Source organism: Planococcus rifietoensis (assembly GCF_001465795.2).
Classification (GTDB): Bacteria; Bacillota; Bacilli; order Bacillales_A; family Planococcaceae; genus Planococcus; species Planococcus rifietoensis.
Map to the genome: position 1 here is coordinate 630,975 of NZ_CP013659.2, position 57,671 is coordinate 688,645.

43 protein-coding genes, 3 rRNA genes and 3 riboswitches (1 of these 49 only partly in view) are annotated in these 57,671 nt (G+C 49.8%); of the genes, 45 read left to right on the forward strand and 1 reads right to left on the reverse strand.

Annotated features, from left to right (window positions below; all coding sequences use genetic code 11):
- Both AUC31_RS02990 and AUC31_RS02995 read left to right on the forward strand, forming a co-directional pair.
- Positions 1-1,020, forward strand: a complete 1,020-nt coding sequence (locus tag AUC31_RS02990; protein WP_058381435.1) for a LacI family DNA-binding transcriptional regulator — start codon at positions 1-3, stop codon at positions 1,018-1,020.
- A gap of 12 nt (positions 1,021-1,032) precedes the next feature.
- The gene (locus AUC31_RS02995; RefSeq protein WP_058381434.1) at positions 1,033-2,649 is read left to right on the forward strand and encodes a glycoside hydrolase family 13 protein; all 1,617 of its coding nucleotides are present in this window, start codon (positions 1,033-1,035) and stop codon (positions 2,647-2,649) included.
- A gap of 84 nt (positions 2,650-2,733) precedes the next feature.
- Here AUC31_RS02995 and AUC31_RS03000 read toward each other — a convergent pair whose 3' ends face one another.
- The gene (locus tag AUC31_RS03000) at positions 2,734-4,017 is read right to left on the reverse strand and encodes a glucose-6-phosphate isomerase (protein ID WP_058381433.1); all 1,284 of its coding nucleotides are present in this window, start codon (positions 4,015-4,017) and stop codon (positions 2,734-2,736) included.
- A 274-nt stretch (positions 4,018-4,291) separates the two neighbouring features.
- On the opposite strand from AUC31_RS03000, the gene AUC31_RS03005 reads away from it, so the two are divergent.
- The 43 genes from AUC31_RS03005 to pcrA all read left to right on the forward strand — a co-directional run.
- Complete coding sequence (locus AUC31_RS03005) at positions 4,292-6,310, forward strand: penicillin-binding transpeptidase domain-containing protein (protein WP_058381432.1); 2,019 nt, start codon at positions 4,292-4,294, stop codon at positions 6,308-6,310.
- Between the two features lie 141 nt (positions 6,311-6,451).
- A complete protein-coding gene (locus tag AUC31_RS03010) occupies positions 6,452-8,074 on the forward strand; it encodes an alpha-glucosidase (protein ID WP_083509115.1) in 1,623 nt (540 codons plus the stop codon).
- A gap of 225 nt (positions 8,075-8,299) precedes the next feature.
- Positions 8,300-9,562 (forward strand): S8 family peptidase, encoded by a 1,263-nt coding sequence (locus AUC31_RS03015; protein ID WP_058381431.1) that lies wholly within the window; start codon positions 8,300-8,302, stop codon positions 9,560-9,562.
- 89 nt (positions 9,563-9,651) lie between these two features.
- Complete coding sequence (locus tag AUC31_RS03020; RefSeq protein WP_237150699.1) at positions 9,652-10,884, forward strand: helix-turn-helix domain-containing protein; 1,233 nt, start codon at positions 9,652-9,654, stop codon at positions 10,882-10,884.
- 1 nt (position 10,885) lies between these two features.
- Positions 10,886-11,029, forward strand: coding sequence for a hypothetical protein (locus AUC31_RS17660; protein ID WP_157073454.1), 144 nt, complete (start codon positions 10,886-10,888; stop codon positions 11,027-11,029).
- Between the two features lie 148 nt (positions 11,030-11,177).
- Positions 11,178-11,843 (forward strand): GNAT family N-acetyltransferase, encoded by a 666-nt coding sequence (locus AUC31_RS03025; protein ID WP_058381430.1) that lies wholly within the window; start codon positions 11,178-11,180, stop codon positions 11,841-11,843.
- Between the two features lie 87 nt (positions 11,844-11,930).
- A complete protein-coding gene (locus AUC31_RS03030; protein ID WP_058381429.1) occupies positions 11,931-13,634 on the forward strand; it encodes a PucR family transcriptional regulator in 1,704 nt (567 codons plus the stop codon).
- A gap of 178 nt (positions 13,635-13,812) precedes the next feature.
- Entirely contained in the window at positions 13,813-15,009 is a 1,197-nt protein-coding gene (locus AUC31_RS03035; protein ID WP_058381428.1) for a M24 family metallopeptidase, read from the forward strand.
- Between the two features lie 50 nt (positions 15,010-15,059).
- Positions 15,060-16,259 (forward strand): cystathionine gamma-synthase family protein, encoded by a 1,200-nt coding sequence (locus tag AUC31_RS03040; protein ID WP_058383678.1) that lies wholly within the window; start codon positions 15,060-15,062, stop codon positions 16,257-16,259.
- A gap of 20 nt (positions 16,260-16,279) precedes the next feature.
- A complete protein-coding gene (locus AUC31_RS03045; protein WP_058381427.1) occupies positions 16,280-17,515 on the forward strand; it encodes a M20 metallopeptidase family protein in 1,236 nt (411 codons plus the stop codon).
- The gene (locus tag AUC31_RS03050) at positions 17,505-18,557 is read left to right on the forward strand and encodes a homoserine dehydrogenase (RefSeq protein ID WP_058381426.1); all 1,053 of its coding nucleotides are present in this window, start codon (positions 17,505-17,507) and stop codon (positions 18,555-18,557) included. The genes AUC31_RS03045 and AUC31_RS03050 overlap by 11 nt, the downstream gene beginning before the upstream one ends.
- Before the next feature lie 15 nt (positions 18,558-18,572).
- Positions 18,573-20,009, forward strand: a complete 1,437-nt coding sequence (locus AUC31_RS03055) for an aldehyde dehydrogenase family protein (protein ID WP_058381425.1) — start codon at positions 18,573-18,575, stop codon at positions 20,007-20,009.
- Between the two features lie 334 nt (positions 20,010-20,343).
- On the forward strand, positions 20,344-22,029 hold the full coding sequence (gene ilvD, locus AUC31_RS03060) for a dihydroxy-acid dehydratase (protein WP_058381424.1): 1,686 nt from the start codon (positions 20,344-20,346) through the stop codon (positions 22,027-22,029).
- Positions 22,030-22,506: 477 nt separating this feature from the next.
- Positions 22,507-23,976: a nicotinate phosphoribosyltransferase gene (locus tag AUC31_RS03065; RefSeq protein WP_058381423.1), complete on the forward strand. Its 1,470-nt coding sequence runs from the start codon at positions 22,507-22,509 to the stop codon at positions 23,974-23,976.
- Between the two features lie 11 nt (positions 23,977-23,987).
- A complete protein-coding gene (gene nadE / locus AUC31_RS03070; protein WP_058381422.1) occupies positions 23,988-24,821 on the forward strand; it encodes an ammonia-dependent NAD(+) synthetase in 834 nt (277 codons plus the stop codon).
- 178 nt (positions 24,822-24,999) lie between these two features.
- The gene (locus AUC31_RS03075; RefSeq protein ID WP_058381421.1) at positions 25,000-25,950 is read left to right on the forward strand and encodes an AAA family ATPase; all 951 of its coding nucleotides are present in this window, start codon (positions 25,000-25,002) and stop codon (positions 25,948-25,950) included.
- 35 nt (positions 25,951-25,985) lie between these two features.
- Positions 25,986-27,161 (forward strand): DUF58 domain-containing protein, encoded by a 1,176-nt coding sequence (locus AUC31_RS03080; protein WP_237150743.1) that lies wholly within the window; start codon positions 25,986-25,988, stop codon positions 27,159-27,161.
- Positions 27,158-29,344, forward strand: coding sequence for a transglutaminase TgpA family protein (locus AUC31_RS03085; protein WP_058381419.1), 2,187 nt, complete (start codon positions 27,158-27,160; stop codon positions 29,342-29,344). Before AUC31_RS03080 ends, AUC31_RS03085 begins: the two co-directional genes overlap by 4 nt.
- Before the next feature lie 31 nt (positions 29,345-29,375).
- Positions 29,376-29,477, forward strand: a riboswitch (purine riboswitch).
- 126 nt (positions 29,478-29,603) lie between these two features.
- Positions 29,604-31,142: a glutamine-hydrolyzing GMP synthase gene (gene guaA / locus AUC31_RS03090; RefSeq protein ID WP_058381418.1), complete on the forward strand. Its 1,539-nt coding sequence runs from the start codon at positions 29,604-29,606 to the stop codon at positions 31,140-31,142.
- 114 nt (positions 31,143-31,256) lie between these two features.
- Positions 31,257-31,358, forward strand: a riboswitch (purine riboswitch).
- A gap of 110 nt (positions 31,359-31,468) precedes the next feature.
- On the forward strand, positions 31,469-32,806 hold the full coding sequence (locus AUC31_RS03095; protein WP_058381417.1) for an NCS2 family permease: 1,338 nt from the start codon (positions 31,469-31,471) through the stop codon (positions 32,804-32,806).
- 477 nt (positions 32,807-33,283) lie between these two features.
- Positions 33,284-34,834, forward strand: a 16S ribosomal RNA gene (locus tag AUC31_RS03100).
- 187 nt (positions 34,835-35,021) lie between these two features.
- Positions 35,022-37,954 (forward strand): 23S ribosomal RNA (locus tag AUC31_RS03105).
- A gap of 64 nt (positions 37,955-38,018) precedes the next feature.
- Positions 38,019-38,134 (forward strand): 5S ribosomal RNA (gene rrf / locus AUC31_RS03110).
- The 16S, 23S and 5S rRNA genes sit together here, the layout of an rRNA operon.
- Positions 38,135-38,307: 173 nt before the next feature.
- Positions 38,308-38,829: a DUF2179 domain-containing protein gene (locus AUC31_RS03115; RefSeq protein WP_058383677.1), complete on the forward strand. Its 522-nt coding sequence runs from the start codon at positions 38,308-38,310 to the stop codon at positions 38,827-38,829.
- Entirely contained in the window at positions 38,826-39,014 is a 189-nt protein-coding gene (locus tag AUC31_RS03120) for an NETI motif-containing protein (RefSeq protein WP_058381416.1), read from the forward strand. Before AUC31_RS03115 ends, AUC31_RS03120 begins: the two co-directional genes overlap by 4 nt.
- 85 nt (positions 39,015-39,099) lie before the next feature.
- A riboswitch (purine riboswitch) is annotated at positions 39,100-39,200 on the forward strand.
- 136 nt (positions 39,201-39,336) lie between these two features.
- Positions 39,337-39,825, forward strand: coding sequence for a 5-(carboxyamino)imidazole ribonucleotide mutase (purE, locus tag AUC31_RS03125; protein ID WP_058381415.1), 489 nt, complete (start codon positions 39,337-39,339; stop codon positions 39,823-39,825).
- On the forward strand, positions 39,822-40,946 hold the full coding sequence (gene purK, locus AUC31_RS03130; RefSeq protein WP_058381414.1) for a 5-(carboxyamino)imidazole ribonucleotide synthase: 1,125 nt from the start codon (positions 39,822-39,824) through the stop codon (positions 40,944-40,946). Before purE ends, purK begins: the two co-directional genes overlap by 4 nt.
- 16 nt (positions 40,947-40,962) lie before the next feature.
- Positions 40,963-42,258 carry an adenylosuccinate lyase gene (gene purB, locus AUC31_RS03135; RefSeq protein ID WP_058381413.1) on the forward strand — a complete coding sequence of 432 codons (1,296 nt, stop codon included), beginning with the start codon at positions 40,963-40,965 and terminating at the stop codon, positions 42,256-42,258.
- Positions 42,259-42,273: 15 nt separating this feature from the next.
- Positions 42,274-42,987 (forward strand): phosphoribosylaminoimidazolesuccinocarboxamide synthase, encoded by a 714-nt coding sequence (gene purC / locus AUC31_RS03140; RefSeq protein ID WP_058381412.1) that lies wholly within the window; start codon positions 42,274-42,276, stop codon positions 42,985-42,987.
- On the forward strand, positions 42,987-43,241 hold the full coding sequence (gene purS, locus AUC31_RS03145) for a phosphoribosylformylglycinamidine synthase subunit PurS (RefSeq protein ID WP_058381411.1): 255 nt from the start codon (positions 42,987-42,989) through the stop codon (positions 43,239-43,241). Before purC ends, purS begins: the two co-directional genes overlap by 1 nt.
- Positions 43,238-43,921: a phosphoribosylformylglycinamidine synthase subunit PurQ gene (purQ, locus tag AUC31_RS03150; RefSeq protein WP_058381410.1), complete on the forward strand. Its 684-nt coding sequence runs from the start codon at positions 43,238-43,240 to the stop codon at positions 43,919-43,921. Before purS ends, purQ begins: the two co-directional genes overlap by 4 nt.
- Positions 43,905-46,130, forward strand: a complete 2,226-nt coding sequence (gene purL / locus AUC31_RS03155; RefSeq protein WP_058381409.1) for a phosphoribosylformylglycinamidine synthase subunit PurL — start codon at positions 43,905-43,907, stop codon at positions 46,128-46,130. The genes purQ and purL overlap by 17 nt, the downstream gene beginning before the upstream one ends.
- Complete coding sequence (gene purF / locus AUC31_RS03160; RefSeq protein ID WP_058381408.1) at positions 46,106-47,527, forward strand: amidophosphoribosyltransferase; 1,422 nt, start codon at positions 46,106-46,108, stop codon at positions 47,525-47,527. Before purL ends, purF begins: the two co-directional genes overlap by 25 nt.
- Before the next feature lie 11 nt (positions 47,528-47,538).
- Positions 47,539-48,600 carry a phosphoribosylformylglycinamidine cyclo-ligase gene (purM, locus tag AUC31_RS03165; protein WP_058381407.1) on the forward strand — a complete coding sequence of 354 codons (1,062 nt, stop codon included), beginning with the start codon at positions 47,539-47,541 and terminating at the stop codon, positions 48,598-48,600.
- Positions 48,590-49,174: a phosphoribosylglycinamide formyltransferase gene (gene purN / locus AUC31_RS03170; RefSeq protein WP_058381406.1), complete on the forward strand. Its 585-nt coding sequence runs from the start codon at positions 48,590-48,592 to the stop codon at positions 49,172-49,174. Before purM ends, purN begins: the two co-directional genes overlap by 11 nt.
- 11 nt (positions 49,175-49,185) lie before the next feature.
- Positions 49,186-50,721, forward strand: coding sequence for a bifunctional phosphoribosylaminoimidazolecarboxamide formyltransferase/IMP cyclohydrolase (gene purH / locus AUC31_RS03175; protein ID WP_058381405.1), 1,536 nt, complete (start codon positions 49,186-49,188; stop codon positions 50,719-50,721).
- A gap of 16 nt (positions 50,722-50,737) precedes the next feature.
- Complete coding sequence (gene purD / locus AUC31_RS03180) at positions 50,738-51,988, forward strand: phosphoribosylamine--glycine ligase (RefSeq protein WP_058381404.1); 1,251 nt, start codon at positions 50,738-50,740, stop codon at positions 51,986-51,988.
- A gap of 191 nt (positions 51,989-52,179) precedes the next feature.
- Entirely contained in the window at positions 52,180-52,770 is a 591-nt protein-coding gene (locus tag AUC31_RS03185) for a GNAT family N-acetyltransferase (RefSeq protein WP_058381403.1), read from the forward strand.
- Between the two features lie 146 nt (positions 52,771-52,916).
- Positions 52,917-54,656: an adenine deaminase C-terminal domain-containing protein gene (locus AUC31_RS03190; protein ID WP_058381402.1), complete on the forward strand. Its 1,740-nt coding sequence runs from the start codon at positions 52,917-52,919 to the stop codon at positions 54,654-54,656.
- Entirely contained in the window at positions 54,653-55,702 is a 1,050-nt protein-coding gene (locus AUC31_RS03195) for a DUF3048 domain-containing protein (protein ID WP_058381401.1), read from the forward strand. The genes AUC31_RS03190 and AUC31_RS03195 overlap by 4 nt, the downstream gene beginning before the upstream one ends.
- Positions 55,703-55,745: 43 nt before the next feature.
- Complete coding sequence (locus tag AUC31_RS03200) at positions 55,746-56,066, forward strand: YerC/YecD family TrpR-related protein (RefSeq protein ID WP_058381400.1); 321 nt, start codon at positions 55,746-55,748, stop codon at positions 56,064-56,066.
- A gap of 128 nt (positions 56,067-56,194) precedes the next feature.
- The gene (gene pcrB, locus AUC31_RS03205) at positions 56,195-56,896 is read left to right on the forward strand and encodes a heptaprenylglyceryl phosphate synthase (RefSeq protein ID WP_058381399.1); all 702 of its coding nucleotides are present in this window, start codon (positions 56,195-56,197) and stop codon (positions 56,894-56,896) included.
- 31 nt (positions 56,897-56,927) lie between these two features.
- Positions 56,928-57,671, forward strand: partial view of a DNA helicase PcrA gene (gene pcrA / locus AUC31_RS03210; protein WP_058381398.1) — the start only. The gene runs 1,473 nt beyond the window's last position; 744 of the gene's 2,217 nt are visible here — the first part of the coding sequence; its start codon is at positions 56,928-56,930; its stop codon lies off the right edge, out of view.

Here is a 57,671-nt window from a genome sequence, read left to right on the forward strand (position 1 = left end):
ATGGCAATCACAATTAAAGATGTCGCGAAACTGGCGGAAGTTTCGCCGGCGACGGTTTCTAGGGTTATTGCGGATCATCCGAAGATCACCCCGAAAACAAAGCGCAAAGTGCGAAAAGCCATGGAAGAGCTTGGCTATTATCCGAACTTCCAGGCGCGCAACTTAGTGGCGCAAAAAAGCAAAGCGATCGGTGTTGTCATGGAAAACTCCACGACGCTTGCTTTCCAGAATCCCTTCTTCCCTGAAGTGTTGCGCGGAATTTCCGTCAGTGCCCACCACAGCCAGTACGGCCTGTATCTATCGACCAGTGCGACCGAGCAGGAAATCTATGAAGAAGTGGTGGCGATGACACAAGGGAAGCGCGTTGACGGCATTATCTTGCTGTATTCGAAAATCGATGATAAAGTCATGGATTACCTGCTTGCAAATGGCGTTCCGTTTTCAGTAGTGGGCCGCCCCTACACGCGTCCGGATGCCATTTCCTATGTTGACAATGATAATGTCGCCATTGCGAAAGAAGTGGTGGGCCACTTGGTTTCACTAGGCCACCGGGACATTTCATTCGTCGGCGGCGCATCCGATTTTATCGTTTCGTCGGACCGCTTGAGCGGTTACCGGCAAGCGCTGGATGAAGCGGGGATTGCGTTCACTCCAGATTATGTGGTGACACAGGAAAAGATGGAAGGGCACGAGCAGCAGGCGATCCGCAATTTAATGGAACAGAAAAATCCGCCGACCGCCATCGTCACGCACGATGACTTGGTCGCCTATGAAGTGATCAGTTATTTGGAAGATTTGAATATTGCTGTACCGACCGATGTGTCGATTGTCGGGTTCAACAACCATACTTTGTCGAGCCATTTAAAGCCCCCGCTCAGCACGGTGGATATTTCGATTTTTGACCTTGGAATGGAAGCGGCGAATTTGGTATTGGAAAAAATAAACGATGACAATGCACCTCCCCGGAACATCATCGTTCCGGCAACATTGATCGAAAGAGGATCTTGTCAAAGTCTTTGAAAGGAAACGATTATGAACAAAACATGGTGGAAAGAAGCAGTAGCATATCAGGTCTACCCACGCAGCTTCAATGACTCGAATGGAGACGGCATCGGGGATATAAACGGTGTCACGGAAAAACTGGATTATTTGAAGGAACTGGGGATTGACGTCATCTGGATCTGCCCGATGTACAAATCACCGAATGACGACAATGGCTACGACATCAGCGATTATCAGGAAATCATGGATGAACTCGGTACGATGGCTGATTTCGACCGCCTGCTCAAAGAAGTGCACGCACGCGGCATGAAATTGATCATCGACCTAGTGATCAACCACACGAGCGATGAGCATCCGTGGTTTTTGGAATCTCGCTCGTCGCTCGATAACCCAAAGCGCGACTGGTATGTTTGGCGTGACCGCCCGACCAATTGGGAAAGCATTTTCGGCGGTTCGGCATGGGAGCTCGATGAGAAGACCGGACAATATTATTTGCACATTTTCTCGAAAAAGCAACCGGATTTGAACTGGGAAAATCCGGAAGTTAGAAAAGAGCTATACAAAATGGTCAATTGGTGGCTGGATAAAGGCATCGACGGGTTCCGCGTCGACGCCATCAGCCATATCAAGAAAGACTTCAGCGATTTACCGATTGAAGAAGGCAAGCCGTGGGTGCCAGCCTGGGAAAAAATGATGAATGTCGACGGCATCCAGCCGTTGCTTGCGGAGTTGCGTGATGAGACCTTTGCGAAATACGACATTATGACAGTCGGGGAAGCGAATGGTGTCTACGCGGAAGATATCGACGAATGGATCAGCGAAGAAGACGGCAAATTCGATATGGTGTTCCAATTCGAGGATTTGACACTGTGGGACAGCGATGTCAAACAAGGCATCAACGTCAATGACTTGAAAACCGTCTTGACGCGCTGGCAAAAAGCAGTCGACGGTGTCGGCTGGAATGCATTGTTCATCGAAAACCACGACAAGCCGCGCGTCGTCTCGACTTGGGGCAATGACGGCGAATACTGGCGCGAAAGTGCAACAGCGCTCGCTTGCATGTATTTCTTCATGCAAGGGACGCCATTCATCTATCAGGGCCAGGAAATCGGTATGACCAATGCGCCATTTGAGGAAATCCATCATTATGACGATGTCCATACGCATAATTTGTATTTTTATAATTTGGCGGAAGGCATGGAACATGATGCAATCATGACCTTGTTGAAATCGACAAGCCGCGACCATTCCCGTACGCCGATGCAATGGAATGGGGAGAAGAATGCCGGATTCACGACAGGCGCTCCGTGGCTGCAGATGAACCCGAATTTCGAATGGCTCAATGTCGAAAGCCAGATGCAAGATCCGGCATCGGTGTTGTCATTTTATAAACAAATGATTTTCTTGCGCAAAAACATGGACGTATTGGTATATGGCAGCTACGATTTGGCCGAGACCGATTGCGAGGATGTTTATGCTTATACACGTACGCAAGGGGAAGAACAAGTGCTCATCCTTTCGAACCTAGGAAGCACGACATGCACTTGGCTGGAACCTGAAGGCGCAGAACTGTTGCTCGCCAATTACGAGGACCGTGACTTGCATCAATTAAAACCGTATGAAGCACGGGTATATAAGCTCGCTTAACTGTGCAACACGAAGATCAAGTTAACTATTGAAAAACGCTTTTCCCGATTGGCCAGAAGGCTGGGCGGGAAAAGCGTTTTTTTTTTAGAATCCTGGTTTTTTCAACAGCTTGAAGATATTGTTCTTATATTCTTCGACGCCCGGCTGGTCGAACGGGTTGATGCCAAGAAGATAAGCGCTATACGCGCAGCTCAGCATGTAGAAATACAGCAAATGGCCGATTTGGGATTCATCGATGCGGTCCACGGTCAAGCTCAATTGCGGAACACCGCCGGACAAATGGGCGTTCGATGTGCCTTTATGGGCGATGTGGTTAAATTCCTGCAAGGACAAGCCGGCAATATAATTCAATTCATCGCCGTCTTCAGGCGTTTCGAAAATCTCCAGGTCTTGCTGTGCTTCTTTCACCAACAGGAAGGTTTCGAACAAGTTGCGCTGCCCGTCCTGGATGAATTGGCCAAGCGAGTGCAAGTCCGTCGTGAAGACGACCGATGCCGGGAAGATGCCTTTTCCTTCTTTTCCTTCGCTTTCGCCAAATAATTGCTTCCACCATTCCTGGACGAATGACAGCTTCGGCTCGAAGATGGCGTTCACTTCTGTCGTATAGCCTTGGACATACAAGTGATGGCGGATCGCCGCGTATTGCATCGCTGGGTTATTGTCGGGGCCCGCCTCGCGGTAAGTTGTTTCCGCTTCTTTTGCGCCGTCCAATAGCTTGCGGATTGAATGTCCGGCAGCAGCAATCGGCAACAGCCCGACTGCTGTGAAGACGGAGTAGCGCCCACCGACATCATCTGGCACGATAAAGCGTTCATAGCCTTTTGTTTCGGCTAATTGGCGAAGCGCTCCTTTTTCAGCATCAGTCGTCACGATGATGCGTTCGGCCGCTCCGTCGCCATAGCGTTTTTCCATATAATCGCGCAGGAAACGGAACGCGATGGCCGGTTCTGTCGTTTTGCCTGATTTTGAGATGACATTGACGACGACTTCCTTGCCCTCTAAGTGTTCAAGCAATTGCTTCAAGTATTCACCGCTCACTTGATGGCCCGCAAACAGCACTTCCAATTGCTCGTCTTTCGGGAAATAAGACGACAGTGCAGAAAGGACGGCTTTTGACCCTAGATAGGAACCGCCGATTCCGATGACGACCAAAACGTCGGCTTTGTCACGGATCGCTTTAGCGGTATCTTCGATTTTTGACAGGAAATCATCAGGCAATGAAGAGGGCCAGTCAAGCCAGCCAAGGAAATCGGATCCGGCTCCTTTTTTTGCGTACAGATCCTCCTGGATTTGCTGCAAACGTGTTTTCATTTTGAGATCTACTGCAGACTCGATGGCTTGTGAATATGTTAAGTTGATCATAAGCATCCTCCTATTCTATGATTACTGATTTTACCATAGTGGAGGAAATGATAGCATATCCAGCAAGAAAAACTGCAAAGCTTCGAAACTGAGTGAATCGGGTTTGCTTCGGTGCCACTTATTGGTAAAATAAAAAGAAACTTCAATTAGCTTGGGTGTTTCACGCAGTTAATGAAGTCGGACTGGCTATTTTTTTGCGTCCTATTAATTTTCCGCTTTATTGAGGGAGATTTCGGGCAATGCAAGGGCGTTAGCCAGAAAGCTACAGGAGGTCATCGAAATGAAACGATACATAGCAATAGCAGCGGGTGCAGGGGTACTCGCCATGGCAGGATGCCAGCCGCAGCCGACACCGGAAGACCGATTGGGTGAATACGTCGGCCATTGGAATGAGCAGGAGTTCGCTGCGATGTATGAAGACTATCTGTCGCAAGGCTCTAAAGAAGCGTTTCCCCCGGAAGCGTTCGATGAGCGGCAGCAGCAATTGATCACAGACTTGGGCATCGAGAATCTTGAAGTCAGCTATACTGCGCAGGAAGATGCGGAATGGGACGAAGCGGAGCCGGCAGAGTTCCCGCTTACTATCGCGATGGATACGCTTGCCGGGCCGGTTGAATTCGACCAGACGGTTTCCCTGATCCATGAAGAGCAGGAAAGCGGAGAGAACTGGTTTGTCGAGTGGGATCCGTCCTTAATTTTTGAGGACCTTGAAGAAGGCGATGAAGTCGCCGTGCGGACAGAAGCCGCTGAGCGCGGGGAGATTGTGGACCGTGAAGGGCGCGGCCTCGCTATCAATGGCATCGGCTATAACCTTGGCGTGGTGCCGGACCGGCTGGAAGGAGACAGCGATATAGCTGAAGTTGCTGAACTTCTTGGATTGACGGCAGAATCGATTGAAGAAAGCCTGAACCAAAGCTGGGTTCAGCCCGACCAATTCGTGCCGCTGACAAAAGCGTCGAAATCGGCGGAGCAATTGATCGCTGACGTGGAAGCGAGCGATGTCGTTACCTATCAGGAAACGGCGATGCGCGAATATCCGTACGGCGAAGCATTCGGCCACTTGACCGGCTATATCGGCTCAATTACGGCAGAGCAATTGGAAGAATTAAAAGGCCAAGGTTACGGGGCGAACGACTTGATCGGCCGCCAAGGCCTTGAACGCCGTCTCGAAGAACAGCTGCGCGGCGAGAGCGGCGCACGCATCCTGATCCAAAAACAGGCAGAAGGGGCGGAAGATATCGTCCTCGCTGAACAGGAGCCGACAGCTGGAGAAGACGTCGAATTGACCATCGACGCTGAATTACAGACGGCCGTCTATGATTCGATGCAAGGGGAACCGGGAAGCGCTGCTGCTGTGTCGCCTGAAAACGGCGAAACTTTGGCGCTCATCAGCTCTCCTGGCTTTGATCCGAATGAATTCATTGCAGGCATCAGCGGCGAACGTTACACGGAATTGTCGGAAGATCCATTGAATCCGCTATTCACGCGTTTTGCCGCAAGTTATGCCCCTGGGTCGACCATTAAACCGGTGACAGCGGCCATCGGCATGGAAGCAGGAACGCTCGATCCGCAGCAAGGGCTCGAAATCAACGGCCAGACATGGCAAAAAGACAGCTCGTGGGGATCGTACCGAGTATCACGTTTGCATCCGGAAGCGCCAAATCCGATTGATTTGAACAAGGCGCTTGTCTACTCGGATAATATCTATTTCGCGAGGCAGGCGCTTGAGATGGGGACGGAAACATTTATTGACGGCCTGACTGCCTATGGCTTCGGGGAGGAATTACCGTTCGCCATCGAGTTGGAGAGTTCACAGATTTCCAATGATGGCACTCTCGGATCCGAAGGGCAACTCGCGGACACGTCGTTCGGCCAAGGGCAGATGCTCGCCAATATCCTCCATCTCGCTTCGGTTTACGAGCCGTTCCTGAACGGCGGCACGATTTATGAGCCGACGCTTTACGCCAGCGAAGAAGCTGGACAAGTATGGAAAGAAGGCTTGATCAGTGAAGGCAATGCAGCTGTGCTTCAAGAAAACCTCCGCAATGTCGTGACGGACGGCTATGCCAAATCGGCCGATATTGACGCTGTTCCGATTGCCGGAAAAACCGGCACAGCTGAATTGAAAGGTGCTCTCGGTGAAGAGGGGCAAGAGAACGGGTTCTTTGTTTCCTATCACGCTGAACAGCAGGACTTCATTTTGGCGATGATGATCGAATCGATCGAAGACGATGGCGGCAGCGATTACGTTGCAGGCTTTTCGGCTAATGCCATGGAACAGTATTACTTGAATAATTGACCGTAACCGTCCGCATGCCGCGGGCGGTTTTTATTATGCAGGCAAAGAGGAGTTTTGTAGGAAAAGGAGTATAGTATATAAAAAAACAACGGTTGCCAGCAGTTAATATGAGCACATCAATTCCGCAACAGGAAGAGGGGGATGAGCTTGAAGAAAACATGGTGGAAAGAAGCGGTAGTCTATCAAATTTACCCGCGCAGTTTTTTCGATACGAACGGCGACGGGATGGGGGACCTGAACGGCATCCGGGCAAAGCTCGATTATCTGCAGGAACTCGGCGTCGACATGATTTGGCTGTGCCCCGTCTATAAATCGCCGAATGTCGATAACGGGTATGACGTCAGCGATTATCAGGCGATCATGGATGAAATGGGGACGATGGATGATTTTGACCGTTTGCTTGAGGACATCCATTCCCGCGGCATGAAAATCATGATGGATCTGGTATTGAATCATACAAGCGACCAGCATCCGTGGTTTCTGGAATCAAAATCGTCGAAAGACAGCCCCAAACGCGATTGGTACGTCTGGCGCGATCATCCGACGAATTGGGAAAGCATATTTGGCGGGCCGGCTTGGACCTATGACCCGAAAACAAGACAATATTATTTTCATTTGTTTTCCAAGAGCCAAGTCGACTTGAATTGGGAAAATCCTGAATTACGGCGGGCGCTTTACGATATGATCCTTTGGTGGCTCGATAAAGGAATTGACGGTTTCCGCGTAGACGCCATCAATCATTTGAAAAAAGAGTATACGGACATGCCGAATCCGGAGGGGCTAAATTATGTGCCGGCCTGGGAGAAGATGACGAATGTTCAAGGAATTCAGGAGCTGTTGGCAGAATTGCGGCGTGAAACCTTTGACCGTTATGATGTGGTGACCGTCGGTGAGGCGAACAGCGTCAGGGCGCATGAAATCAGCGAATGGATCAGCGAAGAAGAAGGCAAATTCAATATGATCTTCCATTTGGAAGCGCACGAAGAAGCGTGGGATGAAGAAAGTGCGGGTGTCGACGTCGACGATTTGAGGATTGTCCTTGATCGCTGGCAGCGCAGTGCGCAAGGGATCGCCTGGAATTCCTTGTACTTGGAAAACCATGACCGCCCGCGCACCGTTTCAACCTGGGGCAACGACCGGGAGCATTGGCGGGAAAGTGCGACCGCGCTCGGGTGCATGTACTTTTTTATGCAAGGCACCCCGTTCATTTACCAAGGGCAGGAAATCGGCATGACCAATGCGCCGTTCGACGACATCAATATGTACCGCGATATCGAAACGAAGAATATGTATCGCTATAACCGCCAAAAAGGAGTCCCTCACAAAGATTTGATGAAGACCATCAAGAAAATCAGCCGCGACCACGCAAGGACGCCCATGCAGTGGAACTTTGGCGCAAACGCCGGCTTTACAGGCGGCAAACCATGGATTCCGTTAAACCCGAATTTCAATTGGCTCAATGTAAAAGCACAGCAGCAAGATCCCCAGTCGGTCCTGGCTTTCTATAAAAAGATGCTGAAACTGCGCAAACAGCACGAAGCGTTGGTTTACGGCAGCACGCATTTGGCATTTCTGGAATGTCCTTATGTTTATGCCTATACACGAGAATACGGGGAAGCGCGTTATTTGATCATTTCGCATCTCGACGATGATACATGTTCTTGGTGGAGCCCGGTCGACGGTGAATTGCTGTTGTCGAATTATGAAGACCACGCAGACGGCAAACTGAAGCCGTACGAAGCGCGTGTCTATTTATTGAAATAAGAGCCGCCGCGAGCGGCTTTTTTTATATCTTTATTTAAAGGAATATAGTTGTGGGTATAAAGGTCTGATTTAGTTGGAACACCCTATTGCTGACAAGGATTTTCCCAATTACGCAATCCGTTTTTCTCTGCTAGATTTAAAGCATGGCAAGACGCAGAACAACAGTCGGGACGCCGCTTGCTGCACAGAGCCATGAAAATCTATTCGGAAAAGGGGATTCGAAAGATGAAAAAATCAGCAAAATTCATTACGACAGCCATGTTGGCAGCAACAATGCTCGTACCGGCAATGGGGGTTTCAGCAAATGAAGCTCCGGATGCACAAAAAGCGAATGCAAATGAGACGATCCGTGTGCTCGTGGATATGCCAGGGAAAAACGACCTTGAAAAAGCGAAAGACCAATACGGCGTCCACTGGGATTTCAATAGCGAAGGCTTCACAACCGATATGACGGAAAAGCAATTCGAAGCCTTGAAAAAAAACAAAAATGTAACGATTGAAAAAGTGCCTGAATATGCAGTGGAAACGACAACACTCGAACCACAAGCGCGCTATCAAGCAATGGCCGCATCCCAGTCTACTCCTTGGGGCATTAAAGCAATTTATAATAACAGTTCCATCACGAAAACAAGCGGCGGGTCAGGCGTCAACATTGCAGTCCTGGACACAGGCGTCAACACTAGCCACCCAGATCTTGCAGCGAACGTTGAACAATGTAAAGACTTCACTATCGGAACCAGCATCCGCAACGGTTCTTGCACGGACCGTCAAGGGCACGGGACGCACGTAGCCGGCTCAGCACTTGCGAACGGCAATGGCGGTTTGTACGGCGTAGCGCCGCAAGCGGACCTTTGGGGATACAAAGTGCTTGGCGATGACGGTTCGGGTTCTGCCGATGATATCGCAACGGCCATCCGCCACGTAGCCGATCAGGCTTCAGCCTTGAACCAGAAAACGGTCATCAATATGTCTCTTGGCTCTTCAGCAGAAAGCAGCTTGATTACGAATGCGGTCAACTACGCATACGGTAAAGGCGTGCTTGTCATTGCAGCAGCAGGCAACGAAGGCCCGTACCAAGGATCGATCGGCTTCCCGGGTGCATTGCAAAATGCCGTAGCGGTAGCAGCTCTTGAAAACGTTCAGCAAAACGGAACGTATCGCGTAGCGGATTTCTCTTCACGCGGATACAGCCAATACGCTGGCGACTATTCGATCGGGAAATATGATGTGGAAGTATCAGCTCCTGGCGCAAGCATTTACTCTGCTTGGTATGACGGAGGCTATGCAACAATCAGCGGAACATCGATGGCATCACCACACGCAGCCGGCCTTGCAGCGAAAATCTGGGCAGCAAACCCATCTGCAACACATACACAAATCCGCGGCGATCTTCAAAACCGCGCAGCGAACAACGACATTCTATCCGGCTATTATGCAGGATCTGGAGACGACTCCGCTTCAGGATTCGGATTCTACCGCCTGCCATAAGAGTTCGCTTGAAGACAAGCCTGGCTGTAACAGCTAGGCTTGTTTTTTTGTGTTATTATTTATATATTCTGACAAAGAAAGGTGAGTTTATGAACATCGGTTCTGTGATTAAATACTATCGGCTCAAGCACAACCTCACACAGTCACAGCTCGCTGATGGCATCTGTTCCGTATCGCATTTGAGCAAAATCGAATCCAATACCTATACGCCGCACGAAGAAACTTACGAAGCGCTGCTTTTAAAAATGGGCGTGCAATTGAAAAAAGAACTGGAACACCAGAAGCGGCTTGAACAGCAATTGGGGCGTTTTATCGATTGCGCACTTCATTACGATCTCGACAATTTGCATAAAATCTATGAAGAGCTTTTGGATGAGGACGATTACCTGCAATCAACCGACCTGGTGAATCAATACGAATTGTATAAATTCCGCTATTATGTCCTGGATTTGCAGATGGACAAAGCGTCAGCACAGCAAAAGCTGCTTGAAAAGCTGAAAGCTTCTTTTACAGCACCGGAGTTATGGATGAGCCGTTTTTTTCAAGCACTTTATTTCACAACTTTAGGACAACAAAAAGAAGCAATGGACTTGATGTACAGGCTAGATCAAGGACTTCAAAGCATTCCGCAAAAACTGGAGGGCGAATTTTATTATCAAAAAGCGAGAATTTTAATAGTGCATGACCGCCTGGAGCTGTCTGCATATTTTGCCGAGCGGGCAGTGCGTTCTTACGAAATGCATCATAATTACATCCGCCTCCTGCATGCGCAATTGCTGCTGGCGATCAACTACACAAGGCGCAATCTGAGTACTCAAGCCGCTAGCTTGTATGAAGTGGTCAAACGCAACGCCCATCTGACCCATCAGAACGAATTGTATCAATCGGTTCTTTATAATTATGCGGAGTTAATGAAGAGCCAGAAGCAAGACAGTCAAGCATTCGAGCTGTTTTCGGAGCTTAAAGATGTGGTGCAGCCAGGAAGCTATATACACAAAGCAGTTATTGTCAATTTGCTGGAGCTAAAAGGGATAAGTGAAGAAGAAACAGTTGAGCTGATCGAACAATTGCGCATGCCTGGGACCCCAAAAGACGAAGAATACTTCAAGCTGTATAGCGATTACTACGGGAAACGAGAATTTTCCCAACAAGAACTTTTGAACTATAAAGAAGATAAAATGTTTCCATTTTTCAAAAAATATGGTTATATAAAAGACACCAAACATCTTTCTGAAGAGCTTGCGGCTCATTACAAAGAGCAGCAAGATTGGCAGAAAGCCTATTACTACCAAACTCAATTTCTGGAAAGCGACGGTGATTAACATGGAAAAGAAAAAATTATTGCTTGGTGCCACATTAGCGCTAATCTTGGCGTTGTCAGCAGGATTGCCTCAAATCGCAGCACAAGCAGAAAATGCTGACGGAAACGTGACCATCAACGGGCCACAAGTATTGCCGCCAGTATAATAGAAGAACAAAAAAGCTTGCCAATTTGGCAAGCTTTTCTTTTGGGCAAATTTTAAGTTGGCAAAGCCGTTAGATTCAATCATCACACATCTGCTGTGTATGCGCACCGTCTTCGGGTAAACTAAACAAAAAGAAAGGCGGCGACACAATGTATAAAAAACAGCAATACGTTTTCAAGGATGGTCGCCCGGTCATGGCGACTATCCGAACCTATAATGAAGAAGATTTCCCAGGTTTGATCGAAGTGCAGCGCGAAAGTTTTCCGCCGCCGTTCCCGCCCGACTTGCTTTGGAACGAGCAACAGCTCCAAAACCATGTCGCGCTTTATCCTGAAGGAGCAATTTGCGTCGAAATCGATGGCGAAATCGCAGGTTCCATGACGGGGATGCTCACGAAATTCGATCCTGCGCATCCTTTACATACATGGGAGCAAGTAACCGATTCGGGATCGATCGGAACGCATGACCCGGAAGGCGAATCGCTGTATGTCGTCGACATCGGCATCAAGCCGAAATTCCGTAAATTGAAACTTGGCAAGCTCTTAATGGAAGCGATGTATGAGCGGGTCGTTGTGGACAGTCTCGAGCGGCTCGTCGGCGGCGGGCGGATGCCGGGATATCATCGATACGCGAACGAACTGTCTGCTGAACAATACATCGAAAGAGTGTTGGCCGGTGATGTAAAAGATCCCGTTATCAGCTTCTTGCTCAGCTGTGGCCGTATGCCTGTATCGATAGTTCCTGGCTATTTGGACGATGAAGAATCGTGTGATTATGCTTTATTAATGGAGTGGAGAAATCCGTTTTACCTATAAATAGTTCTGATTATTCGGACATATCCTTTTTCGAAGCCTTTGTTTTTGCTATACTGGCAGAAACCAATGAGGCGCGGAGGGGATTAAATGCAGCTGACCGTGCAGGATGTTTTGGATTACGAATTACTGGAAGGAGCGGTCGTCCGCACCGCCAAAGAATATGCACAAACGCGGCCTGTGCACTGGGTGTCTGTCATGGAAATGCCTGTTGAGAATTTCGTGCGCCGCAATGAGCTGGTGTTGACGACTGCGATGGGATGCAAAAATGATGTGGAAATCTTTCGAGGATTCGTCAAGGACATCATCGATTCCGGGGCAGCCGCACTGATGATCGCGATGGGGCGGCATGTCTACGAAATTCCGAAAGAGATTGCCCAACTGGCTGAAGAGCATTCATTTTTGCTCGTTGAACTGCCGTGGGAGCTGCGCTTTTCAACGGTCATCGAAGAAGTGATGATCGATTTAAACGATCTGCATCGTCAGGAACGGCAGCGTTCAGAGCAAGTGCAGCAGGATTTATTGAAGCTGATCTTGGCAGATGCAGAATTGGAGAAAATCGCTGCCTATATCCGTCGTGAGCTTGACAGTGCATTGCTTATTACGGATGCTCACGGGGCGGTGCAAGCAGCCTCCGGTTTTTCACGTGCCAAACTGGAAGAATGGGAACGGCAGGTCAGCGAAGGGCTTTTCCCGATTCGCCAAGCAGTCCCGAAAGGAAACCGCGACCCAATGATCCAGAAATTCCGCAGCGGCGAATTGGGCGGCCGAAAGCTCGTCCAAATCCCGGTGCTCCAAGTATCAGAAGAAGCTCAGGGCTATCTATTCATTGAACTGCCGGAAAATGCATGCGATGGGCGTCTCGATGTTTTTTCGGTTCACGTGCTGGAACATGCGGCAACGACCATTTCCTTATGGCGCTCAAGGCAAAATGCAGTCGAAGAGACAAAAGCGGCGCTGCGCATGGATTTCGTCCGTGAACTTGCTAACGGGGAATTCGTAACGAAAGAGCAGGCGGCTTCCCGCGCCCGCGCACTCGGCTATGACCTGGAGCTCCCGTATATTGGCCTGGCGGGCAGCCCGGAAAATTTACGTGAATTATTTGGGCGGCGAAAGCCGGATCATAGTTCGTATACCGAGTGGTCGAAAAGCATGATTGCTTATATTGAAGAAGAAATCCATTACGCGGCCTATGCCATGAAACGCACCGTGATGACGGGTTATGTAGACGGATATTTGATCATTTTCCTGGAAAAGCCGCCCGAAAGCGGACAGGAAAACCAGATCAATTTCCTGGATTTAATTGAACGGCGGATGGGAAATTTATTGCCGGAAGTCCTGCTTTCCTGGGGCATAGGCGATCACGCGCAAGACTTCGCCGGCTTCAGCAGCAGTTTTCAGCATGCGAAAGCGGCGCTTGAAATCGGGCGCATGAAAAAAGGGCCAGGGCACCGGATGGATTACCGCGATACCCGGGCAGACCGGCTGCTATTGCAATTGGCCAAAACCGAAGGGATGAAAGATATCATCCAGTCGACGATTCAGCCGCTCGTCGATTATGACCAACAGCGGCAAATGGATCTGATTGGCACTTTTTCGGCGTACAACCATTATCAAGGCAATGTCAGCCAAACGGCGCGCGCCTTGAACCTGCATCGCCAATCCCTGCTGTACCGCTTGCGCAAAATCGAATCATTGACCGGCTTATCGCTTGTCGACCCGGACGATTTGTTTCTATTGGAATTATGCGTCCGCACCCATCGCATCCGTGCCACTGAACCAAATGACGCTTGAATGAAAGCCTTCTGCTCAAGAAGGCTTTTTTTATGTGGAAAAATTGACTAAAGGGAAGCGCGCATTTTCATACACTATGACGGATGCTTCTAAGGAAGCCTGGCAGGTATAGTAAACATAAGAATAATAGATTGATTATTCCGACTCTTAATTCGTGAATACAAGGAGGGGATTCCCCATGTCGTTTGGAACAGCAGAATATCAGGGGCGTATCAGAAAAACAAAGCAGCAGATGGCGGAAAAAGGCATTGAAGTACTGCTTATCACCGACCCTGCCAATATGAACTATTTATCGGGCTATGATGCTTGGTCGTTTTATGTCCATCAAATGCTCATTGTCATTGAAGATGAAGACCAGCCCTTGTGGGTCGGACGGATCATGGATGCGAACGGAGCCAAAATTACGACTTGGCTGTACCACGATAACATCATCCCGTATCCCGAGATTTACGTGCAATCACAAACGCATCACCCGATGGATTTCGTCGCGGAAATCCTGTCACAGATCGGGCAGGACCGGCGTTCAATCGGCGTCGAAATGGAGAATTATTATTTTACGGCAAAATGCTACGAACGCTTGCAAAAAGGCTTGCCAAATGCCCGTTTCCAAGACGCGACGCTGCTCGTCAATTGGGTCCGGTTGGTGAAGTCGGATACCGAGATTGCCTATATGAAGCGCGCAGCACGCTTTTCGGAAAAAGCGATGGCAGCAGGAATCGAGATGATTGCAGAAGGTGTAAGGGAATGTGACGTGGCGGCAAGGATCCTTGAAGTGCAAGTAAGAGGGACGAAAGAGCATGGTGGGGACTATCCGGCAATCATGCCGCTGTTGCCGACAGGGGAACGCACCGCTGCGCCTCATTTGACTTGGACCGATAAACGCTATAAGCAAGGGGAATCGGTGACGCTGGAGATCGCGGGTTGCTATAAGCGCTATCATTCACCGCTCGCACGCACCGTATTTATCGGGACGCCGGATGCGGAACTGCAGCATCTTGCAGAAGTGACGACAGAAGGCATCAACGAATGTCTTGCGATGATCAAGCCGGGCATTTATTTGGAAGAAGTGTGTGCGACATGGACGAAAACGATCGCCCGCTATGGCTTTGAAAAAGAAGCGCGCATCGGCTATCCCGTAGGCTTGAATTACCCACCGGACTGGGGCGAGCATACCGCAAGCATCCGCATGGGCGACCGCACTGTGCTCGAACCGAATATGGCGTTCCATATGATTCCGGCAATGTGGTTCGATGATTCCGGTTTTGAAGTGAGCGAAACCTTCCGTGTGACGGAATCCGGCTGTGAAACGCTGGCGAATATGCCGAGAGGCTTGTTCACAAAAGGGCATTTAATCGGCTATCAAGGCGGCGCATGATTATTGGCAATGAAAAATTGAAAGCATTAAAAAATTTGAGGAGTGAGTTTATGACAAACAAAAAAATCCATCAATCCACACAAGCAGTCTGGGGCGGAGAAAAAGATTATTTGGCACACGGGGCATCACAAGTACCGGTCGTCTTGAGCGTCGCTTATACGTATGACGATATGGATGAATGGTACGACGTCGCAATCGGCAAGAAGAAAGGGCATATTTACGGGCGCAATACGAACCCGACCGTTCAGGCTTTCGAAGACAAAGTGAAATTGCTCGAAGGCGCGGAAGCAGCGACGAGCTTCTCGACCGGAATGGCCGCCATCAGCAATACGCTTGCGACTTTCCTCGTGCCTGGCGACCGCATCGTCTCGATCAAGGATACTTACGGCGGCACGAATAAAATTTTCACGGAATTCCTGCCACGCCAGCAAATCGATGTTGCACTCGTCGATACTGGTAATCATGAGGCAATTGAAGCGGAACTCAAAAAGGGCTGCAAGATCCTCTATTTGGAAACGCCGACCAACCCGACTGTCAAAATCACGGACATTGCACGCATGGCAAAAGCAGGTCACGAAGTAGGGGCGCTGGTCATTATCGACAACACATTCGGCACACCGATTAACCAGAATCCGCTTGAAGATGGCGTCGATCTTGTTCTCCACAGCGCTACTAAATTCCTAGGGGGACACGCGGATGCCCTCGGCGGTGTACTGGTCGGGTCGCATGAACTGGTCGAACAGGTTTATCATTACCGCGAAATCAACGGCGCGACGATGGACCCGATGGCCGCTTACCTGCTACTGCGCGGCATGAAGACTTTGCATTTGCGCATCCGCGAACAAAGCAAGAACGCCATGGCGCTCGCTAAGTTTCTGCAGACAAAAGACATCGTCGAAGACGTCTTTTATCCAGGGCTCGAAACGCATCCGAACCACGATATCGCCAAACGCCAAATGAAAGGCTTCGGCGGCATGCTGAGCTTTTCTGTAAAAGGCGGCGTCGACACGGTGCGTGATTTGCTGCCGAAACTCCAATATGCAAACCGTGCCGCAAATCTCGGGGCGGTCGAGACGACTGTCGGACCGGCGCGTACGACAAGCCACGTAGAATGCACCCCTGAAGAACGCGCCGCGATGGGCATCCCAGAAGGCTTGATCCGTGTTTCTTGCGGCATTGAGGAGATCGAAGACATCATCAACGATTTTGAGCAGGCATTCCAGCACGTCGAAACGGTGATGAACGTCTAATCGGAAAGCCGGGTGTAAACATGGAGAACAAAGATGAACTCCTGACAAAAGCGGAAAAAATGAGCAGCCAACTCAGTGAATGGCGGCGGACGCTGCACCAATTCCCAGAACTGAGCTTCCAGGAATTCGAGACGGCCGACTTTATCGCATCTGTTTTGGCGACTATCGATGGCATTACCGTCGAACGGGAGATCGGCTTTGAGACGAGCGTGATCGCGACGCTCGGAAAAGGCGAGGGCCCGGTAATAGCACTGCGTGCGGATATCGACGCTTTGCCCATCGACGAAGCGAATACATGTAATTACCGGTCGAAAACCCCTGGGGTCATGCACGCCTGTGGACACGATGCGCATGCCGCCATCCTGCTCGGCGCCGCTTCGATTCTTGCGGACTACTTCCGGGACAAGCCATTGGGCGGAACGGTCAAGTTCATTTTCCAGCCGGCAGAAGAGATGATTGACGAAGAGTCCATGTCAGGCTCACCATATCTGTTGCAAGCGGGCGCTTACGACGAAGCGGAGCTGGCGATTGCGCTTCACATGTGCCCATGGCTACCAGTCGGTGCAGTTCAAATGCATGACGGCATCAGCATGGCGAACGTCGATGTCTTTCACGGGACGATCCAGGGAACCGGCGGGCATGGTGCCTATCCGGAACTCGGCAGCGACCCGACTTGGATGCTCGGCCTCATTTTGCAGGCGCTGCATGGCATCGTGCCGCGGAAAGTATCCGCACTCGAACCCGCGGTCATCAGTGTCGGGCAAATCCATGCAGGAACTGCCAGCAATATCATCCCGCACGAAGTTCAAGTGGAAGGCACTGTGCGAAGCTATTCAGCCAGCACGCGTGATCTGCTCGAAACGGAAATCCGCGATGCATTCGCACTCGCGAAACATCTGGGCGGCGATTATTCCTTCCATTACCAGCGGGGAGAGCCAGCGTTAATCAATGATCGGCATGTGAATGAACAGATCACAAAAGCCATCCAAAAAACGGACCCATCTATAAAGTTCACTCATCAGGCATTTGGCATGGGAGGCGAAGACTTCGCTTATGTCACGCAGCAGCTACCGGGTGCGATGTTTTTCCTCGGCTGTTCGCTAGATGACGGAATCGAGCGGGATTTGCATACGCCGCATTTTGATGTCGATGAGCGCAGCCTGCCGCTTGGAGCTGCCATATTAGCCAATGCGGCAATCGGCTTTTTCACTCAAACAGGTGGGCAAGGAGAACAGGAGGAGCAGCATGACACATAAACTAGCATTTATCGGGTTCGGCGTCGTCGGCCAAGGACTTGCTGAAATTCTGCACAATAAACGGCAAAGCCTGATGGAGCAGGAAAGTTTCGAGGCGAAAGTCGTCGCGATATCCGATTTCAAGAAAGGCTCGTTATACCATCCGGACGGGCTCGATCTCGAAACGGTCTTGGACGCTGTACGAAAGACCGGAAGTTTGGAAAGCTATCCGAAAACAGAAGGGCTCGTCACGGGCTGGAACAGCCTGGAGACGATCAGGCAATCGAACGCCGATACGGTGGTGGAAGTGTCCTATACGGACGTGAAAACCGGCCAGCCTGCAATCGACCATTGCCGCGCAGCTTTCCAAAGCGGCAAGAATGTCGTCATGACCAATAAAGGGCCGGTTGCGCTCGCGTACCAGGAACTATCATCTTTGGCAAATAAGCATAACGTCTCTTGGGGCTTTGAAGGTACAGTCATGAGTGGGACGCCTGCCCTGCGGATGCCTAAACTGGCACTTGCCGGAAATGACATCACCGAAATCCGCGGCATCTTGAACGGCACGACCAATTTCATGCTCATGCGAATGGACGAAGGAGAAAGCTATGAATCTGCGCTCAAGGAAGCACAAAAGCTCGGCTATGCTGAAGCGGATCCGACGAGTGATGTCGAAGGCCTCGATGCGCGCTATAAAATCGTCATCCTCACGCAGCATGTCATGGGCATGCCTTTGTCGGTCGAAGACGTCGAATGCACGGGCATTTCAAAAATGACCCCGGAACTGATCGAGCAAGCACGAACGGAAGGGAAGCGCTGGAAGCTAGTCGCCACAGCAAAAAAAGAAAATGGGGTGGTTTCAGCGAAAGTGGCAGCGGAAAAAGTGCCGCTTGATGATCCACTCGCTTCCGTTTCAGGAGCACTCAATGCCATCACTTATGAAACCGACCTATTGGGACCGGTCACCTTGAGTGGCGCAGGAGCCGGCAAAACGGAAACCGGCTTTTCCTTGCTCATCGATTTATTGACCATCGCAAAGGCAAGAGAAGCGGTGCGGTCATGAAAGGAGGAGGAATAGATGGCGACACATGTTGAAGGCCGGAAAATGTTTCTGGCAGGTGAATGGGTAGACGGAAAACAATGGATCGACGTCACCGATCCTCAGGATGGATCTCTTGTCGATCGGGTGCCTGCCGCAACGAAAGAAGATATGGAGGCGTGCATCGAGGCAGCTAAATCAGGCGCACAAGTTGCTGCACGAATGCCGGTCGTTGAACGCATGCAAATTATCGGAAAAGCAGCGGATTATATCGAAGCGAACGCAGAACGTTATGCGCGCACCATCGCCAAAGAAAGCAGCAAAACCATTCGCGAAGCTCGAAAAGAAGTAGGGCGGGCAGTTGAAACTTTGCGCTTGAGCGCAGAAGAAGCGAGGCGCATTACCGGTGAAACGATTCCGTTCGACCAATCGCCCGGCGGAATCGGTAAAGTCGGTTATTACCGGCGCTTTCCACTCGGCATCATCGGGGCGATCACGCCATTTAACGACCCGCTGAACTTAGTAGCTCATAAAGTCGGCCCAGCGATTGCATCGGGCAATGCCATCATCGTCAAGCCGGCGACTGTCACGCCGCTCAGTGCGCTGTTATTGGCGCAAGCTTTTTCACACGCCGGGTTGCCGGAAAAAATCCTGTCTGTTATCACCGGGCGAGGCGGGGAAATCGGCGATGTCTTAGTCGAACATCCGGCTGTCCGGATGATCAGTTTTACCGGAGGCGTCGAGACTGGGCTTGCGATCACTAAAAAAGCGGGCTTGAAAAAAGTGGGCATGGAACTCGGCTCGAATTCGCCGGTCATCGTCCTGCAAGACGCTGATTTGGAAGACGCGGTGGCATCATCTGTCTCCGGTGCATTTTGGGCAGCCGGGCAAAATTGCCTCGGCGTCCAGCGGGTCTATATCGAAGATCCTGTATTCGATCTGTTTAAAGAACGATTCGTCGAACAAACCGAAAGCTATATCGTCGGTGATAAACAATCTGAACTGACGGATATGGGTCCGTTGATTACGGAAAAAGAAGCGCAGCGCGTCGAAGGGCTGGTCCAGGAAGCGTTGGATAAAGGTGCGACGCTTGAAACTGGAGGCGAACGGGATGAGGCTTTCTACTCGCCGACTGTGCTTACGGGTGTGCCAGATGACTGTGCGCTCGCAGCAGAAGAAATCTTCGGCCCAGTCGCATTGCTCTATCGAGTAACTGATTTAGATGAAGCGATTGAACGGGCAAATGCCGTCGACTATGGACTGCAAGCGGGGATCTTTACGAAAAATCTCGACCATGCCCACCGTGCGATCGAAGAACTCGAAGTGGGCGGTGTTATGATCAACGACAGCAGCGATTTCCGGATCGATGCCATGCCGTTCGGCGGCGTTAAGCAATCAGGTCTCGGCAGAGAAGGCGTCAAATTCGCCATACAGGAAATGACCGATACGAAAGTAGTCTGCTTTAAATTGGGCTAATTTCAGAAAATGGCGCGTAGCTTACAAAGTGCGTGCTTTTTAATGTTATAGCGCAATATATAAATTGAGCCATCGGAATAGGTGATGATGAGCAAAAAAGCTTTTATACCATGTGAAAGCGGATACATATATAATATCTGTGACGAATTGTGAAATATTATTATTAATTATCGTTTTATTCGTTGAATTCTGAAAAATGTCCTCTATAATAAAGAGAAACTCAGAGCAGCCGGGAAATCACTTCCTCGCTGCTAGCTAGTTGATCTAGGGGCCGTTAATAGGTGCCCTATGAATCCGCGAAGCAGATACATAGAAAAGAAAGGATAGGATACTTATGAAGAAGGATTTGCGCATCAAGAGTAAGGTTTTCAGCGAAGGGCCGATGAAAGCCCCGAACCGGGCAATGCTGCGGGCGGTTGGAGTGACAGATGAAGGCTTTGAGCAGCCGATGGTCGGCATCGCCAGCACGTGGAGTGAAGTCACGCCGTGTAATATACATATTGACGAACTGGCTAGAGCGGCGAAAAAAGGCGCTCAAGAGGCCGGGGCAGTTCCGTTCATCTTCAACACGATCACCGTTTCCGACGGGATTTCGATGGGAACCGAAGGCATGAAATATTCGCTATCGAGCCGCGACGTTATCGCGGATTCCATTGAAACGGTCGTCGGTGCAGAAAGCTTGGACGGGCTTGTCGCAATCGGTGGCTGTGATAAAAACATCCCTGGTTGTTTGATTGCCATCGCCAACTCCGAAGTGCCTGCAGTATTCGTTTATGGCGGCACCATTGCAGCTGGGCGCTATAATAGCCAGGATATCGACATCGTTTCTGTCTTTGAAGGTGTTGGCCAGCATAATAACGGCACCATCGATGATGCGGCGCTGCGCAAAATCGAATGCAGTGCATGCCCTGGCGCGGGTTCATGCGGCGGCATGTATACGGCGAACACGATGGCATCGGCAGCTGAAGCGATGGGCATGAGTTTGCCGGGAAGTTCTTCGAATCCGGCAGTGTCTGAGTACAAGGAAGCGGACTGTGAAGCGGCAGGTGCTGCAGTGCATCATCTTCTGGAGCTTGGCATCTACCCGAAAGACATCATGACCAAAGAAGCGTTCGAAAACGCCATCACGGTCGTTATGGCGCTCGGCGGATCTACCAATGCCATCCTTCACTTGCTTGCGATCGCACACGCTGCGGAAGTGGATTTGACAATTGACGATTTCAATCGCCTCCAAAAAACGGTTCCGCATATCGCGGACCTGAAACCGAGCGGCAAATACGTCATGCAGGATCTTCACCGCGTAGGCGGCGTACAGGCAGTTATGAAAATGCTATTGGAAGCGGGTTATTTGCACGGCGATTGCATGACCGTCACCGGTAAAACCGTGGCAGAGAATTTGCAGGAAGCACCGAGCCTGACAGAAGGGCAGGACGTCATCATGCCGTTCGATAATCCGAAACGAAAAGACGGCCCGTTGATCGTCCTAAAAGGCAATCTGTCCCCAACAGGTGCCGTCGCCAAAGTGTCCGGCGTCAAAGTCAACCGCCACACAGGCCCAGCGCGCGTCTTCGATAATGAAAAAGAAGCGACTGCAGCGGTCATGGCGAACGAAATCAACGATGGCGATGTATTGGTCATCCGTTACGTCGGGCCAAAAGGCGGTCCGGGAATGCCGGAGATGCTGTCGATTTCAGCGATCCTCGTCGGAAAAGGCATGGGCGAATCGGTTGCGCTCCTCACCGATGGACGGTTCTCGGGCGGGACGCACGGACTGGTCGTCGGCCACATCTCACCGGAAGCGCAGTCGGGCGGCCCGATTGCCTTGCTCCACGAAGGTGATATGGTGACGATCGATTCGGACTTGCAGGAAATCTCCATGGACGTTTCCGATGAAGAACTTGAAAAGCGCAGAAGTGAATGGGTCGCACCGCCGCTTCACCGCAAAGGCGTTCTCGGAAAATACGCCCATAATGTTTCCTGTTCTTCCAAAGGGGCCGTTACGGATTATTTAAACCGATAATAAAAAAACAGCGTCGATCCCAGCAAAGAACGGGATCGGCGCTGCTTTTACATTGTGCAGGAATTGGAAAAGGGCTGCCCTCAAGTGAGGACAGCCCTTTATTTATTAGGTAACAACCGTGTGTTTTGACTTGAATATTAACCCGTAACGAACGGGGAATCATTTCCATTGAAAGTGTTTGCTTTCATTGCCGCGGTAATAGTTCCACTGGGTGCTTTAAACTTAAGCAACGTAAACCCTTCCTTCTTTTACGTCCTTGCGATCCTGTAATCGCGCCAGTGTGAATAAGTATCTTCAAAAACATTGCGTAGAATGCCAGTCATCAAAATTTGTGTGTTACCTCGTAGTTAACTCTGAATACTATCTCATATTTTTGGGTATATGTCAATGATAGGGCCTATGTGGCGATTCATCATCTTATAAAATAAGAAATTTGATGTATAATGATAGTCATTACTGTGGAAGAAGGGGATTTTTGTGGAAACGCGTTATGCAGATGATAGCTTGGCATTACATACTGATTTATACCAAATCAATATGGCAGAAACCTATTGGGCGGATGGGATGCATGAACGGAAAGCGGTTTTTGAATTGTTTTTCCGTAAATTGCCATTCGGCAATGGTTATGCCACATTTGCGGGATTAGAGCGAGTACTCGATTATTTGAACAACTTCCATTTTTCGGAAAGTGATATTGCTTATTTACGCGATGAACTCGGTTATAAGGAAGATTTTTTGGGCTATTTAAAAGAAGTCCGTTTTACGGGCGATGTCTATTCAGTCGTCGAAGGCGAGCTCGTTTTCCAAAATGAACCGCTGATTCGCATCGAAGCGCCTCTTTTGGAAGCGCAATTGGTCGAGACGGCACTTCTGAATATCGTCAATTACCAAACCTTGATTGCCACCAAAGCAAGCCGCATCAAACAAGTCGTCGGGACAGAACGCGTCATGGAATTCGGCACGCGCCGCGCACAGGAAATGGACGCAGCGATTTGGGGCACACGTGCCGCATTCATCGGCGGGTTGGAAGCAACGAGCAACACCCGTGCCGCCAAATTATTTGGCATTCCAGCAGCCGGCACCCATGCCCATTCGATGATCCAGGCCTATAAAGACGAATACGAGGCGTTCCATGCATATGCGAAGCGCCATCGTGAATGCGTCTTTTTAGTCGATACTTACGACACGTTGAAATCCGGCTTGCCGATCGCTATCCAAGTGGCAAAAGAGCTCGGGGACAAAATCAACTTCCGCGGCATCCGCTTAGACAGCGGCGATATTGCCTTTTTATCCAAGGAAGCGCGAAAAATGCTCGATGAGGCAGGGTTCCCTGACACCGAAGTGGTCGTTTCCAACGATTTGGATGAATACACCATCCTCAACTTGAAAGCGCAAGGAGCGAAGGTCGACGCATGGGGAATCGGGACGAAACTCATCACCGCCTATGACCAGCCCGCGCTGGGTGCGGTATACAAACTCGTTTCGATCGAAAACAGTGCAGGCGAAATGGAAGACACCATCAAGATTTCGGGCAATGCAGAAAAAGTGACGACTCCTGGATTGAAAAACGTTTACCGGATTATAGATAGGGAAAACGGAAAATCAGAAGGTGATTACATCACGATGCATGACGAAAACCCCGCTTCTGAAGAACGCTTGAAAATGTTCCATCCAGTCCATACATTCGTCTCGAAGTTCGTCACCAATTTCGATGCCGTGAACATCCATCAACAAGTCATCAAGTCAGGCGAAGTCGTTTATGAAAATCCGCCGCTCGAAGAAATACAGAAGTATGCGGTAGGGACGCTCGATTTGCTGTGGGATGAGTACAAGCGATCGCTTAATCCGGAAGAATACCCAGTTGATTTAAGCGAAAAATGTTGGAACAATAAAATGCGGAATATCCAGGAAGTACGGGAATCGGTTCAGGAATTCACGAACAAATAAGGAGGATCCACATGTCGACATTACAACAGCAGATCATCAACGAATTGAAGGTACAGCCTTCTATTAATCCGCAGGAAGAGATCAGGCGCACGGTTGAATTCCTCAAAGAATACTTACAACACCATTCATTCCTGAAAGGCTTTGTGCTCGGCATTTCCGGCGGCCAGGATTCGACGCTTGCCGGTAAACTGGCACAAATGGCCGTTGATGAACTGAATGAGGAAGCAGGCGGCCAAACTTATAGCTTTTACGGTGTGCGCCTGCCATACGGTGTCCAAGCCGATGAGCATGACGCTCAGGATGCCATCAAATTTATCCAGCCGACGAAAGTCTATACCATCAACATCAAAGAAGCTGTCGATGGCAGCGACCGCGCGCTAGAGGCGGAAGGCATCAAGTTGACGGATTTTGCAAAAGGCAACGAAAAAGCGCGTGAACGCATGAAAGCACAATATTCGGTGGCCGCCATGCACAATGCGGTCGTGCTCGGGACTGACCACGCAGCTGAAGCGATTACCGGTTTCTATACGAAATACGGCGATGGCGCAGCTGATGTAGTGCCATTGTTCCGGTTGAATAAGCGTCAAGGGCGTGAAATGCTGAAGGCACTTGGCTCACCGGAGCATTTGTATACAAAAGTCCCGACCGCCGACTTGGAAGAAGACAAACCGGCTATACCGGATGAAGTCGCGCTTGGTATCACATATGAGCAAATCGACGATTATCTGGAAGGTAAGAAAATCGCTGAAGATGCTCGCGAAAAGCTGGAAGGCTATTACTTGAAAACCCAGCATAAGCGCAATCTGCCGGTGACGATTTTCGATGACTTCTGGAAAAATAATTAATAAGACAACGGGAAAAGCATATGCTTTTCCCGTTTTTTCATTTTCAAGAGTGGTTCAAAGGAATCCTTCAAACCGGCATGCCGTGATGGCTCAGTTGAGTTATCGCCTGGAATCCGATATGATGGCAATAAGATTGTGATTATTCAAAACCTTTTTCACTTATATGGGAGGAACTGATATGAAAGCGACAGAACGATTAGGAAAAGTCATAGATAATATCGAAAAAGTGATTATCGGAAAACGCGAAATCGCCGAGTTGAGTCTGGTCGCTTTGTTATCGCATGGCCATGTTTTGCTTGAAGATGTTCCGGGCGTCGGCAAGACGATGCTTGTCCGGGCGCTGGCAAAATCAGTCGGGGCGGATTTCAAACGTATCCAGTTCACCCCGGACTTATTGCCTTCAGACGTAGTAGGCGTTTCCATCTATAACCCGAAAGACATGCAATTCCATTTCCGCCCTGGCCCGATCATGGGCAATATCGTCTTAGCGGATGAAATCAACCGGACGTCACCGAAAACGCAGTCCGCATTATTGGAAGCAATGGAAGAGGCGTCAGTTACGACAGATGGCGTGACGATGCAGATCCCGAAACCATTTTTCGTCATGGCGACACAAAACCCGATTGAATATGAAGGAACCTATCCATTGCCGGAAGCGCAATTGGACCGCTTTCTACTGAGAGTGAAAATGGGATACCCGACGAGGGAAGAAGAAATTGAAGTATTGACCCGTTCCCAGTCGATTCCGCCGATTGAAGAGCTTGAATCAGTGCTGACGCTCGAAGAATTGCTCAAATTGCAGGAAGAAGTGCGGACGATTCGCGTGGATGATACGATTCGTACTTATATCGTAGAATTGGCAACCCAGACCCGCCGCGATTCTTATGTCTATCTTGGTGTCAGCCCGCGCGGCTCGATTGCTTTGATGAAAGCGGCACAAGCCTATGCCATGCTCAAAGGGCGTGATTATGTCACTCCGGACGATATCCAGTATTTGGCGAAATTCGTCTTTGGCCACCGCATTATGCTTCGTTCGGAAGCCCGCTATGACGGCATTACAGCAGAAGAATTGACAGAGCGCATCATTGCCAAGACGCGTGTTCCTGTTCAAAGGCTTGTGAATCAATGAAGCGGTTCAAACAAATTTTGGGTTCTTCGGGCAGGATGATATTTGTGCTCATCCTGCTTTTTTTGACTTTTTCGTTCGCCATGTTTCAAGGCGGCTTTGTCAGTTGGTTCATTTTCTACGTATCTGTTCCTTTCATTCTTTATTCTGTCTTGTTGTCGTTCTATCCATTGCGGAATTTGCGCACAGAACGGGTAGTCCATACCCCGCGAGTGCGGAGCGGCCATCGCTTTTCGGCCACTGTCACCGTGCGGCGGGCGTTTCCGTTCCCGTTGCTTTACACCGTCCTCGAGGAACAGGCACAATCTGCACGGCTTAAAGTCCGCATGGCCGATACAGGCCGCCAGCTGCTGCTTCCTGGATTTCGCCGTGAATTTTCCTGGACTTATGAAATCGGAGAAATGCCAAGAGGCGAACACGTGTTAGAAGGTGTCACGGTAGAAACCGCCGATTTTTTCGGGTGGGTTAGAAAACGCCAGCTGCTGCCAGCCCGCCAGTCCGTCCTGGTTTATCCGAACACTGTTGACATGATGTACCGCCCAATCGGTTCCAGTTTTGATCAAGGCTCGATCGCGGCGCCATTTACTTTAGTGAAAGATACTACGATGGCGAGTGGTATCCGCGATTATCAGCCGGGAGACCGGGTCTCGTGGATACACTGGAAATCGTTTGCACGAACGCAGACGATGCGCACGAAAGAATTCGAAGACCGTCAATCGCAAGATTTGTTCTTGCTTGATGACCGTTCCCCATCCAAAAGCTTCGAAATTCAAGTCGAATTGATTGCCTCGATCCTTACTTCTGTCGTGGCATCTCATGCCAGTGTCGCTTATTTATCTGCCGGTACACCGCGCGCCTTTTTCCCGTTGATCCAAAGCGATGAACAATTGCAGCGTGCGCTCTATCATTTGGCGAAAGTCCAGGATGATTTGGACCGGCCGATTGAAGCGGTTGTCGGACAGGATTTGAAGCAAGTCCGAGTGTCGAGCCTAGTCTATGTAACGGGTTCGTTGTCACGTGAAATGGTCGATGAAATCCGCCGGAACGTAACGAGTTTGAGCCAGTGTTTATGCCTGGTAGTGAGAGAAGCAGGCCAGTCGGTCACCCCGGAAGACGAAAAAAACCATCAATATGCAAGGTCCAAAGGGTTCCATGTGAAAGTTATCGGGCCAGAGAATTTCGCTTCGGCGTTTATGGAGGCGAACCGTTCATGACATCCATCAGAAAAAACAAAGTATTTATGGGTTTATTGTATATATTGGTCTTTCTCCTGTTGTCTGAATGGCTGCGCCCAGTTATCGAATTAACCGCAACCGGCCATCACCGGCTGTTTTTGGCTTTCGTGGCATTGGGTCTCGTGATGGCATTCTTTGACATTCCGTGGTGGATCACCGGTCCCTTGAAGTTGTTCTATATTCTGTGGTTTATCGTCTATGTCTACACAGGAAATCTCTTCTTTACAGCAGAAAGTATAGGGTTTGTCTTAGAGCAGGCGAGCATCAGCTTATCGGCGCTCTTTAGCCAAGATTGGCAGGCAACCACTGATGTATTTCGGACCGTTCTGTTCTTTGCGCTGTTGTGGATGGCTATCTATCTAATCCATTATTGGGTCAGTTTCCGCCTTAGCATCTTCTTATTCTATCTTTTGACGGTCATTTTCGTTGCTGTTCTGGATACATTCAGTCCTTATTCGGGCGATGCAGCGATTGTCCGTATCATGGTCATCGGCTTATTGCTAGCGGGCTTATTGCATTTGGCCAGATGGATGGAACGCCACGGCGCAGCAGCGAAAACAGATAAACTGCTGGTCTTCTCGATTCCCTTATTACTACTGTTGGTCGCTTCGACCGCACTTGCGTTTTACCTGCCGAAAGCAGAGCCAATTTGGCCGGATCCTGTTCCGTACATCACCTCTTATTCCGGGAAAGGCGGCGTCGGTGAAGGGGGCGTCGGGCGTATCGGTTATGGCGTTGATGATTCACAACTCGGCGGCTCTTTTGTCTCTGATGATACAACTGTCTTCAGGGCGGAAGTCGAAGAAGGCCAATATTGGAAAGTTGAAGTGAAAGATGTCTATACGACAAAGGGATGGGAGCTTTCGGAAGAAGATGCACAAGAGCAGCTTTACCAAAACGGCGATGAAGTTACGACAGATTTTCCGCCGGAAGGCGAGGAACGTTCTTCTGCCTTAGTGGACATGCAGCTGCCGTTTCCGTTCGTTCTCTATCCTTATGGCACTGCTTCTTTCTTAATGGAAGAAACGCTGGAGTATCGCTACGATTCAATTCAGCAGCGCTTCGACACATTGCAGGAGAATGCCGCTTTTGAACCGGATGTCTATGAAGTGTTCTACAGCGAACCTTCCTATAGCCTGACGGCGCTGCGTGAAACAGATACAGAAGATCTGTCTGAACTGCCGCCGGAATACGACCGCTACTTGCAATTGCCTGATGAATTGCCTGAGCGGGTTGGGGAACTGGCGGAAGAAATCGCTGCCGGGTCAGATACTGTTTACGGCCAAGCGCAGGCGGTCGAACGTTATTTCGGCACCAATGGCTTTGAATACAGTCAAAGCGACATCGCGGTTCCAGCGGAAGACCAAGATTATGTTGATCAATTCCTTTTTGAAACGCAGCGCGGGTATTGCGATAATTTCTCAACCTCGATGGTCGTCTTGTTGCGTTCATTGGATATTCCAGCACGCTGGGTGAAAGGCTTCAATGAAGGAGAAGTCATCGATACAGTGGATGGCTACGACGTGTACGAAGTTACCAATAATAACGCGCATTCTTGGGTAGAAGCTTATATGCCAGGCGTGGGCTGGATGATGTTCGAGCCAACCATCGGCTTTACCGGTGCTTCGTCCATTGATTTCGATTTGGACATCGATACGTCCGAACCGGAAGAAGAGGAGATGCCGGACCGCCCTGAACCCGAACCTGAAGCACAGCCTGAACAACCGGACGCCGACGCAGGGGCGAATGCCGGACCGACAGCAGGTGAGCGTTTCCTTGCGTTTGTCTCCGAACAGGCAGGCAAGCTCATCGCCGCAACAATTGGTTTGCTGCTGCTCGTGTTCATGCTATTTAAAATCCGCAAGAAATGGTTGCCCAAAGTGCTGATTCCGTATTACCGCCGGAAAGAGGGGAGCGCGGAAACCTTTGAAAAAGCCTATTTGCGGCTCCTAAAGCAACTGGAACTTTATGGAATAAAACGGGCGCCAGGCCAGACATTGCGTTCATACGCCGAATACGTCGATTCATTCTTTGGAACGAAAGAGATGACGGAATTGACCGCAGCGTACGAAAAATCCGTTTACGGCGGGGACGCCGAATCAGTCGACTGGCCGAAACTGAAGGAAAGTTGGGAAAATTTAATCAATCGGACAAGCGGTTGATTTTGAAAACACTAGCCTGTACAATTGAGAAAATTATAGAATACAGTGCCCTCATATATGTCCGATGATACGGTTCGGATGTCTCTACCAAGTCACCGGAAATGACTTGACTATGAAGGCGGATGACGCATGCTTATTTGCATGCGCATTCGTCTTTTTAACGTAGAGGACAAGAACGCGAGGAGTAATTTTTTCGCGTTCTTTTTTATATTGTGGCCTGAATCGAATAGAAGAGGTGAAGGATTTGCCAGTCAGCCCTATGTTAAAGGAACAGAAAAAAATCGTCGTCTTGGATTTCGGCAGCCAATACAACCAATTGATCACGCGCCGCATCCGTGAAATCGGTGTCTATAGCGAACTCCATCCGCACACGATTACCGCGACAGAAATCAAAGAAATGAACGCAACGGGAATCATCTTCTCAGGCGGACCGAATTCCGTCTATGACGAAAATGCATTCTCCATCGATCCGGAAATTTTTGAAATGGGACTGCCGATACTCGGCATCTGCTACGGCATGCAATTGATGGCGCTTCGTATGGAAGGGAAAGTTGAAAAAGCTTCCAACCGCGAATACGGAAAAGCCGAATTGACCTTGACGAAAGAAAGCTCCATTTTCAAAGATGTGCCAGAAGAACAAGTCGTCTGGATGAGCCATGGTGACCTCGTCACAGCAGCGCCTCCTGGATTTGACGTCATCGCGACTAGCCCGGGCTGCCCGATTGCAGCAATGGCAAACGAAGAGCGTAAACTATACGGCGTCCAGTACCATCCGGAAGTCCGCCATTCCGTTTACGGAAACGAAATGCTGCGCCAGTTCGTCTTCGATGTCTGCGGCATGAAAGACGAATGGTCGATGGAAAACTACATCGAATTGGAAATCGCGAAAATTCGCGAGCAAGTGGGCGACAAGAAAGTCCTTTGCGCACTAAGCGGCGGCGTCGATTCTTCAGTTGTTGCTGTCTTGATCCACAAAGCAATCGGCGATCAATTGACGTGCATGTTCGTAGACCATGGCTTGCTCCGTAAAGGGGAAGCGGAAAGCGTCATGAAAACCTTCGCCGACGGTTTCCACATGAACGTCATCAAGATCGATGCCCGCGAGCGCTTCATGAAAAAACTTGAAGGTGTCAGCGATCCTGAACAGAAACGCAAAATCATCGGCAATGAATTCATCTATGTGTTCGACGATGAAGCAGAGAAACTAAAAGGCATGGACTTCCTTGCCCAAGGCACACTCTATACAGATATTATCGAAAGTGGCACAACGACTGCCCAAACAATCAAATCCCACCACAACGTGGGCGGATTGCCGGAAGATATGCAATTCGAATTGATCGAACCGCTCAACACTTTGTTCAAAGATGAAGTGCGTGCACTCGGCACCGAGCTTGGCATGCCGGATGAAATTGTTTGGCGCCAGCCATTCCCAGGCCCTGGCCTCGGCATTCGCATCATGGGAGCTGTCACGGAAGAAAAACTTGAAATCGTCCGCGAATCGGATTGGATTTTGCGCGATGAAATCAAAAAAGCCGGCCTTGATCGCGACGTCTGGCAATACTTCACGGTGCTTCCGGATATCCGCAGCGTCGGCGTCATGGGCGATGCCCGCACATACGATTATGCAATCGGTATCCGCGCAGTTACTTCAATCGACGGCATGACATCAGATTGGGCGCGTATCCCATGGGATGTGCTCGAGAAAATCAGCGTTCGTCTTGTCAACGAAGTAGATCACATCAATCGCGTATTGTACGATATTACGAGCAAGCCACCTGCAACTATCGAGTGGGAATAGAAACAAACGGCTGCCATTAGCAGCCGTTTTTCTATTTCACGAACTTTCAGTTAAAAAAAGAGATAATTGTTCGTGTTTCGTCTTGTTTTTCCATACCTATCGTGGTATTCTATAAATGAAATTAAATAAGCTTGTCGTATAAATTCAGGAATATGGCCTGAGAGTCTCTACCGGTTCACCGTAAATGATCCGACTACGATTTTTTGTCCGCCTTATAAAATAGGCGGACTCTCTGTTTTCGGACGGGGATAATCGGACGCATACGGCAAATCGCTGCATGCGTTTTTTTGCGTAGACTTATACAAAAGCACACGGAGGAATTATGCATGAAGAAGTATTTTCAATTTGAAGAACTTGGAACAAACTACCGTCAGGAATTTATCGGCGGTTTAACCACATTCTTGGCAATGGCTTATATCTTGGTGGTCAACCCGTTGACGCTGACCATGGACTCGATTCCTGATTTGGATCCTGCCCTTCGTATGGATTACGGAGCAGTATTTATGGCCACGGCTTTAGCAGCCGCTATCGGCAGCTTATTAATGGGAATCGTCGCTAAATACCCGCTTGCTCTAGCGCCGGGGATGGGGCTCAACGCTTTCTTCTCCTATACAGTTGTTCTTACGTACGGAGTGCCTTGGCAAACTGCATTGACCGGGGTGCTGGTTTCCGGATTGATTTTTATTCTGCTGACTTTGTCAGGCATTCGTGAAACAATCATCAACGCCATACCGGCTCAACTGAAATATGCAGTGGGTGCCGGAATCGGACTTTACATCACGTTTATCGGTCTCCAGAATGCGGGGATCGTTGTAGGCAATCCCGATACGCTTGTTGGACTTGGCGATTTGACGACCGGTTCAGCTCTTCTCGCGATTTTCGGATTATTCATCACTGTGATCATGATGGTCCGCGGAGTGAAGGGTGGGATTTTCTTTGGAATCTTAATCGCTGCCGTAGTCGGGATGATCTTCCAAGTAGTCAGCTTGCCGACTGCTATCATCGATTTGAATGTCCCAAGCCTCGCGCCGACATTCGGTGTTGCGCTTGAACCGATCTTCAACGACCCAGGTTCATTGATGACCATTCAGTTCCTTGTCATTGTGCTAACGTTTTTGTTTGTAGACTTTTTTGATACAGCTGGAACGTTGGTGGCAGTAGCGAACCAAGCAGGTTTAATGAAAGATAATAAATTACCGCGCGCTGGAAAAGCTTTACTCGCGGATTCAATCGCGACAGTAAGTGGAGCGATCTTCGGGACGTCTACAACAACTTCGTACATCGAGTCGACAGCCGGTGTGGCGGCTGGAGCACGTTCCGGTTTTGCTTCAGTAGTTACAGGGATTCTCTTCTTGGTGGCAATTCTTTTCTATCCGTTGTTATCAGTCATCACCAGTGCAGTAACTGCACCAGCGTTAATCATCGTCGGAGTCTTGATGGTGTCGGCTCTTGGCCAGATCGAATGGGGCAAATTTGAAATTGCTGTTCCAGCATTTCTCACAATGATTGCGATGCCGCTCGGGTATAGTATCGCAACCGGGATTGCAATCGGATTCATCTTCTATCCCATCACGATGATGGTCGCGGGAAGAAGAAAAGAAATCCATCCTATCATGTATGGACTGTTTGTTATCTTCGTTTTGTATTTTATATTCCTTGCTTAATAGAGAAGCTGTCGACATATGTCGGCGGCTTTTTTTTATGTCTAAAAGAAATCGTTCTTCTATATAGTAGGAAACCCATTTAAATGAATTGGTGATTAGTAGATCATTTATGATTATTTTTCTATTTACATACACTAATATTAACGATTGGTGAAGGAGGAAAGTATTTGTATGAAAGGAAATGAGCTCCTTTCAAAACTGTAATAATTTTTTAGTTGAATATTGAGAATATTACGTTATAATAAGAAGTGTAAAAGTTTCTCGTAAAAGCTTGACGGGATTTTTCTAGCGTGCTATATTAGTCAAGTCGCCAAGAGAGGCGCACAACATGAACCTTGAAAACTGAACAGCAAAACGTCAACAATACAGCCGCGAGTGATCGTGGCAAACTTACTGATCAGCTTCGGCAGATCAAGCGAATCGCGCGTCTTTTAGACGGCGATACGCCAGCAACTATTGAGCAATCAATACTACTCTATAATGGAGAGTTTGATCCTGGCTCAGGACGAACGCTGGCGGCGTGCCTAATACATGCAAGTCGAGCGGAGATAGTGGAGCTTGCTCCATTATCTTAGCGGCGGACGGGTGAGTAACACGTGGGCAACCTGCCCTGCAGATCGGGATAACTCCGGGAAACCGGTGCTAATACCGAATAGTTTGCGGCCTCTCATGAGGCTGCACGGAAAGACGGTTTCGGCTGTCACTGCAGGATGGGCCCGCGGCGCATTAGCTAGTTGGTGAGGTAACGGCTCACCAAGGCCACGATGCGTAGCCGACCTGAGAGGGTGATCGGCCACACTGGGACTGAGACACGGCCCAGACTCCTACGGGAGGCAGCAGTAGGGAATCTTCCGCAATGGACGAAAGTCTGACGGAGCAACGCCGCGTGAGTGAAGAAGGTTTTCGGATCGTAAAACTCTGTTGTGAGGGAAGAACAAGTACCAAGTAACTACTGGTACCTTGACGGTACCTCACCAGAAAGCCACGGCTAACTACGTGCCAGCAGCCGCGGTAATACGTAGGTGGCAAGCGTTGTCCGGAATTATTGGGCGTAAAGCGCGCGCAGGCGGTCCTTTAAGTCTGATGTGAAAGCCCACGGCTCAACCGTGGAGGGTCATTGGAAACTGGGGGACTTGAGTGCAGAAGAGGAAAGTGGAATTCCACGTGTAGCGGTGAAATGCGTAGAGATGTGGAGGAACACCAGTGGCGAAGGCGACTTTCTGGTCTGTAACTGACGCTGAGGCGCGAAAGCGTGGGGAGCAAACAGGATTAGATACCCTGGTAGTCCACGCCGTAAACGATGAGTGCTAAGTGTTAGGGGGTTTCCGCCCCTTAGTGCTGCAGCTAACGCATTAAGCACTCCGCCTGGGGAGTACGGCCGCAAGGCTGAAACTCAAAGGAATTGACGGGGGCCCGCACAAGCGGTGGAGCATGTGGTTTAATTCGAAGCAACGCGAAGAACCTTACCAGGTCTTGACATCCCGCTGACCGCCTAGGAGACTAGGCTTTCCCTTCGGGGACAGCGGTGACAGGTGGTGCATGGTTGTCGTCAGCTCGTGTCGTGAGATGTTGGGTTAAGTCCCGCAACGAGCGCAACCCTTGATCTTAGTTGCCAGCATTCAGTTGGGCACTCTAAGGTGACTGCCGGTGACAAACCGGAGGAAGGTGGGGATGACGTCAAATCATCATGCCCCTTATGACCTGGGCTACACACGTGCTACAATGGACGGTACAAAGGGTTGCAAACCCGCGAGGGGGAGCCAATCCCAGAAAACCGTTCTCAGTTCGGATTGCAGGCTGCAACTCGCCTGCATGAAGCCGGAATCGCTAGTAATCGCGGATCAGCATGCCGCGGTGAATACGTTCCCGGGCCTTGTACACACCGCCCGTCACACCACGAGAGTTTGTAACACCCGAAGTCGGTGGGGTAACCCTTACGGGAGCCAGCCGCCGAAGGTGGGACAGATGATTGGGGTGAAGTCGTAACAAGGTAGCCGTATCGGAAGGTGCGGCTGGATCACCTCCTTTCTAAGGATTATATCGGAACCGATCTTCGGATCGGGTTGACGTTTTGCGTTCAGTTTTGAAGGTTCACTCCGCAAGGATTGACTTTCAAACTTGTTCTTTGAAAACTGGATAGATCGACATTGATTAAGAAACAAGCATCAAGTAGCGTGATCGCTTTGCGATCAACTTATTTTTTTTGACCCTCAGTGGTTAAGTTAATAAGGGCGCACGGTGGATGCCTTGGCACTAGGAGCCGAAGAAGGACGGCACTAACACCGATATGCCTCGGGGAGCTGTAAGTGAGCTGTGATCCGGGGATTTCCGAATGGGGAAACCCACTGTTCGTAATGGAGCAGTATCCATGTGTGAATACATAGCACATGAGAAGGCAGACTCAGGGAACTGAAACATCTAAGTACCTGAAGGAAGAGAAAGCAAATGCGATTCCCCAAGTAGCGGCGAGCGAAACGGGATCAGCCCAAACCAGAAGGCTTGCCTTCTGGGGTTGTAGGACACTCTATACGGAGTTACAAAGGAACGGATTAAGCGAAGCGACCTGGAACGGTCCGCAAGATAGGGTAATAGCCCCGTAGCTGAAAGTTCGTTCCCTCCAGAGTGGATCCTGAGTACGGCGGAACACGAGAAATTCCGTCGGAATCCGGGAGGACCATCTCCCAAGGCTAAATACTCCCTAGTGACCGATAGTGAACCAGTACCGTGAGGGAAAGGTGAAAAGCACCCCGGAAGGGGAGTGAAATAGATCCTGAAACCGTGTGCCTACAAGTAGTTAGAGCCCGTTAATGGGTGATAGCGTGCCTTTTGTAGAATGAACCGGCGAGTTACGATTGCATGCAAGGTTAAGGTGAGAAGCCGGAGCCGCAGCGAAAGCGAGTCTGAATAGGGCGAGTGAGTATGCAGTTGTAGACCCGAAACCAGGTGATCTACCCATGTCCAGGGTGAAGGTAAGGTAACACTTACTGGAGGCCCGAACCCACGCACGTTGAAAAGTGCGGGGATGAGGTGTGGGTAGCGGAGAAATTCCAATCGAACCTGGAGATAGCTGGTTCTCTCCGAAATAGCTTTAGGGCTAGCCTCAAGATAAGAATCCTGGAGGTAGAGCACTGTTTGGACTAGGGGCCCATCCCGGGTTACCGAATTCAGACAAACTCCGAATGCCAGTGATTTATGCTTGGGAGTCAGACTGCGAGTGATAAGATCCGTAGTCAAGAGGGAAACAGCCCAGACCACCAGCTAAGGTCCCCAAATATCCGTTAAGTGGAAAAGGATGTGGCGTTGCTTAGACAACCAGGATGTTGGCTTAGAAGCAGCCATCATTTAAAGAGTGCGTAATAGCTCACTGGTCGAGTGACACTGCGCCGAAAATGTACCGGGGCTAAACGGATTACCGAAGCTGTGGATGGACATCGTAGATGTCCGTGGTAGGAGAGCGTTCTAAGGGCGTTGAAGTCAGACCGGAAGGACTGGTGGAGCGCTTAGAAGTGAGAATGCCGGTATGAGTAACGAAAGACGGGTGAGAATCCCGTCCACCGAATGCCTAAGGTTTCCTGAGGAAGGCTCGTCCGCTCAGGGTTAGTCGGGACCTAAGTCGAGGCCGATAGGCGTAGACGATGGACAACAGGTTGATATTCCTGTACCACCTCCCCGCCGTTTGAGCAATGGGGGGACGCAGAAGGATAGGGTGAGCGTGCCGTTGGTTGTGCACGTCCAAGTTGTGAGATGAGAAACGAGGCAAATCCCGTTTCTATACAACATCAAGCAGTGATGGCAAGAGGTTTACCTCAGAGTCCCTGATTTCACACTGCCAAGAAAAGCCTCTAGCGAGGCGGGAGGTGCCCGTACCGCAAACCGACACAGGTAGGCGAGAAGAGAATTCTAAGGTGAGCGAGTGAACTCTCGTTAAGGAACTCGGCAAAATGACCCCGTAACTTCGGGAGAAGGGGTGCTCTGGTAGGGTGTTACAGCCCGAGAGAGCCGCAGTGAATAGGCCCAGGCGACTGTTTAGCAAAAACACAGGTCTCTGCAAAACCGTAAGGTGACGTATAGGGGCTGACGCCTGCCCGGTGCTGGAAGGTTAAGGGGAGTGCTTAGCGCAAGCGAAGGTGCGAACCGAAGCCCCAGTAAACGGCGGCCGTAACTATAACGGTCCTAAGGTAGCGAAATTCCTTGTCGGGTAAGTTCCGACCCGCACGAAAGGCGTAACGATCTGGGCACTGTCTCAACGAGAGACTCGGTGAAATTATAGTACCTGTGAAGATGCAGGTTACCCGCGACAGGACGGAAAGACCCCGTGGAGCTTTACTGTAGCCTGATATTGAATTTTGGTGCAACTTGTACAGGATAGGTAGGAGCCAGAGAACCCGGAGCGCCAGCTTCGGGGGAGGCGTCGGTGGGATACTACCCTGGTTGTATTGAACTTCTAACCCACAAGCCTTAGCGGCTTGGGAGACAGTGTCAGGCGGGCAGTTTGACTGGGGCGGTCGCCTCCTAAAGAGTAACGGAGGCGCTCAAAGGTTCCCTCAGAATGGTTGGAAATCATTCGCAGAGTGTAAAGGCACAAGGGAGCTTGACTGCGAGACGGACAGGTCGAGCAGGGTCGAAAGACGGACTTAGTGATCCGGTGGTTCCGCATGGAAGGGCCATCGCTCAACGGATAAAAGCTACCCCGGGGATAACAGGCTTATCTCCCCCAAGAGTCCACATCGACGGGGAGGTTTGGCACCTCGATGTCGGCTCATCGCATCCTGGGGCTGTAGTCGGTCCCAAGGGTTGGGCTGTTCGCCCATTAAAGCGGTACGCGAGCTGGGTTCAGAACGTCGTGAGACAGTTCGGTCCCTATCCGTCGCGGGCGCAGGAAATTTGAGAGGAGCTGTCCTTAGTACGAGAGGACCGGGATGGACACACCGCTGGTGTACCAGTTGTTCTGCCAAGAGCATCGCTGGGTAGCTATGTGTGGCCGGGATAAGTGCTGAAAGCATCTAAGCACGAAGCCCCCCTCAAGATGAGATTTCCCATTGCGCAAGCAAGTAAGATCCCTCAAAGACGATGAGGTAGATAGGTTCGGGGTGGAAGCGTGGCGACACGTGCAGCTGACGAATACTAATCGATCGAGGACTTAACCAACAAACTGAAACGCAAGTTTCCCCAATGTCGATTTATCCAGTTTTGAGCGAACAAGCTCGACAAGTCCAGTGATGATGGCAAAGAGGCCACACCCGTTCCCATCCCGAACACGGAAGTTAAGCTCTTTTGCGCCGATGGTAGTTGGGGGTTTCCCCCTGTGAGAGTAGGACGTCGCTGGGCAAATAGAAAGGCCGTTACCGGTTCATTCCGGTGGCGGTCTTTTTTTCTTTGAAATCATTTTTATTTTTGCTGAAACAAGGCCTATTCCCTCTTGCATTCGTACTTTGATTGACCTAATATGAAATTTAATTGCGAAGGAAAGGGTGCAGAAATTGGATATTAATCCGTGGTTAATGGTTCTCATTATATTTTCAATCAATATAGTCTATGTCACCTTCTTTACTGTGCGAATGATTATGACACTCAAAGGCTTCCGTTATTTAGCGGCGCTTGTCAGCATGGTGGAAGTGGTCATATATATAGTAGGGCTCGGCTTGGTGCTAGATAATTTAGATCAGATACAGAACTTGGTCGCTTATGCGATTGGTTATGGATCTGGGGTTGTGATCGGTTCTAAAATCGAAGAGAAAATGGCGTTAGGATATATAACGGTCAATGTTATTAGCAACGATGAAAGTGATTATCTCCCGCGGAAGTTGCGTGAAAAAGGCTACGGTGTAACCGATTGGGATGCGAACGGAAGAGATGGCGGCAGGCAGGCTATGCAGATCTTGACTCCTCGGAAGATGGAATTGAAATTATACAAAACCATCCAGGAAATAGATCCTAAAGCCTTTATTATCGCTTATGAACCGAAAACGATTCATGGTGGATTCTGGGTAAAACAAGTGAAAAGAGGTAGATTATTTAAATGAGTAAAAAGACAATCTGGTTCGAAGTGCAGGAACACGAGACAATGGAAGACTGCCTGAACCGAATGAAACAAGAGGGGTACATGGCTGTGGGGCGAAAAGAAGAGCCTCTATTTGAAGAAATTAACGGAGAGCCTGTACCTGTGCGCCAGATTATCAAGTTTAAAGGGAATAAAATCGAAAAATAGCAGATGATGGGTAAAAAACACGAACGTTGAAAGGGAGCTTTTATTTATTGTTCGACTTTATCGTTGACGCACTTGCGCCATCTTGTTATGATTAATAAGGAAACCCCATATATGCAGAAGAATTGGCTTCTGCGTCTCTACCAGGACACCGTAAATGTCTGGACTATGCGGGAAAGCAACTTATGGTACTTATAACGGAGGATGTGCTTTTTTATGCCATCACGTATGTTTTCGTTGAATCAAAGTCCTTAAGTAAACTGCTTTTCACGTCATGTGAGCAGTTTATTTGAGGGCTTTTTACTTTTGAAAGAGAGGTTATTGAATGAATCCGCGAATTGGCATTATTATGGGAAGTTCGAGTGATTGGGAAACGATGAAACATGCATGCGAGGTTCTAGATGAACTGAAGATCGGCTATGAAAAAAAAGTGATATCAGCCCATCGGACGCCGGATTTGATGTTCAGTTATGCAGAGGAAGCACGCAGTAAAGGTTTGCATGTGATCATTGCAGGAGCTGGCGGTGCTGCTCATTTGCCGGGAATGGTCGCGGCAAAAACAACTTTACCGGTTATCGGCGTTCCAGTTCAGTCTAAAGCCTTGAACGGGATGGATTCATTATTGTCGATTGTTCAGATGCCCGGTGGGGTGCCGGTTGCAACTGTAGCGATTGGGAAAGCCGGCGCGATTAATGCGGGACTCCTGGCTGCCCAAATTCTTGGAACGGTCGATAAAGAAGCAGCACAAGCTTTGGAAGATAGACGCAAGCGGACTGCGGAAGCCGTGTTGGAAAGTTCAGGTGATTTGGTATGACAAGAACGATTTTACCTGGACAGACGATTGGTATTATCGGCGGCGGGCAGTTAGGCCGCATGATGGCGCTGGCAGCCAAGGAAGCAGGATTTAAGATTGCGGTTTTGGATCCAGGCATGGATTCACCGACCGGACAAGTGGCCGATATTCAGATCGTGGCCCCATTCAATGATTCGGAAGCGTTGGAAGAATTGGCAGAAGTAAGTGATGTGATCACTTATGAGTTCGAAAATATTGATGTGGACGGACTTCGCCATTTAGCTGAAATCGCTTATGTGCCTCAAGGAGCTGAGTTGATCGGCGTCACACAGAACCGGATTTTTGAGAAGAAGGAAATTCGGGAAGCCGGAGTGCCGATAGCGAATTATATAGAAGCTTCTACATTTGAAGAGTTGAAAAGCCGGATTGAAACTTTGGATTATCCCTTTGTCGTTAAAACGGCTAGAGGTGGATATGACGGCAAAGGCCAGCAAATTGTGGAGAATGCAGACCAGTTATCAGAGGCGGAAGACCTGTTCCAGAACGGGGATTGTGTCGCGGAAGCGTTTATCGATTTCACGATGGAGATATCGGTTGTGATCCAGCGCAATACTTTAGGTGAAACGGCTATATTACCGATTGGGGAGAATATCCATAAACACCATATTCTTCATCAGACAATCGTCCCTGCAAGAGTTGGCGAGGAAACGCTGACAAAAGCGAAAAAGGCGGCAGAAGCAATTGCTGAACATCTACAGATGGTCGGAACACTTGCGGTTGAAATGTTCGTTTTGCCAGATGGAGAGATTCTCGTCAATGAACTGGCACCGCGCCCTCATAACTCAGGGCATTATTCAATTGAAGCGACGAACATTTCGCAGTTCCACCAGCACATCCGCGCCATTTGCGGATGGCCGTTAAGAGAGCCGAAGCTTTGGAGTTCTGCTGTCATGGTCAATGTGCTCGGAGAACATGTAGCGCCGCTCACGACGAAAATCGCACATTATCCGGACTGGTCGATTCATTTATACGGCAAGGACGAAGCGAAACATAAACGTAAAATGGGGCATGTGACCATTTTGACGGAAGACATAGATCGAACATTAAACGAAATCGACGCATCCGGCATTTGGCCGGAATAATTGGAGGATATAGATTATGATCGCACGTTATACACGCCCGGAGATGGGTGCCATTTGGACAGAAGAAAACAAATACCAAGCATGGTTGGAAGTAGAAATCCTTGCATGTGAAGCTTGGGCAGAAATCGGCGATATCCCGAAAGAAGATGTAGCCAAAATCCGTGAGAATGCAGGGTTTTCAGTCGATCGAATTCTAGAAATTGAAGAAGAAACGCGCCATGACGTTGTTGCTTTCACGCGTGCGGTTTCCGAGACACTTGGGGAAGAGCGTAAATGGGTGCATTACGGATTGACGTCAACAGATGTTGTCGATACGGCACTTTCTTATCTGTTGAAGCAGGCGAATGAAATCCTGCGCAAAGATTTGACGAACTTCATCGATATTTTAGCGGTGAAAGCGAAAGAGCATAAAATGACGGTCATGATGGGCCGTACACACGGTGTTCATGCAGAGCCAACGACATTCGGTTTGAAACTCGCGCTTTGGCACGAGGAAATGAAGCGAAATTTGGAGCGTTTTGAAGCAGCAGCGAAATCGATCGAAACAGGCAAAATGTCTGGTGCGGTTGGAACGTATGCGAATATCGATCCTTTTGTTGAAGAATATGTATGCAAGAACTTAGGAATTGCCGCATCACGCATTTCCACACAGACTTTGCAGCGCGACCGCCATGCGCAGTATATGAGCACACTCGCATTGATCGCTTCATCCATCGAGAAATTCGCGACAGAAATCCGCGGTTTGCAGAAGTCCGAAACGCGTGAAGTGGAAGAGTTTTTCGCCAAAGGGCAAAAAGGATCATCGGCAATGCCGCATAAACGCAACCCGATAGGTTCTGAAAACATGACAGGCCTTGCACGCCTTATCCGCGGTTATATGATGACGGCTTATGAGAACGTCTCATTATGGCACGAACGCGATATCTCGCATTCATCTGCTGAACGCGTCATCTTACCGGATGCGACAATTGCCTTGAACTATATGCTCAACCGTTTCGGCAATATCGTCAAAAACTTGACTGTGTTCCCGGATAACATGAAGCGCAATATGGATTCGACGCTCGGCCTTATTTATTCTCAGCGTGTGCTTCTGACATTGATCGACAAAGGAATGGCGCGTGAAGCCGCATACGATACCGTTCAGCCGTGCGCGATGGAAGCTTGGGAAACGCAGACTTCGTTCCGTAAAGTCGTGGAAGCGAACGAGACAATCACTTCACAGCTGACGAAAGAAGAGCTGGATGATTGCTTTGATTACAACCACCACTTACAGCAAGTCGATATGATCTTCAACCGTCTCGAATTAAATTAAACGGAGGCATCAATCATGGAAAAAGCTCAGCTATTGTATGAAGGAAAAGCGAAACGCCTGTATAAAACGGACGAGCAAGGCATTCTTTGGGTGGAATATAAAGACTCCGCCACTGCATTCAACGGAGAGAAGAAAGAAGAGATTTCAGGCAAAGGACGCTTGAACAATCAAATCACCTCTTTGCTGTTTGAGAAATTAAAAGCAAACGGCATCGCTTCCCATTTTGTGAAGCAGTTGTCCGATAGCGAGCAATTGGTGCGCGAAGTGAGCATCGTACCTATTGAAGTAGTGGTCCGCAATATCGTCGCCGGCAGCATGGCAAAACGCCTCGGTCTCGATGAAGGCCAAGTGATCGAAAAGCCGGTCGTGGAGTTTTACTTGAAAGATGATGCGTTCGGCGATCCGTTGATTACGGATGACCATGTCGCCATGCTTGAACTTGCGACAGAGCAGGAAGTAGCGGTCTTGAAAGACAAAGCGCGGAAGATCAATGATATATTGATTGGCTTTTTTCAGGAAATCGGTGTCGATTTAGTCGATTTCAAGATTGAATTTGGCCGTGATGAAAACGGTGAAATCCTATTGGCAGATGAAATTTCACCTGATACGTGCCGCCTATGGGATAAGGAAACGAAACAGAAACTCGATAAAGACGTATTTCGCCGGAACCTCGGCAATTTGACGGATGCTTATGAACTCATTTTATCTCGACTGGGAGGACAAAACTGATGAAAAAAGTAAAAGTGTATGTGACATTGCGTGAAAGTGTACTCGATCCACAAGGTTCCGCGGTGATGGGATCGCTCCATAAGATGGGCTATGATGAGGTCCAGGATGTCCGGATCGGTAAATACCTGGAACTGGTCATTGGGGATAGCGAACGTGATGTCGATGCGTTAGTCGATGAATTGTGCAACCGGATGCTTGCGAATACGGTGATTGAAGATTACAGGTACGAAATCGAGGAGGTTGTCTCGCAATGAAATTCGCAGTGATTGTTTTCCCAGGGTCGAATTGTGACTTGGACATGTACCACGCCATCAAGGATGAACTTGGAGAAGAAGCGGAATATGTCTGGCATGATACGCATGACTTAAGCGGTTATGACGGAATCTTGCTTCCAGGTGGTTTCTCATACGGGGATTATTTGCGCGCAGGAGCGATTGCCCGTTTTTCAGGTGTCATGGACGAAGTGCGCAAAGCAGCAGAAGAAGGGAAACCGGTTCTCGGCATCTGCAATGGATTCCAGATCCTGACAGAAGCCGGCTTGCTTCCGGGTATGCTGATGCGCAATAAAGACTTGAAGTTCACTTGCCGTACAGTCAACTTAAAAGTAGAGAACGCCCACACTTTGTTTACGAATGAATACAAAGAAGGCGAAGAAATCCGTATTCCAGTCGCTCACGGGGAAGGCAATTATTATTGCGACGATGCGACATACCAGCATTTGAAAGACAATAATCAAATCGTTTTCACATACGCAGAAGATTTTAACGGCAGCCGCAATAACATTGCCGGCATCATCAACGAACGCGGCAACGTGCTTGGCATGATGCCGCATCCGGAACGTGCGGTTTCCGACTTGATTGGCGGAACGGACGGCTTGCCATTATTCAGATCAATCGTCAAACAGTGGAGGGAATCACATGTCAGTCACGCTTGAGCCGAACACACAACAGATCAAAGAACAGAAAATCTACAAACAAATGGGCTTATCGGACGCCGAGTTCCAAATGGTCGAAGACATCCTGGGCAGAACGCCGAATTACACAGAAACCGGTTTGTTTTCTGTCATGTGGTCTGAACATTGTTCTTATAAAAATTCCAAGCCGGTCCTATCAAAATTCCCGACTAAAGGCGACCACGTGTTGCAGGGTCCAGGAGAAGGCGCGGGCATCGTCGATATCGGCGATGGCCAGGCAGCTGTATTCAAAATGGAATCCCATAACCATCCATCGGCCATTGAACCTTACCAAGGAGCAGCGACAGGTGTCGGCGGCATCATCCGCGACGTGTTCTCGATGGGCGCTCGTCCGATCGCGCTATTGAACTCCTTGCGATTCGGGGAACTTGAAACACCGCGCGTCAAATATTTGTTCGAGGAAGTGGTCGCAGGCATCGCCGGCTACGGCAATTGCATCGGCATTCCGACGGTCGGAGGCGAAGTGCAGTTTGATGCATCGTACGATGGCAACCCGCTTGTCAATGCGATGTGCGTCGGCTTGATCGACCATAAAGATATCCAAAAAGGCGTCGCTAAAGGAACCGGCAATCCGGTTATGTACGTCGGAGCTAAAACAGGCCGCGACGGCATCCACGGCGCGACATTTGCTTCAGAAGAGTTGACGGACGCATCCGATGAAAAACGCCCGGCTGTTCAAGTGGGCGATCCGTTCATGGAGAAATTGCTCCTTGAAGCTTGCCTGGAACTCGTGAAATCCGATGCGCTCATCGGTATACAAGATATGGGTGCTGCAGGACTCACTTCATCTTCAGCAGAAATGGCGTCAAAAGCCGGATCCGGCATCGAAATGGATTTGGATCATGTGCCGCAGCGCGAAACGGGTATGACGGCTTACGAAATGATGTTATCTGAATCCCAGGAACGCATGCTCATCGTTGTCAAACAAGGGCGCGAACCGGAAATCGTCGAGTTGTTCGAAAAATACGGCCTGGATGCCGTGACAGTCGGACGGGTAACGGACGATTCCACATTACGCTTGAAGCATAAAGGCGAAATCGTTGCAGAAGTGCCGGTCGACGCACTGGCAGAAGATGCGCCAGTCTATCACCAAAAATCGAGCGTGCCGGAATATTACCGCGAATTCCAAAGCTTGCCGAACGAAGAGCCGGAAGTGGAAGACCATCAGTCAACACTTTTGGCGCTCTTGCAGCAGCCGACCATCGCTTCAAAAGAATGGGTTTATAATCAATACGATCACCAAGTGCGTACTAGCACAGTCGTCTCGCCTGGCTCTGACGCTGCGGTAATCCGTGTGCGCGGAACGAATAAAGGCCTTGCGATGACAACGGATTGCAACTCTCGTTATATTTACCTTGACCCAGAAACAGGCGGCAAGATCGCTGTCGCAGAAGCGGCGCGTAACGTCGTCGTCTCAGGCGGGCGCCCGCTTGCGATCACCGATTGCCTGAACTTCGGAAACCCGGAAAAACCTGAGATTTTCTGGCAGCTTGAAAAAGCGGCTGACGGCATGTCGGCAGCTTGCCTTCAATTGAACGCACCAGTTATTGGCGGAAACGTCTCTTTATATAATGAAACAAACGGTACAGCGATTTACCCGACGCCGACAATCGGACTTGTCGGGCTTGTCGAAGATTTGAAGCATGTCACGACGCAAGATGCGAAAAAGCAAGGCGATTTCGTCTATCTTGTCGGCGGCAGCATGACAGAATTCGGCGGCAGCGAATTGCAGAAAATGGTAGAAGGCCGTATTTTTGGAAAAGCGCCATCTATCGATTTGGACGTCGAAGCACAACGCCAATCCGCTATCCTTACTGCCATTCAGCAAGGCTTAGTCCAGTCGGCTCATGACGTAGCGGAAGGCGGCGTCGCTGTCGCTTTGGCTGAGAAGACTTTCGGCAACGGGCTTGGCGTAAACGTAAGCCTAGCCGGTTCCAAGACGACTGCTTTATTCAGTGAAACACAATCGCGCTTTTTGCTCACGGTATCGCCTGAGCAAGCACAAGCATTCGAGGATACAGTGAAAGATGCACGGAAAATCGGTGAAGTCACGGGTGATCGCATGATCGTCAAAGGGGAAGACGGAGCCGTATGGATCGATGAATCGGTCGAAACGCTCCGCTCCGCCTGGAAAGGGGCTATACCATGCTTGCTGAAATCAGAGGCTTAAACGAAGAATGCGGGATTTTTGGCATTTGGGGCCACACCAACGCAGCGCAACTTACGTATTATGGGCTTCATGCTTTGCAGCACCGCGGCCAAGAAGGCGCAGGAATCGTTTCGACTGATGGAGAGGCTTTACGCGCATTAAAAGGCGAAGGCATGGTCAGTGAAGTGTTCACTCCAGAGAAATTGGAGAAGATCACCGGTACTGCAGCCATCGGCCATGTCCGCTATGCAACAGCAGGCGGCAGCGGCATTGAAAATGTCCAGCCTTTGCTGTTCAATTCGACGACAGGAAGCCTGGCAATTTCGCATAACGGCAATTTGGTCAATGCAACGCAATTAAAAGGGCATTTGGAGCGCCAAGGCAGCATCTTCCAAACGACATCGGATACGGAAGTGCTCGCACACTTGATCAAGCGCAGCGGTTATGAAAGCTTTGAAGAAAAAGCGAAAAACGCCTTGTCGCTATTGAAAGGCGCGTTTGCATGCTTAGTCTTGACGGAAGAGGCCATGTTTGTGGCGCTCGATCCGAACGGCTTGCGTCCCTTATCCGTTGGGAAAATGGGGGATGCTTGGGTTGTCGCTTCTGAGACTTGCGCATTCGATATTGTCGGTGCAGAGTTTGTGCATTCTGTCGAACCGGGTGAATTCTTGATTATCAACGATGATGGCATGCGCAAGGAACGTTTTGCGTATCCGGAAGAACGCTCGATCTGTACGATGGAGTATGTCTATTTCTCCCGTCCGGACTCGGATATCGATGGCATCAATATCCATTCGGCGAGAAAACGTCTCGGCAAGCAATTGGCAAAAGAAGTCCACATCGAAGCGGACGTTGTCACGGGTGTGCCGGATTCCAGTATTTCCGCAGCGATCGGTTTTTCTGAGCAAAGCGGGATTCCTTACGAACTCGGGTTGATCAAAAACCGTTATGTTGGGCGGACGTTCATCCAGCCTTCACAGGAAATGCGCGAGCGCGGCGTCAAGATGAAGTTGTCTCCAGTGCGCCAAGTGGTCAACGGCAAACGCGTCGTCATGGTCGATGATTCGATTGTCCGCGGCACCACTTCCCGCCGCATCGTCGCTTTATTGAAAGAAGCGGGCGCAACGGAAGTCCACGTCGTCATCAGTTCGCCGCCGATCAAGAACCCTTGTTTTTACGGCATCGATATCAGCACATCCGGCGAATTGATCGCCGCGAACAATACAGTAGAAGAAATGCGTGAAATCATCGGTGCGGATTCGCTGACGTTTTTGTCGGTCGATGGCATGGTCCAAAACATCGGACGCACCGACCCAGGCTCGAAATGCGGCCATTGCTTGGCTTGTTTCACTGGCGAATATCCAACGAATATCTATCCGGATACCGTCTTGCCGCATGAAAAAGAAAAAGTGAAATAGGGGGAACCGAAGTGTCTAAAGCGTATGAAAAAGCAGGCGTCAATATCGAAGCGGGCTACGAAGCCGTCAAGCGGATGAAATCCCATGTCGAACGCACCGCGCGTACAGGAATGCTGGGTGCATTCGGCGGGTTCGGCGGCATGTTCGATTTGTCCGAGCTGAATTTGAAACAACCGGTTCTCGTTTCCGGAACAGACGGTGTCGGCACGAAGCTAAAACTGGCTTTCATGGCGGATAAGCACGATACGATCGGTGTCGATTGCGTCGCAATGTGCGTCAACGATATCGTTGCACAAGGTGCGGAACCTTTGTTTTTCCTCGATTATATTGCTTGCGGCAAAGCGGTTCCTGAAAAGATCGAACAAATCGTCAAAGGCGTTGCCGATGGCTGCGTAGATGCAGGCGCGGCATTGATCGGCGGAGAAACGGCTGAAATGCCGGGGCTTTATGATGAGAATGAATACGACATCGCCGGCTTTGCGGTCGGTGCTGCCGAGAAAGCAGATATCGTGACAGGCGAGCGCATCCAAGCGGGCGATGTCTTGGTCGGGCTTGCTTCAAGCGGCATCCACTCGAATGGCTATTCGCTCGTCCGCCATATTTTATTCGGCGACCAGGAAGGTTCGTTGGACGAGAAAGTAGCGGGCTTTGAAGAGCTCGGCACACTCGAATCCTTGCTGCTCGAGCCGACGAAAATTTATGCTAAGACTGTCCAATCGATCCGCAAACAGGCGGACGTCCACGGCATGGCGCATATCACGGGCGGCGGGTTTATCGAAAACTTGCCACGCATGATGCCTGATGGGCTAGGTGTTGAGATCGAGCTTGGCTCTTGGCCGGTACTTCCAGTATTCGACCTGTTGAAAGCAAAAGGCGAACTGGCAGACCGTGATCTGTATTCCGTGTTCAATATGGGCATCGGATTTGCAGTGGCCGTTTCTGAAGCGGATGCACAACAAGCGATCCAGGCAGCAGAAGCGAGTGGAGACAAAGCCTATGTGATCGGTAAAGTGACAGAGATCGAGGGTGTCCAGTTCCAAGGCAGTCAGGACGGGACTTTACATGAAAAATAGAACAAAAATGGCCGTTTTCGCTTCTGGAAACGGCTCTAATTTTCAAGCGCTTTACGAAGCAACTCAAGACGGGCGTCTCGATGCGGACATCGTTCTGGTCGTGGCGGATAAGCCGTCTGCGTTTGTGTTGGAACGGGCGAAGCAGGCAGGAGTGCCGGCGTTCTCGTTTACACCGCGTGAGTATGCGTCCAAACAAGCATATGAGTCGATGCTGGTGGAGAAATTAGAGGGAGCGGGTGTCGAGTGGCTCGTGCTGGCTGGGTTTATGAGGTTGATCGGCCCGGTTTTGCTCAGGACTTACGAAAACCGCATCGTCAATATCCACCCATCGGTACTGCCGGCGTTTCCCGGAAAAGATGCCATCGGCCAGACGCTAGAAGCAGGGGCAAAAGAGGCTGGAGTCACTGTGCATTTTGTCGATGAAGGCATGGACACGGGAGCGATCATCGCACAGCGCTCGTTTGCAGTAGATGGCTCAGACCGTGAGACAGTGGAACGCAAAATCCATGAAATCGAGCACCAATTATACCCTGAGAGTTTGCAGCAATTATTCAGCCGGCAGCAGTCGGTCTAGGAGGTCCATGAATGAAAAGAAGAGCATTGATGAGCGTATCGGACAAATCCGGCATTTTGGAATTTGCCCGTGAACTAGTGAAAATGGATGTAGAAATCTTATCGACAGGCGGCACGCGCAAGCATTTGGAAGACAATGGCGTTCCGACGACAGCAGTCGACGAAGTGACCGGGTTCCCTGAAATTTTAGGTGGACGGGTGAAAACTTTGCATCCGCTGATCCATGGCGGTTTGCTCGCGAAACACGACGATAGCGAACACCAGCAGCAAATGAGCGATAACGGCATCGCACCGATCGAGTTTGTCTGCGTCAATTTGTACCCATTCCGTGAAACGATTGCAAAGCCGGATGTGACAGTTGATGATGCAATTGAAAACATCGATATCGGCGGCCCAACGATGCTTCGTTCGGCAGCGAAAAACCATGCTTACGTGACGGTCATCGTCGATTCCGGCGATTACGAAGCGGTGCTTGCGGAACTGCGCGAACAGCAAACAACAAGCCCTGAGCTGCGCCGGAAACTCGCAGCGAAAGTATTCCGCCATACCGCGGCGTATGATGCCTATATTTCCAACTACTTAACGGAACTGACGGATGAACAGTATCCGGAGCAGTTAACTCTTACATATGAATTGTCCCAAGCGCTGCGCTACGGGGAAAACCCTCACCAGAAAGCAGCGTTCTATAAGAGCGCGCTCGGTTCGGATTTCTCAATCGCACATGCCACGCAACTGCACGGCAAAGAGCTTTCCTATAACAATATCCAAGACGCCAACGCTGCGCTGCAAATCATCAAGGAATTCACGATGCCGGCAAGCGTCGCAGTGAAGCATATGAACCCTTGCGGCGTCGGGATCGGTGCTACCCTTTCCGAGTCGTTCAAGAAAGCGTATGAAGCGGACTCGACATCGATCTTCGGGGGCATCGTCGCCTTGAACCGTGAAGTCGACCTTGAGACAGCACAGCAATTGTCGCAGATTTTCCTTGAAATCGTCATTGCGCCATCATTTACGGAAGATGCACTTGCAGAACTCGGCAAAAAGAAAAACATCCGTTTGTTGACGGTGCCGTTTGAAACGAAACGCCGCGACAAATGGAATACGGTGACAGTCGAAGGCGGATTGCTCGTCCAGGAGCCGGATACATTCGGCTACGGGGATGCAGATATCCGTGTCGTGACGGAAAGACAGCCGACAGAACAAGAACTCGAAGCCTTGAAACTTGGCTGGAGCGTTGTCAAACATGTGAAGTCCAATGCGATTGTCGTGTGCGACGAGTCGATGACGTTAGGTGTTGGGGCTGGGCAAATGAATCGCGTTGGTGCTGCCGCCATTGCACTTGAGCAGGCAGCTGACAAAGCACAAGGCGCAGCGATGGCATCGGACGCTTTCTTCCCGATGGCTGACACGGTGGAAGCGGCCGCGAAAGCTGGCATCAAAGCAATCATCCAGCCGGGCGGTTCGAAAAAAGACCAGGAGTCGATCGATGCGGCGAATGCGCACGGCATCGCGATGGTCTTCACGGGCGTCCGCCATTTCAAACATTAATCGGAGGTGCACGGCTATGAACGTATTGGTCATCGGCAAAGGCGGGCGTGAACACGCGCTTGCCCATCAATTCGCCATCTCCCCATCGGTCGCGAAAGTTTATGTGGCGCCTGGCAATGACGGCATGGAACAGGACGCAGAGCTTGTCAACATCAGCGAGACGGATTTTGAAGCTTTGGCAGCGTTCGCCAAGGACAATGAGATCGCCTTTACATTCGTCGGGCCAGAACAGCCGCTGTCAGAAGGCATCGTCGATTTCTTTGAAGCGCGCGGCTTGAAGATTTTTGGGCCGAACAAAGCGGCAGCGCGCATCGAAGGCAGCAAAGCGTTCGCTAAGGAATTAATGAAGAAATACGATATTCCGACCGCAGCTTATGAAAGTTTTTCAGATACTGAGGCAGCTATCAACTACATCAAGCTGCAAGGCGCGCCGATCGTCATCAAGGCGGATGGGCTCGCAGCCGGAAAAGGCGTCGTCGTTGCAATAAGCGAACAAGAAGCAATCGATGCCGTAAAGGACATGCTCGACGGCCAGAAATTCGGCGACTCGGGATCGACCGTCGTTATCGAGGAATTTTTGGATGGAGAAGAATTTTCCTTTATGTCCTTCGTCCAAGATGGCAAGATCTATCCGATGGTCATCTCACAAGACCATAAGCGCGCGTTTGATGGCGATAAGGGGCCGAATACGGGCGGCATGGGTGCTTACTCGCCGGTGCCGCAGATTTCGGAATCGGTTGTCGAAGAGACTTTCGCGAAAATTGTCCGCCCGACAATAGAGGCAATGAACAGCGAAGGCACACCGTTCAATGGCATTTTATACGCTGGCATCATTTTGACAGCTGGAGGCCCGAAAGTAATCGAATTCAATGCGCGCTTCGGTGATCCGGAAACGCAAGTGGTCTTGCCGCGCTTGAAAACCGACCTCGGCGCGTTTATTTCGACCATTCTGGACGGGGAAGAAATGGAGCTTGAATGGGATGCGCGCCCTGTGCTCGGTGTCGTCATTGCAGCGGACGGCTATCCGGGAACTGTGGAAAAAGGAGCCGTGTTACCGGAACTGGATGAATTACCGGATGTAACCGTCACCCACGCCGGCACGAAACGCTCCGAAGGCCGCTTCACTGCTAACGGTGGCCGGGTGTTGCTTGTCGCAGGCAGTGGGGAGACCTTGCAAGACGCCCAAACAAACGTCTATCAAGCACTCGGTAAAGTGGAGTGGGATGGTTTCTTTTACCGCACAGATATCGGTTGGCGTGCAATCTAAGTGAATAGTTGCTATAATAGAATGACACAATTTCGTCACGAAGCTGTGTCATTTTATTTATGCGGCAACGCGCCGCGGAGGATTTTCACAAGCCCACTTTTACCTCTATTACTAAACTCCAATTTCCACCCAGCATTACCCCGGAAGTAACAAAACCAGCAGGGCATTCAAACTCGGAAGGAGCAAAAATGATGAACTGGTATGAAAAACTGAATCAATATTTCCCAGTGGAGGAAATGAAATCGAAAGAACATATGGATACGTTGCTGAAGGAAAAAGGCAGTGTCTACTACAAAGATGAGGGCCCGTATCACGTCTTGATGTACGCGGAATTCCCAAGCTTCTCATTTGTCGACTATTTATTCGTATCGAAAGAATCGCGCGGTATGGGCATCGGCAAGAAAACATTGCAAATGCTTAAGGATAAGAACAAGCCGATCATTTTGGAAGTGGAACCGGTCGATTATGAAGACACGGATTCCGAAAAACGCTTGCGCTTTTATGCCCGCGAAGGCTTCGAGCATGCCTCGTCAATCGGCTATTGCCGCCGTTCACTCGCGACAGGTGAAGAAAACTCGATGGAGATTCTTTACTGGGCGCCGAACGGCGAAACCGAAGAAGAGATTTTCGAAGCGATGAAGAAAATGTATGAAGACATCCATACGTATAAAGACGAGCATTTCTACGGTGAGTCGTACGATCCAGTTTCTGATGTCTTGACGAGAAAAGAGCAAGACCAGCAGGATATCCTGAAGCCTTTCAGCGATCCGGTCAATAAATAAACAAAAATCCACGTCTTAAAGACGTGGATTTTTTATGTCTAGCACGGCATAAGAGAGGAGCATTTTCACGTCATTCTCTGTAAAAAAATGCATAATTATGCTAGTATACGATGTATGGATATTGAAGAGAGAGCAGGTGCCTTCGGATGGTAAACCCTTTATGGAGAAATACAGAAATACGGAAACAATTGAAGATTGTGTCGAAAGAATTGTCCCCGGATCTTGTGCTGACGAATGCCACATATCTGCACGGGATATTTAAAAAATGGATGACCGGAAATATATGGATCAATGGAGACCGCATCATTTATGCAGGGCAAGACATGCCGAAAATCGATGATTCGACAGAAGTTGTGGATGTCAGCGACAAGTGGATCGTGCCTGGCTATATCGAGCCGCATGTCCATCCGTATCAACTTTACAACCCGCAGCAATTCGCTGATTATGCTGCACAAGGCGGAACGACCGGGTTCATCTCAGACAACTTGCCATTATTTTTATCATTAGAAAACGAGAAAGCGTTTACATTGCTTGACCGCATGGCGGAGCTGCCATTTACGTTTTATTGGTGGACGCGATTCGATTCGCAGACCGAACTTGTCGGGGAAGATCAAAAATTCACCTCGAAAGCGGTCGGCGAGTGGCTGGAGCGCCCGGACGTCATCCTTGGCGGTGAATTGACGGGTTGGCCGAAGCTATTGGCTGGCGACGACCAGATGCTTTATTGGATTCAAAAAGCGAAAATCAGCTTGAAAAAAATTGAAGGGCATTTCCCGGGAGCTTCCGAGAAGACTTTGGCGCGCATGAAGCTGCTGGGCGCTGACGGGGACCATGAAGCGATGACTGTCGATGAAGTGGAAATGCGCCTATTGCACGGCTACGGCGTGACATTGCGCCATTCATCGATACGCCCGGATTTACCGCAACTATTGTCAGGGATTGTCGAGCGGGAATTAAATGTGTTCGATAAATTGATGATGACGACAGACGGCTCGACACCGGTGTTCCATAAAGACGGCGTGATGGATTTGTGCATCCAAATCGCGCTTGACGCCGGGGTTCCAGCGATCGATGCCTATATGATGGCTTCTTATAACGTGGCACGCTATTACAACTTGACGAGCTTGCACGGTTTGATCGCGACCGGGCGCTATGCGAACTTGAACATCCTCGATTCGATCGATAACCCTGTGCCGAGCGGCGTGATTTCCAAAGGGGGCTGGCTCAAGCGCGACGGCCAAAAAGTGCGTTCGCTCGACGATGTGGATTGGTCGGTGCTGCCGGAATTGAATCTCGATTTCGAATTGACCGATGATGATTTCCAGTTTTCAATGCCATTTGGCGTAGACATGGTCAATGACGTCATCACCAAACCGTATTCCGTAAGTGTCGACACGAACGTCGAACGCTTGTCGAAAGAACATGGCGAAAGCTTCCTGATGCTGATCGACCGCAACGGCAAATGGCGGGTCAATACATTGATCAAAGGATTCGCGACAGAAGTCGACGGATTTGCTTCATCTTACACAAACACAGGAGATATCGTGTTGATCGGCAAAAGCCGTCAGGATATGTGGCAAGCGTTTGAACGAGTGAAGCGCCTCAAGGGCGGCATCGTCTTGATTGAAGATGGCGAGATAGTTTGCGAATTGCCGCTTCCTATCGGGGGCATCATGTCTGATTTGCCGATGGAGCCGTTGATGGAGCAGGAAACTGCGTTGAAGAGCGCATTGAAAGAGCGCGGCTATGAACATGGCGACGCTGTCTATACTTTATTGTTCTTGATGGCGACACATTTGCCGTATGTCCGCATTACCCAAAAAGGGATTTATGACGTCATGAACAAAACGATTCTATTTCCGGCATTCATGAGGGGCCAGGGATGAAAAAATGGCTGATCTTGCTTGCTTTGCTGATCGTTGCAGCTGTCTTGGTTGTTTGGCTGGTCGGAAGAGAACAAGCGGGAGAGCCGGAAATGCCCGCAACACCACAAGCGCCGGAGAAGCCTGAGGTGCCGGGGGAAGTGCTCACCACAGCCCCGTTCACGGGCATGCAGGGAAACGGACCGTATGACAGCCGGGCGGTGATGGCGGTCATCAATAATCATCCGGCCGCGCGTCCGCAAACGGGCCTGGTGGAAGCTGATATGGTATTCGAGTTAATTGCGGAATACAATATCACGCGGTTTTTGGCCTTGTATCAAAGCCAGTTTCCGGTGAACATCGGGCCCGTGCGCAGTGCGCGCGATTATTTTGTCGAACTGGCCGATGCATATGATGCGTTTTTTGTTGCCCATGGCTATAGCCCGGAAGCGAAACAATTGCTTGATTCGGGAGTGGTCGACCATATCAACGGCATGCAGTATGACGGGACTTTGTTCAAGCGTTCATTGGACCGTGTGGCGCCGCACAATTCCTATATCACTTATGAAAACGTCGAACTTGCGATGGAGATGACAGACGCTTCATCCAATTACAGCATGAAAGCACCTTATGCTTTCTCTGCACCGGGCAGTAATGATAAACTAGGGGAACAAGCTGCTTCTATAGAAGTAACTTATGGCGGAGATCCGCTTTTTGCGAGCAACTATGCTTACGATGCGGAGTCGCAGCTTTACGCCCGGTCATCGGGAGGAACCGCGACTGCAGATAAGGAAACTTCACAGCCGATTGAAATCGCCAATGTGCTGGTCATTGAAACAGCGCATGACACGATCGATGCCAAAGGCCGCCAGGAAATCGACTTGACTTCCGGTGGGCAGGCGTTATTGTTCCGTGAAGGAATAGTGCAGGAAATCACGTGGCGCGCAGAAAATGGCATGCTTGTGCCAGTCGACGAAAATGGGACAGCCGAATTGACGCAAGGAAAAACCTGGGTCCACATAATTCCAGACTCACCGGGAATTGGCCAGGCGGTTCAGTATAGCCCGTAGAAGCGGGATCAATCGAAGAGCAATGAAAGGACGTTGAATGTGCATGCAAGTTGATAAGATTAGAGGACCGCAGACCGATCAATTGATCGAAGCGGTGCTGGCATTGGAAAACAAAGAACAAGCCTATCGATTTTTTGATGATTTGTGCACGATCAGTGAAATCCAATCGTTATCGCAGCGCTTTGAAGTGGCGCATATGCTGCGCTTGAAAAAGACTTACGAAAAAATCAAGAACGAAACGGGAGCAAGCACAGCGACCATTTCCCGCGTGCGCCGCTGCTTGAATTACGGCAATGACGCATACGAGGAAATGCTTGATGTGCTGTATCCGGACGAAAAACAAATCGAACTTCCAAAAGATTGACCAGCGAACGGTGCTGGTCTTTTTTTATGCGCCAAATCCTTCATTTGTGGATGGATGGGAACGGAGTGTTGGCTGATCTTTTGTTATAATGGAAAGATGAAAACCAAAGTACAGTTAGGAGAATACCTGTGGACTTTCAAACATGGCGGCATGTCTTTAAATTAGACCCTGCAAAACAGATTTCAGATGGACATTTGGAACGAATTTGCGAATCCGGGACTGATGCCATCTTGATTGGCGGAAGTGATGATGTCACACTCGACAATGTCTTAGAATTGATGACCCGCGTGCGCCGCTATTCGGTGCCGGTGGCGCTTGAAGTGTCGACGGTCGAATCGGTGACGCCGGGCTTCGATTATTACTTCATCCCGACAGTGCTCAATAGCAGCGACCCGAAATGGATCAAAGGGCTTCACCACGAGGCGATCCGCGAATACGGAGAGATCATGGATTGGACAGAGATCGTGCCGGAAGGCTATTGCATTTTGAATCCGGAATGCAAAGCGGCAAGCTTGACCGGAGCAGATGCATCCTTGACCGAAGAGGATGTGCTCGGATATGCGCGCATGGCGGAGCATTTTTTCCGGCTCCCCATCTTTTATCTGGAATACAGCGGCATGTACGGTGATCCGGAACTTGTCCGAAAAACCGCATCAGTGCTGTCTGATACACGGCTGTTTTACGGCGGCGGCATCGATTCGGCGGAGCGCGCCAAGGAAATGGCTAAGCTGAGCGATACGGTCGTTGTTGGCAATATCTTATACGAAGATCTAAACAAAGCGCTTGCGACCGTCAAGGCAGTTGCGGAAACGGCTGAGCAATCGTTATAATAATAGGAACAAATGTTCGAGGTGGTGCACAATGGAATTAATCACAAAAAACCTGCTGCGGGGGATGAACCCCGAGCAGGAAGAAGCAGTCAAAACAACAGAAGGCCCGCTATTGATAATGGCCGGTGCGGGATCCGGGAAAACACGCGTGCTGACACATCGCATCGCGTACTTGGTGCTGGAAAAACAAGTCTACCCGTCCAATATCCTAGCAATTACGTTCACCAATAAAGCGGCGCGCGAAATGCGCAACCGAATCGATGGGCTGCTCGGCCACGGAACAGGCGACCGCATGTGGGTATCGACATTCCACTCGATGTGCGTGCGCATCCTGCGCCGCAATATCGACCGGCTCGGCTTTTCGAAAAGCTTCTCGATCTTGGATACGACTGACCAATTGACGGTCATCAAAAATGTCTTGAAGCAGCAAAATTTAGACCCCAAAAAATACGAACCGCGGACGATGCTGAATGCCATTTCATCGTCGAAAAACGAATGTATCGATGCGGAAACCTTTGCGGCAAACGCCAATCAATTCAACCCGTATGAAAAAACGGTCGCGGAAGTGTTCACAGGCTACCAGAAGCGTCTCCAGAAAAACCAGTCGCTCGATTTCGACGATTTGATCATGATGACATTGAGGCTCTTTGAAACGGTACCGGATGTGCTGGAATATTATCAGGATAAATTCCACTATATCCATGTCGATGAATACCAAGATACGAACAACGCCCAGTACCAACTGGTGCAATTAATGGCGAAGAAATTCAAGAAT

Excerpts from the sequence above, each read along its gene's own strand:
- AUC31_RS03050 (WP_058381426.1), top strand. The coding sequence starts at position 17,505 with ATGACACATAAACTAGCATTTATCGGGTTCGGCGTCGTCGGCCAAGGA.
- guaA (WP_058381418.1), top strand. The coding sequence starts at position 29,604 with ATGTTAAAGGAACAGAAAAAAATCGTCGTCTTGGATTTCGGCAGCCAA.
- nadE (WP_058381422.1), top strand. The coding sequence starts at position 23,988 with ATGTCGACATTACAACAGCAGATCATCAACGAATTGAAGGTACAGCCT.
- purQ (WP_058381410.1), top strand. The coding sequence starts at position 43,238 with ATGAAATTCGCAGTGATTGTTTTCCCAGGGTCGAATTGTGACTTGGAC.
- AUC31_RS03010 (WP_083509115.1), top strand. The coding sequence starts at position 6,452 with ATGAGCTTGAAGAAAACATGGTGGAAAGAAGCGGTAGTCTATCAAATT.
- AUC31_RS03120 (WP_058381416.1), top strand. The coding sequence starts at position 38,826 with ATGAGTAAAAAGACAATCTGGTTCGAAGTGCAGGAACACGAGACAATG.
- AUC31_RS03000 (WP_058381433.1), bottom strand. The coding sequence starts at position 4,017 with ATGCTTATGATCAACTTAACATATTCACAAGCCATCGAGTCTGCAGTA.
- purN (WP_058381406.1), top strand. The coding sequence starts at position 48,590 with ATGAAAAATAGAACAAAAATGGCCGTTTTCGCTTCTGGAAACGGCTCT.
- purL (WP_058381409.1), top strand. The coding sequence starts at position 43,905 with ATGTCAGTCACGCTTGAGCCGAACACACAACAGATCAAAGAACAGAAA.
- AUC31_RS03055 (WP_058381425.1), top strand. The coding sequence starts at position 18,573 with ATGGCGACACATGTTGAAGGCCGGAAAATGTTTCTGGCAGGTGAATGG.
- purB (WP_058381413.1), top strand. The coding sequence starts at position 40,963 with ATGATCGCACGTTATACACGCCCGGAGATGGGTGCCATTTGGACAGAA.
- AUC31_RS03185 (WP_058381403.1), top strand. The coding sequence starts at position 52,180 with ATGAACTGGTATGAAAAACTGAATCAATATTTCCCAGTGGAGGAAATG.
- purF (WP_058381408.1), top strand. The coding sequence starts at position 46,106 with ATGCTTGCTGAAATCAGAGGCTTAAACGAAGAATGCGGGATTTTTGGC.
- purK (WP_058381414.1), top strand. The coding sequence starts at position 39,822 with ATGACAAGAACGATTTTACCTGGACAGACGATTGGTATTATCGGCGGC.
- AUC31_RS03045 (WP_058381427.1), top strand. The coding sequence starts at position 16,280 with ATGGAGAACAAAGATGAACTCCTGACAAAAGCGGAAAAAATGAGCAGC.
- AUC31_RS03015 (WP_058381431.1), top strand. The coding sequence starts at position 8,300 with ATGAAAAAATCAGCAAAATTCATTACGACAGCCATGTTGGCAGCAACA.
- AUC31_RS03040 (WP_058383678.1), top strand. The coding sequence starts at position 15,060 with ATGACAAACAAAAAAATCCATCAATCCACACAAGCAGTCTGGGGCGGA.
- purD (WP_058381404.1), top strand. The coding sequence starts at position 50,738 with ATGAACGTATTGGTCATCGGCAAAGGCGGGCGTGAACACGCGCTTGCC.
- purE (WP_058381415.1), top strand. The coding sequence starts at position 39,337 with ATGAATCCGCGAATTGGCATTATTATGGGAAGTTCGAGTGATTGGGAA.
- AUC31_RS03080 (WP_237150743.1), top strand. The coding sequence starts at position 25,986 with ATGATATTTGTGCTCATCCTGCTTTTTTTGACTTTTTCGTTCGCCATG.
- AUC31_RS02990 (WP_058381435.1), top strand. The coding sequence starts at position 1 with ATGGCAATCACAATTAAAGATGTCGCGAAACTGGCGGAAGTTTCGCCG.
- AUC31_RS03025 (WP_058381430.1), top strand. The coding sequence starts at position 11,178 with ATGTATAAAAAACAGCAATACGTTTTCAAGGATGGTCGCCCGGTCATG.
- AUC31_RS03190 (WP_058381402.1), top strand. The coding sequence starts at position 52,917 with ATGGTAAACCCTTTATGGAGAAATACAGAAATACGGAAACAATTGAAG.
- AUC31_RS03195 (WP_058381401.1), top strand. The coding sequence starts at position 54,653 with ATGAAAAAATGGCTGATCTTGCTTGCTTTGCTGATCGTTGCAGCTGTC.
- AUC31_RS17660 (WP_157073454.1), top strand. The coding sequence starts at position 10,886 with ATGGAAAAGAAAAAATTATTGCTTGGTGCCACATTAGCGCTAATCTTG.
- AUC31_RS03035 (WP_058381428.1), top strand. The coding sequence starts at position 13,813 with ATGTCGTTTGGAACAGCAGAATATCAGGGGCGTATCAGAAAAACAAAG.
- purH (WP_058381405.1), top strand. The coding sequence starts at position 49,186 with ATGAAAAGAAGAGCATTGATGAGCGTATCGGACAAATCCGGCATTTTG.
- ilvD (WP_058381424.1), top strand. The coding sequence starts at position 20,344 with ATGAAGAAGGATTTGCGCATCAAGAGTAAGGTTTTCAGCGAAGGGCCG.
- AUC31_RS03020 (WP_237150699.1), top strand. The coding sequence starts at position 9,652 with ATGAACATCGGTTCTGTGATTAAATACTATCGGCTCAAGCACAACCTC.
- purS (WP_058381411.1), top strand. The coding sequence starts at position 42,987 with ATGAAAAAAGTAAAAGTGTATGTGACATTGCGTGAAAGTGTACTCGAT.
- AUC31_RS03115 (WP_058383677.1), top strand. The coding sequence starts at position 38,308 with ATGGTTCTCATTATATTTTCAATCAATATAGTCTATGTCACCTTCTTT.
- AUC31_RS03030 (WP_058381429.1), top strand. The coding sequence starts at position 11,931 with ATGCAGCTGACCGTGCAGGATGTTTTGGATTACGAATTACTGGAAGGA.
- purC (WP_058381412.1), top strand. The coding sequence starts at position 42,274 with ATGGAAAAAGCTCAGCTATTGTATGAAGGAAAAGCGAAACGCCTGTAT.
- AUC31_RS02995 (WP_058381434.1), top strand. The coding sequence starts at position 1,033 with ATGAACAAAACATGGTGGAAAGAAGCAGTAGCATATCAGGTCTACCCA.
- AUC31_RS03200 (WP_058381400.1), top strand. The coding sequence starts at position 55,746 with ATGCAAGTTGATAAGATTAGAGGACCGCAGACCGATCAATTGATCGAA.
- AUC31_RS03005 (WP_058381432.1), top strand. The coding sequence starts at position 4,292 with ATGAAACGATACATAGCAATAGCAGCGGGTGCAGGGGTACTCGCCATG.
- AUC31_RS03095 (WP_058381417.1), top strand. The coding sequence starts at position 31,469 with ATGAAGAAGTATTTTCAATTTGAAGAACTTGGAACAAACTACCGTCAG.
- AUC31_RS03075 (WP_058381421.1), top strand. The coding sequence starts at position 25,000 with ATGAAAGCGACAGAACGATTAGGAAAAGTCATAGATAATATCGAAAAA.
- AUC31_RS03085 (WP_058381419.1), top strand. The coding sequence starts at position 27,158 with ATGACATCCATCAGAAAAAACAAAGTATTTATGGGTTTATTGTATATA.